The organism is Virgibacillus sp. NKC19-16 (assembly GCF_021560035.1).
Taxonomy (GTDB): domain Bacteria; phylum Bacillota; class Bacilli; order Bacillales; family Amphibacillaceae; genus Virgibacillus_L; species Virgibacillus_L salidurans.
This window is the reverse complement of sequence record NZ_CP074373.1, coordinates 2,998,174-3,055,844: the sequence shown is the minus strand read 5'-3', so window position 1 is coordinate 3,055,844 and position 57,671 is coordinate 2,998,174. Positions and strand designations below refer to the sequence as shown.

General features: G+C 40.6%; 48 protein-coding genes and 1 pseudogene (2 of these 49 only partly in view). 42 read left to right on the top strand and 7 right to left on the bottom strand.

The genetic code is table 11. From position 1 onward, the window contains the following. From KFZ58_RS15445 to mqo, 31 genes are all read left to right on the top strand, one after another. Positions 1-789 carry the end of a PQQ-dependent sugar dehydrogenase gene (locus KFZ58_RS15445; RefSeq protein ID WP_235792184.1) on the top strand. Its footprint begins 1,773 nt before the window's first position, so 789 of the gene's 2,562 nt are visible here — the last part of the coding sequence; the start codon falls outside the window, past its left edge; the stop codon is at positions 787-789. A gap of 63 nt (positions 790-852) precedes the next feature. Beyond that, positions 853-1,440 (top strand): CalY family protein, encoded by a 588-nt coding sequence (locus KFZ58_RS15440; protein ID WP_235792183.1) that lies wholly within the window; start codon positions 853-855, stop codon positions 1,438-1,440. A 238-nt stretch (positions 1,441-1,678) separates the two neighbouring features. Then, on the top strand, positions 1,679-2,542 hold the full coding sequence (locus tag KFZ58_RS15435) for a sugar phosphate isomerase/epimerase family protein (RefSeq protein WP_235792182.1): 864 nt from the start codon (positions 1,679-1,681) through the stop codon (positions 2,540-2,542). Next, entirely contained in the window at positions 2,539-3,354 is an 816-nt protein-coding gene (locus KFZ58_RS15430) for a TatD family hydrolase (RefSeq protein ID WP_235792181.1), read from the top strand. The genes KFZ58_RS15435 and KFZ58_RS15430 overlap by 4 nt, the downstream gene beginning before the upstream one ends. Further along, positions 3,351-4,190, top strand: a complete 840-nt coding sequence (locus KFZ58_RS15425; protein ID WP_235792180.1) for a sugar phosphate isomerase/epimerase family protein — start codon at positions 3,351-3,353, stop codon at positions 4,188-4,190. The genes KFZ58_RS15430 and KFZ58_RS15425 overlap by 4 nt, the downstream gene beginning before the upstream one ends. Next, positions 4,187-5,071 carry a UbiA-like protein EboC gene (gene eboC, locus KFZ58_RS15420; protein ID WP_235792179.1) on the top strand — a complete coding sequence of 295 codons (885 nt, stop codon included), beginning with the start codon at positions 4,187-4,189 and terminating at the stop codon, positions 5,069-5,071. Before KFZ58_RS15425 ends, eboC begins: the two co-directional genes overlap by 4 nt. 27 nt (positions 5,072-5,098) lie before the next feature. Further along, positions 5,099-6,451 carry an alkaline phosphatase family protein gene (locus KFZ58_RS15415; protein ID WP_235792178.1) on the top strand — a complete coding sequence of 451 codons (1,353 nt, stop codon included), beginning with the start codon at positions 5,099-5,101 and terminating at the stop codon, positions 6,449-6,451. A gap of 28 nt (positions 6,452-6,479) precedes the next feature. Then, entirely contained in the window at positions 6,480-7,646 is a 1,167-nt protein-coding gene (locus tag KFZ58_RS15410; RefSeq protein ID WP_235792177.1) for an inositol-3-phosphate synthase, read from the top strand. Between the two features lie 461 nt (positions 7,647-8,107). Beyond that, positions 8,108-8,578, top strand: coding sequence for a thioredoxin domain-containing protein (locus KFZ58_RS15405; RefSeq protein WP_235792176.1), 471 nt, complete (start codon positions 8,108-8,110; stop codon positions 8,576-8,578). A 160-nt stretch (positions 8,579-8,738) separates the two neighbouring features. After that, positions 8,739-9,722, top strand: a complete 984-nt coding sequence (locus KFZ58_RS15400) for a LacI family DNA-binding transcriptional regulator (RefSeq protein WP_235792175.1) — start codon at positions 8,739-8,741, stop codon at positions 9,720-9,722. Positions 9,723-9,832: 110 nt separating this feature from the next. Further along, entirely contained in the window at positions 9,833-10,801 is a 969-nt protein-coding gene (locus KFZ58_RS15395) for a substrate-binding domain-containing protein (RefSeq protein ID WP_235792174.1), read from the top strand. Between the two features lie 102 nt (positions 10,802-10,903). Continuing rightward, a complete protein-coding gene (locus tag KFZ58_RS15390; RefSeq protein WP_235792173.1) occupies positions 10,904-12,421 on the top strand; it encodes a sugar ABC transporter ATP-binding protein in 1,518 nt (505 codons plus the stop codon). A 209-nt stretch (positions 12,422-12,630) separates the two neighbouring features. Then, complete coding sequence (locus KFZ58_RS15385; protein WP_235792172.1) at positions 12,631-13,602, top strand: ABC transporter permease; 972 nt, start codon at positions 12,631-12,633, stop codon at positions 13,600-13,602. Positions 13,603-13,815: 213 nt separating this feature from the next. Beyond that, a complete protein-coding gene (locus KFZ58_RS19400) occupies positions 13,816-13,995 on the top strand; it encodes a S24/S26 family peptidase (RefSeq protein WP_370642311.1) in 180 nt (59 codons plus the stop codon). Between the two features lie 98 nt (positions 13,996-14,093). Next, entirely contained in the window at positions 14,094-15,260 is a 1,167-nt protein-coding gene (locus KFZ58_RS15380) for a Gfo/Idh/MocA family protein (RefSeq protein ID WP_235792171.1), read from the top strand. A gap of 28 nt (positions 15,261-15,288) precedes the next feature. Continuing rightward, a complete protein-coding gene (locus tag KFZ58_RS15375) occupies positions 15,289-16,257 on the top strand; it encodes a sugar phosphate isomerase/epimerase family protein (protein ID WP_235792170.1) in 969 nt (322 codons plus the stop codon). A 247-nt stretch (positions 16,258-16,504) separates the two neighbouring features. After that, complete coding sequence (locus tag KFZ58_RS15370) at positions 16,505-17,167, top strand: copper resistance CopC family protein (RefSeq protein WP_235792169.1); 663 nt, start codon at positions 16,505-16,507, stop codon at positions 17,165-17,167. A 12-nt stretch (positions 17,168-17,179) separates the two neighbouring features. Beyond that, complete coding sequence (locus KFZ58_RS15365) at positions 17,180-18,295, top strand: CopD family protein (protein WP_235792168.1); 1,116 nt, start codon at positions 17,180-17,182, stop codon at positions 18,293-18,295. Positions 18,296-19,590: 1,295 nt separating this feature from the next. Continuing rightward, positions 19,591-22,893 carry a 3-keto-alpha-glucoside-1,2-lyase-like domain-containing protein gene (locus tag KFZ58_RS15360; protein WP_235792167.1) on the top strand — a complete coding sequence of 1,101 codons (3,303 nt, stop codon included), beginning with the start codon at positions 19,591-19,593 and terminating at the stop codon, positions 22,891-22,893. A 781-nt stretch (positions 22,894-23,674) separates the two neighbouring features. Beyond that, entirely contained in the window at positions 23,675-24,397 is a 723-nt protein-coding gene (locus KFZ58_RS15355) for a GntR family transcriptional regulator (protein WP_235792166.1), read from the top strand. 79 nt (positions 24,398-24,476) lie between these two features. Then, positions 24,477-24,800, top strand: coding sequence for a (2Fe-2S)-binding protein (locus KFZ58_RS15350; RefSeq protein ID WP_235792165.1), 324 nt, complete (start codon positions 24,477-24,479; stop codon positions 24,798-24,800). Next, on the top strand, positions 24,790-25,905 hold the full coding sequence (locus tag KFZ58_RS15345) for an NAD(P)/FAD-dependent oxidoreductase (protein ID WP_235792164.1): 1,116 nt from the start codon (positions 24,790-24,792) through the stop codon (positions 25,903-25,905). The genes KFZ58_RS15350 and KFZ58_RS15345 overlap by 11 nt, the downstream gene beginning before the upstream one ends. Next, entirely contained in the window at positions 25,898-26,227 is a 330-nt protein-coding gene (locus KFZ58_RS15340) for a (2Fe-2S)-binding protein (protein ID WP_235792163.1), read from the top strand. Before KFZ58_RS15345 ends, KFZ58_RS15340 begins: the two co-directional genes overlap by 8 nt. Beyond that, positions 26,220-27,308: an NAD(P)/FAD-dependent oxidoreductase gene (locus KFZ58_RS15335; protein WP_235792162.1), complete on the top strand. Its 1,089-nt coding sequence runs from the start codon at positions 26,220-26,222 to the stop codon at positions 27,306-27,308. Before KFZ58_RS15340 ends, KFZ58_RS15335 begins: the two co-directional genes overlap by 8 nt. Positions 27,309-27,362: 54 nt before the next feature. Beyond that, entirely contained in the window at positions 27,363-28,781 is a 1,419-nt protein-coding gene (locus tag KFZ58_RS15330; RefSeq protein WP_235792161.1) for a sodium:solute symporter family protein, read from the top strand. A gap of 125 nt (positions 28,782-28,906) precedes the next feature. After that, on the top strand, positions 28,907-30,043 hold the full coding sequence (gene solA, locus KFZ58_RS15325) for an N-methyl-L-tryptophan oxidase (protein ID WP_235792160.1): 1,137 nt from the start codon (positions 28,907-28,909) through the stop codon (positions 30,041-30,043). A 9-nt stretch (positions 30,044-30,052) separates the two neighbouring features. Continuing rightward, entirely contained in the window at positions 30,053-30,334 is a 282-nt protein-coding gene (locus KFZ58_RS15320) for a hypothetical protein (RefSeq protein ID WP_235792159.1), read from the top strand. A gap of 619 nt (positions 30,335-30,953) precedes the next feature. Continuing rightward, positions 30,954-33,959 (top strand): M14 family metallopeptidase, encoded by a 3,006-nt coding sequence (locus tag KFZ58_RS15315; protein WP_235792158.1) that lies wholly within the window; start codon positions 30,954-30,956, stop codon positions 33,957-33,959. A gap of 357 nt (positions 33,960-34,316) precedes the next feature. Then, positions 34,317-35,903 carry an L-lactate permease gene (locus KFZ58_RS15310; RefSeq protein WP_235792157.1) on the top strand — a complete coding sequence of 529 codons (1,587 nt, stop codon included), beginning with the start codon at positions 34,317-34,319 and terminating at the stop codon, positions 35,901-35,903. An 84-nt stretch (positions 35,904-35,987) separates the two neighbouring features. Next, a complete protein-coding gene (locus KFZ58_RS15305; RefSeq protein ID WP_235792156.1) occupies positions 35,988-36,701 on the top strand; it encodes a FadR/GntR family transcriptional regulator in 714 nt (237 codons plus the stop codon). 97 nt (positions 36,702-36,798) lie between these two features. After that, positions 36,799-38,298 carry a malate dehydrogenase (quinone) gene (mqo, locus tag KFZ58_RS15300; protein ID WP_235792155.1) on the top strand — a complete coding sequence of 500 codons (1,500 nt, stop codon included), beginning with the start codon at positions 36,799-36,801 and terminating at the stop codon, positions 38,296-38,298. A gap of 252 nt (positions 38,299-38,550) precedes the next feature. On the opposite strand, the gene KFZ58_RS15295 is transcribed toward mqo, so the two are convergent. Next, positions 38,551-39,453: a glycine betaine ABC transporter substrate-binding protein gene (locus KFZ58_RS15295; protein ID WP_235792154.1), complete on the bottom strand. Its 903-nt coding sequence runs from the start codon at positions 39,451-39,453 to the stop codon at positions 38,551-38,553. A gap of 276 nt (positions 39,454-39,729) precedes the next feature. Continuing rightward, positions 39,730-40,302, bottom strand: coding sequence for a choline uptake/conversion transcriptional regulator CudC (cudC, locus tag KFZ58_RS15290; protein WP_235792153.1), 573 nt, complete (start codon positions 40,300-40,302; stop codon positions 39,730-39,732). Between the two features lie 215 nt (positions 40,303-40,517). Between cudC and betB the strand changes: the two genes are divergently transcribed. From betB to KFZ58_RS15275, 3 genes are all read left to right on the top strand, one after another. Continuing rightward, complete coding sequence (betB, locus tag KFZ58_RS15285) at positions 40,518-41,975, top strand: betaine-aldehyde dehydrogenase (RefSeq protein ID WP_370642507.1); 1,458 nt, start codon at positions 40,518-40,520, stop codon at positions 41,973-41,975. Between the two features lie 94 nt (positions 41,976-42,069). Beyond that, positions 42,070-43,752, top strand: a complete 1,683-nt coding sequence (betA, locus tag KFZ58_RS15280; protein WP_235792151.1) for a choline dehydrogenase — start codon at positions 42,070-42,072, stop codon at positions 43,750-43,752. Between the two features lie 225 nt (positions 43,753-43,977). After that, positions 43,978-45,171: a hypothetical protein gene (locus KFZ58_RS15275; RefSeq protein WP_235792150.1), complete on the top strand. Its 1,194-nt coding sequence runs from the start codon at positions 43,978-43,980 to the stop codon at positions 45,169-45,171. A gap of 346 nt (positions 45,172-45,517) precedes the next feature. On the opposite strand, the gene KFZ58_RS15270 is transcribed toward KFZ58_RS15275, so the two are convergent. Continuing rightward, on the bottom strand, positions 45,518-46,921 hold the full coding sequence (locus tag KFZ58_RS15270; RefSeq protein ID WP_235792149.1) for an alanine/glycine:cation symporter family protein: 1,404 nt from the start codon (positions 46,919-46,921) through the stop codon (positions 45,518-45,520). 1,270 nt (positions 46,922-48,191) lie between these two features. On the opposite strand from KFZ58_RS15270, the gene KFZ58_RS15265 reads away from it, so the two are divergent. From KFZ58_RS15265 to KFZ58_RS15250, 4 genes are all read left to right on the top strand, one after another. Continuing rightward, the gene (locus KFZ58_RS15265; protein WP_235792148.1) at positions 48,192-48,473 is read left to right on the top strand and encodes a hypothetical protein; all 282 of its coding nucleotides are present in this window, start codon (positions 48,192-48,194) and stop codon (positions 48,471-48,473) included. A 253-nt stretch (positions 48,474-48,726) separates the two neighbouring features. Continuing rightward, positions 48,727-49,482: an SDR family NAD(P)-dependent oxidoreductase gene (locus KFZ58_RS15260; RefSeq protein ID WP_235792147.1), complete on the top strand. Its 756-nt coding sequence runs from the start codon at positions 48,727-48,729 to the stop codon at positions 49,480-49,482. A 223-nt stretch (positions 49,483-49,705) separates the two neighbouring features. Next, positions 49,706-49,906 carry a hypothetical protein gene (locus KFZ58_RS15255; protein ID WP_235792146.1) on the top strand — a complete coding sequence of 67 codons (201 nt, stop codon included), beginning with the start codon at positions 49,706-49,708 and terminating at the stop codon, positions 49,904-49,906. 96 nt (positions 49,907-50,002) lie between these two features. Beyond that, on the top strand, positions 50,003-50,620 hold the full coding sequence (locus tag KFZ58_RS15250) for a hypothetical protein (RefSeq protein ID WP_235792145.1): 618 nt from the start codon (positions 50,003-50,005) through the stop codon (positions 50,618-50,620). A gap of 126 nt (positions 50,621-50,746) precedes the next feature. Here KFZ58_RS15250 and KFZ58_RS15245 read toward each other — a convergent pair whose 3' ends face one another. Further along, the gene (locus KFZ58_RS15245) at positions 50,747-50,893 is read right to left on the bottom strand and encodes a hypothetical protein (protein WP_235792144.1); all 147 of its coding nucleotides are present in this window, start codon (positions 50,891-50,893) and stop codon (positions 50,747-50,749) included. 143 nt (positions 50,894-51,036) lie between these two features. Between KFZ58_RS15245 and KFZ58_RS15240 the strand changes: the two genes are divergently transcribed. Next, positions 51,037-52,152 carry an RNA-guided endonuclease TnpB family protein gene (locus KFZ58_RS15240; protein ID WP_235792143.1) on the top strand — a complete coding sequence of 372 codons (1,116 nt, stop codon included), beginning with the start codon at positions 51,037-51,039 and terminating at the stop codon, positions 52,150-52,152. Between the two features lie 46 nt (positions 52,153-52,198). On the opposite strand, the gene KFZ58_RS15235 is transcribed toward KFZ58_RS15240, so the two are convergent. The 3 genes from KFZ58_RS15235 to KFZ58_RS15225 form a co-directional block, all read right to left on the bottom strand. Continuing rightward, positions 52,199-52,375 carry a hypothetical protein gene (locus KFZ58_RS15235; RefSeq protein ID WP_235792142.1) on the bottom strand — a complete coding sequence of 59 codons (177 nt, stop codon included), beginning with the start codon at positions 52,373-52,375 and terminating at the stop codon, positions 52,199-52,201. 229 nt (positions 52,376-52,604) lie between these two features. Next, positions 52,605-53,831, bottom strand: a complete 1,227-nt coding sequence (locus KFZ58_RS15230) for an amidohydrolase family protein (protein ID WP_235792141.1) — start codon at positions 53,829-53,831, stop codon at positions 52,605-52,607. A 5-nt stretch (positions 53,832-53,836) separates the two neighbouring features. Further along, on the bottom strand, positions 53,837-54,934 hold the full coding sequence (locus KFZ58_RS15225; RefSeq protein ID WP_235792140.1) for a hypothetical protein: 1,098 nt from the start codon (positions 54,932-54,934) through the stop codon (positions 53,837-53,839). Positions 54,935-55,332: 398 nt separating this feature from the next. Here KFZ58_RS15225 and KFZ58_RS15220 point away from each other — a divergent pair. The 3 genes and pseudogenes from KFZ58_RS15220 to kdgD all read left to right on the top strand — a co-directional run. After that, positions 55,333-56,300: pseudogene (locus KFZ58_RS15220) on the top strand (2-hydroxyacid dehydrogenase). 243 nt (positions 56,301-56,543) lie between these two features. Beyond that, entirely contained in the window at positions 56,544-57,278 is a 735-nt protein-coding gene (locus KFZ58_RS15215; RefSeq protein WP_235792139.1) for a FadR/GntR family transcriptional regulator, read from the top strand. Further along, positions 57,275-57,671: the start of a 5-dehydro-4-deoxyglucarate dehydratase gene (gene kdgD / locus KFZ58_RS15210; RefSeq protein ID WP_235792138.1), read on the top strand. It continues 530 nt past the right edge of the window; the window shows 397 of its 927 coding nt (coding positions 1-397); it begins with the start codon at positions 57,275-57,277; the stop codon falls past the right edge of the window. The genes KFZ58_RS15215 and kdgD overlap by 4 nt, the downstream gene beginning before the upstream one ends.

Genomic DNA, 57,671 nt, shown 5'->3' with positions numbered 1-57,671 from the left:
TTGACTGTAGAAGATAGTGGTGGGGAGGATGCCCCAGCTTTAACAGCTACGGATACTGTTGAACTTAAGAACAAACGTCAACAAGCTCTGGTATTCGATGAAACTGGAAATATTGATCCAGAAAATAATGATAGTGAAGGGGCCAGCCTTGAACCTACAAGTGATGTAAACGGTCAAAGCAATGTTACCGATGTTGACCTTGGAGATTGGATTGTGTATGAAACTATCCATATGGCTGATATTGAAGATATGTATTTCCGTGTAGCAAGTGAGGAAGGTATAGATATGGAAGTACGTCTGGGTAGCCCGGATGGAGAAACAGTAGCGTCTGTAACGCAACCATCCACAGGAGATGGGCAAAATTGGGTAACTCTAGAATCCGCGGTGAATATAGAGGAAACCGATGGCGAATTCCATGATGTATATATCTACTTCAATAGTGGAGACCAAAATTTAAATTGGATACAATTTGCTGAGGACGGGGATGAAGCACCAGAGGAAGAAAATGATGTTGAACCTATCGAAAACAGTGCGGAAGGCATAAAAAAACTTGTGGAACGTCTAGATGATAACGGTTCATTTGAATCAGATGAGGAAGTCCGCGCCCTAATGACACACTTGACTGCTATAAGTCATTACGAAAATCAAGAAGAAGCAGAAAAAGTTGTACAGCATATGGTAGGCTTTAAGGATTTGCTTGATCATCAGTTTGACAATGAGTTGATTAGTGAAGGCGCATTTGAATCTCTAACTACACAAGCTGATTTATTGGTAGAAAAATGGCAATAGAGATCTCACCAAAATCAATGCAAAGTGGGACCTTTAAAATTAACATATTAGGAGGCACATAAAATGGGAATTAAAAAACAATTAGGCATGGGTGTAACAACAGCGGTACTCGGTTTAACATTAATTGGTGGTGGAACATTTGCATATTTCAGTGATAGTGAGACGACGAACAACACGTTCGCGGCTGGAACGCTTGATTTATCAGCGGAACCGACACAAATCATTGATATAGATAATATGGCTCCGGGTGATTCGATGATACGAGACTTTGAACTACAAAATAATGGGTCGCTGGACATTGATACGGTAACGTTGGAAAGTGACTATACGGTTACTGATGCGGAAGGAAATAACACCGAAGATTTCGGCGAACATATCGAAGTAGAGTTTCTCTATAACGCTAATAATCTCGATGAAGTTATTTATCAAACAACGTTGGCTGAATTACAGGAGATGACTCCAGAAGCGATCAGTGAGCATATTTTTTATCCAGACATGGGTGATGATGGATTGCCAGTAGGAGAATCTCATGACTTTGTGGTTCAATTCAATTTTAATGACACAGACGAAGATCAAAACCAGTTCCAAGGGGATTCTCTAAACCTTGATTGGACGTTTGTAGCAACTCAGGGAGATGGTGAAGAAAGATAGTAATCTATTTTTCGTATAAATCTATCAATGTTTAGTCTATAAAAGTACTTCCTGGTTGATCAAACATATGATCTCGTTGTAAATTCAACTTCGTTAGGAAATTAGGAAGAACGTTTCAATTATGTAAAGTGGTGATGAAGAAGGATAATAAATACTAAAAAAAGAAAAAGAGGACGTATTATATATAAAAAAATATACATGATTAGTCCTCTTTTTCTTAAAAAAACGAGGGATGAAAATGCAATTGGCTTTTAGTACTAATGCATTTACAAATATGACATTGCCTCAGGCTGTGGAGGAAATTGGGAGATATGGATATGATGGCGTTGAGATTCTAGCTGATGCGCCTCATGCCTTTCCGCCAACCTCTAATGCCTTATGGGTAGATGAAGTCAAACGAAAACTCCATTATTATCAACTAGAAGTTTCTAATATTAATGGAAATACAGCTTGTGGATTTTTTAATGATCCAACTGGTGAACCTACCTTTGAACCATCGTTATGCAATGCCCAACCTCAAATTCGTCAAAAGCGTATTGATTATGCCAAGCAGTGTATTGATCTTGCAGTGGCTCTTGGTAGTTCAAATATAAGTATCACCAGCGGGATGTGTTTACCTGGAAATCCTCCATCTCAAGCTTTTAAATATTTCGCTGATTCATTGCTGTATATTACGGATTACGCTGAAAAGCACAATATCAATGTAGGGATAGAATATGAGCCTGGTTTATTGATCGAAAACGGGGAAGAACTTCTTCAAATCATTAAAGAAGTAGGTTCTAATAAATTAGGGGCTAACCTTGATTTAGGTCATGCTGTGGTAGGAGGAGAAAACGTTCAGAATTTAATTAAAAAAATGGAACCGTATATTTGGAACATCCATTTGGAAGATATCCATGGATACAAACATTATCATCTCATTCCTGGTGATGGTTCAATTAATTTCAGAGAGATATTACAAAACTTACAGTCTATTGATTATGATCGTTTTATTACAATCGAATTATACACTTATGTACATCAGCCAATCTATGCTACTCAAAGATCTATAGAGTTTTTAAAACCGATTATTGATAATATAAAAGGAGTGAATGTATCATGAAATATTTTGATCCTCATATTCATGTGTATTCTCGTACCGTAGATGATTACAAAAATATGGCAACAGCTGGAGTTCGAGCAATTGTAGAACCTTCATTCTGGCTGGGAAGCAAAAGACAGTATCCTGAGTCACACCTAGATTATTTTGAACATGTTCTTTCCTTTGAACCGAAGAGGGCTAGAGAACATGGGATAGAACATTATGCCTGTTTAGGAATGAATCCTAAAGAAGCGAATGACTTGGAGTTGGCCCATGCAGTTATTGATGCTCTACCAGAATTTTTAAAGAGGGATAATTGTGTGGCAATTGGTGAAACAGGATTTGATCTTATAAGTAAAGAAGAAGAAGAAATCATGAGGAGACAATTGCGGCTGGCCAAAGATCTAAACATGCCGGTCATGGTTCACACACCTCATCAAAACAAACGAGAAGGAACCATACGCACCGTTGAGATTTTAAAGGAAGAAGGCCTTGATCCTAATCAGGTGATCCTAGATCACAATACTCATGACACTATTGACGTATCCGTGGAATACGGTGGATGGAGCGGCATGACCATTTATCCTGGAAAAATTTCTATCGAAGGTGTCATTGAGATTTTGGATCGTTATGGGACAGAACGTATGATGATCAATACGGCAGCGGATTGGGGGCCTGCAGATCCCCTCAGTGTCCCTAAGGCAGCAAATGAGATGTTAAAACAAGGTTATGCTGAAGAGAATATTCAAAGATTGGTATGGGACAACCCGATTCAATACTACAAACAATCAGGCAAACTGAAGCTGAAGGAAGGAAAGGGAGTTACCTCATGAAATTAGCTTTTAGCAGCAATGGGTTTAAAAATTATGATATTTTGGATGCGATTACAATTTTATCTGACATCGGCTATGAGGGGATTGAGATTTTGCTAGATACACCGCATGCTTATCCTCCTGACTTAACTTCTAAAAAAATTGAAGCGATTAAAGAAACATTACAAAAAACAAATATGAAAATATCTAATTTAAACGCTTTTATGTTATATGCTATTCGGGATAACTGGCGCCCATCCTTTATTGAAGCTGAAAAAGAGGAGAGGAGAAAAAGGATCGATCATACTCATAATTGTATTGACTTGGCTTCCCAATTGGGATGTAAAACGATTTCCACAGAACCTGGTGGTCAACTCATCGGTGTTGAAAGAGATTGGGCGAATACAGTGTTTATTGAAGCTATGGAGGAACTGGCTGAACATGCGGAGCGTGCCGGTATAACCATTCTGGTGGAACCAGAACCAGATTTGCTAATTGAGACATCCGATCAATTTATTGCATTTAAAAAGGAAGTTCCTTCCGAGAGTATTGCGTTAAACTTTGATATCGGTCATTTCTATTGTGTTAATGAAGACCCTACGTACTTAGTAGATAAGCTCTTGCCCTATACAGGCCATTATCACTTGGAGGACATTTCCTCCGACCGTGCTCACCATCATTTAATACCGGGAGAAGGAGCCATTAATATTCCTGAAGTGTTGAACAGGATTCAAGACACAGGTTACGAGGGGTATGTAACCGTTGAATTGTATCCTTATCAGGAACAGGCAATTGAAGCTGCTACTCAAGCTTATCGTTACATCACTTCCATCATGGGGCAGTTACAAACGAAATGATGAGCAGTCTTCGTTCCTATTTTGAACTGGTTCGTCTTCCCAATCTGTTTACTGCCATGGCTGATATTACAGCTGGAGTTTGGATAGCCGTTGGAACAGTTTCTTATCTCTTTACATCGTTTGATTTTTTATTTCTGATTATAGCAAGCATATCGTTATATGCTATGGGTATGGTTTTGAACGATTATTTCGATTTAGAAACTGATAAGGCAGAGAGACCCGAACGTCCCATTCCATCCGGACGAATCTTGCCTTCGCGGGCACTTGTTTTGAGTCTAATCCTCGGGGTGTCAGGAATAGGATTCGCTGCATTAATTAGTTGGATGAGCCTAACGATCGCTTTAATTCTTGTATGTGCTGTGGTTTTATACGATTATTATGCGAAACATCATGTTGTATTCGGTCCAATTGTTATGGGCACTTGCCGGGCTTTAAATCTGCTGTTAGGTGTAAGTATAATATCTGATCAAGTTACTTCATATTGGTGGATTTCCTTGTTTGGTTTTATTTATATCATAGGAGTAACCTTTATGGCTCAAGGAGAAGTGGGGGATCAGGTTCATCCTGTTCGGGTGCGCATAATGGCAGTTGTTATATGTGTATGTGTACTTGGTATTACCATATTGGGGGCTGGGGAGCACTTGATGGCCACTATTATCGCGGTTATCCTCTTTGCCGGATGGACATTTAAAGGCGTTGGCCCGGCTTTGAGGAGGCCGATTTCACACCGTATTCGGAAAGCAGTCGGAACTAGTATCGTTGGTTATCCGCTTTTAAATGCAGCTATCGCCTCGATCTTTGGTGGATGGTTAGCTTTTGGCACTGTAGCCATTTTTTTAGGATTTAGTTATCTATTTTCCCGTATTTTTGCAGTTACGTAAATCTATTTTTTAGAAAGGATGAGTTTTTTGAATTCAAAACATGTTGTTGTATTGGATATTATTAGTTTAACCCCTGAGTTATTGGAAGATCCTGAATTAACTCCTAATATACAGAAATTGCTGAAAGAAGGACAGCATGCTAAAGTCAAGCCTGTGTTTCCAGCAGTAACAGGTACAATGCAAGCTACTTATATTACAGGGGGAAATCCTTCTGAACACGGGATTATTGCCAATGGTATCCCCGATCGCGATTATAAAGAAATAACGGTGTGGAACCAAACGATGATACCCATGCAAGGGAAAAAAATATGGGAAAAGCTGAAAGAACAAGATCCTGAAGCGACAACTTCTATTTTGTTTTGGCAATTTAGCAAGTTATCTACGGCTGATTATGTTGTGACTCCTGCACCAATTCATCTCGAGGATAATACGATTTTGTGGTGTGATTCAAAGCCACGAGATTTATACGGAAGATTAAGAGAGAAATTGGGAGAGTTTGAATTATCTTCTTTTTGGGGACCGCTTGCATCTATTAAATCCAGTGAATGGATTGCCAAAGCAGCTGTAGATGTGTTGGAAGAATATAAACCGAGGTTGTCCCTTGTTTATTTACCAAATATGGATTATCAGTCACAGCGACATGGGCCTGATAGTGAGCAAGCGCGACAATCTGTACGTGAATTGGATAGAGTAGTTGGAGAATTCGTGGAAGATCTTGAGGAACGAAATCTTAAAGAAGACACTCAACTTGTTATTTTATCAGAATATGCATTTAGACCTGTACACCGTCCAATTCATATTAACCAAATATTAAATGAAAATGGGTATGTGTCGGTTAAAGAGGTACAAGATATGGATTTCCTTGACCTGGAAATGTGCCGTGCTTTTGCTATGGCAGATCATCAATTAGCTCATGTCTATATCCCCCATGAAGAAGATATACATTCTGTTAAAAAGTTATTAGAGGACACTCCGGGTATCGCGGAAGTATGGGGGGAAGAGGAAAAAAGGGCTCATCATATTGACCATGAACGCTCCGGTGAATTAATCGCGATTGCAGAATCAGATAGTTGGTTTGTGTATTACTGGTGGTTAAACAATGAACGAGCTCCTGAATTTGCTCATACGGTAGATATTCACCGAAAGCCTGGTTATGACCCTGTAGAATTATTTGTTGACATGGACACAAAAAAAATTCCTCTAGATACGGAAAAGATCAGGGGATCACACGGTTTGCCGCCACGTAGTGAAGAAGATTTAGTTTCATTAATCGTTACTGGCGAAGATGTTAATTTACCATCCCAGTTAGAAGCTTCTGAAGTTCATGATCTTTTGCTGAGGCTATCCCTACAAAAGTCAGAAAAATCGATTCATTCATGAATTTAGCGAGGAAAGGGGAAGTAGCGTTATGGAAAAAACAGGAGTTCTTATTGTTGGTGTTTTGGGTACTGTTTCAATAAACGCAATAACAGGTGTAATTGCAATCAACCGGGGTTTACTCCCTGAAAGAGGAATGATATCAAATGACTCTGATTTTGATCCACTAAATATGGTTCCCATGGACAATTTAGTATTTGGAGGCTGGGATATTCGAAAAAAATCATTAGTAGAAATGGCTAGGAAGCAAGAGGTTGTCTCGCCTTCTATACTAGAAGAAATAAGGGAGGAGTTAGATAATGTTCCTGTTTGGGGTGGGGCTTCATCCAACGTAGATGACCACATTAAAAATGTATATTCGTTGCAGAGTGGTCCCTCTTCACTATTAGAAGAAATCCGAAATATTTCGGAAAAAATTGAACAATTTAAACAAGAACATGACGTTAATAGGGTGGTAGTCGTCAATGCAACCGCAACGGAAAAATATGTAGAAACCTTACCGTTATATGAAAACCTAAACAATTTTGAAGACGGATTGAAGTCCGATTCGAAGGATATTCGTTCTGGAATGTTATACGCTTACGCTGCATTGAAAACTGGATGTGCCTATGTGAATTTCACTCCTAGCATAACAGCTGAAATCCCTGCATTACAGGAGCTAGCCGAGAAGAAACATGTTCCCGTGGCTGGAAAAGATGGCCGGACGGGACAAACATTATACAAGCACGTACTAGGCAAAATGTTTAAAATGAGAGGTTTAAAAATAAAAGGCTGGTATAGTACAAACATCCTTGGTAATGAAGATGGAAAAGTATTAAATGACCCTCAACATTCTGTTACGAAAATTGATTCGAAAGAAAATGGTTTGGAACATATTCTTGGTTATAGTGATTTTGACCATCTAGTTCGCATTGATTACTTTCCCGTTCGCGGTGATCGCAAAGAGGCTTGGGATACGATTGATTTCGAAGGTTGGTTGGGAGAACAAATGAGTATGAAAGTAAATTGGCTAGGTTCAGATGCCACACTAGCTGCCCCACTCATTATTGATTTGGTACGATTTATGGATCATGCCTTACGATTGAAACTTATAGGAGTGCAGAAACACTTGTCTTTGTTTTTTAAATCACCGTATCAAGAAGATGAGTATGCCTTGGATGAACAATATCAACAGTTGTTGGATTTTACAAATACTTAATTTAGTACAAAAAAAGACTGCTGTAAAATGTCTTTCAATCTAATCAGTACTCCCATATATAGGAATCCCTGACCCTTAACCAGTTCAACCTTGCTGATACTATAACTCGAAGGGACAAGCTGGGCGTTAGTAAGTGTACCGGTTAAGGAAGGGGAGCAGTCTTAAAAAGAAGTCACGCGTAGATGCAAACAAGGAGGGATTGCGTTTTCCCTTTATATAAGGGATATTATCTAGTAATTCTACGGATCCTATCAAACAGTTGCAACGCCCATTTTGTCAGGGATTAGCACCCAATTGATGTCATTCCTGCTACGGCTGTGGGCTAGTTAAGGGATCAAAAGAGAAGGTTTGATCCGCATGGGTTAAACTTATTATCGATTCATTATTCAACTATTACTGATATGCAAGGATTTAACCCTTGTCATATATTTAAAGATATTTTAGTACGGGGGAGTGAATGGATGGATTGGAACGGGTATCGTAAACATTCATCAATGCTTTTATTTGGTTTAATTATTCTAGGTTTTGGGGTGATTCTTGCCGGATGGATTATAAATCAACAAGGAGAGTCCCTTCAATATCCAGACCATGAATTAACAGGATCTGAACAAGAAGTGGAAGAAGAATTTATTCAACTAACAGAAGATACTGATGGTTCTTTTATATATATGTTTGAATCCGGGTGTGAGCAGTGTCAGAAAATGAGCAAGGTTTTTCTTCCGTTAGCGGAACAAATGGATATATCTATTAAAGCCTTGAATGTTGATAAATATCCAATAGGTAGTGAAGTCGTTGACGTGAATGAATTTCCTTATATTACTTATTTCAATGACGGATGGGAAATTGCGTATATGGAAGGAGAGCATCCTGAAGAATACTATATGGATTTTTTTGATCACTTTCAATTCGGTGGAGGGCATGATCATAGTTAGGTAAGCCGATATCCGGAATAGTTAATTGAAAAATATAAAAATATTATTTATTATTAATACAGATAATTATTAATTTTTGTGTTGACAGACAATTGCTAATCATTTATTATGAATGTAATCGATTACAGATGAATCTGCCAATAGGGAGTAGAAGAATAAAATGGTAAACATTCAACAGGTTGCAAAAGAGGCAGGTGTATCTGTAGCAACAATCTCACGCGTGTTACATGAACCAAATTTGGTTACGGCGAAAACAAAATTAAAAGTAGAAGAAGCTATTCAAAAATTGGATTATAAGCCGAGTATGCTTGGCAGAAACCTAAGAAAATCTGAAAGTCGATTGCTTTTAGTCCTTATTCCTGATATTTCTAATCCGTTTTATTTCGATATCATTAAAGGGATTGAAAGCATTGCCATCAGTTCCAATTATAATATTCTGTTATGTGAAACAGATTCGAATCCAGAGAGGGAAAATATTTATTTTGATCTGATAAGGACAAAAATGGCTGATGGAATTATTTCGATGGATCCGGCTGTAAATATGGAAGCACTTATGGATCTGGCTGAAACCCATCCAATTATACAATGCAGTGAATACACAGATGAAGGTGAAATTCCTTATGTGACGATTGATAATGAAGCAGCATCTTATAGAGCCGTCAAGCATTTAATTAAGATCGGACATGAAAAAATAGCATTAATAAATTCAAATAAGAAATACCTTTATACTCGACAACGGAATAAAGGATATCAAAGAGCCTTAGAAGAGCAAGGGATTGCTGTCAGAAAGGAGTACATCTACCATACCGATAACTTAGGATTTGAGTATGGACAGCAAACGGTGAAAAGAATCTTAAAGTTAAACGATCCGCCAACGGCAATATTTGCTGTATCTGATTTATTGGCGATTGGTGCATTAAAAGAAATTCATGCACAAGGTTTACATGTGCCGGATGATATCGCAGTGGTCGGCTTTGATAAAATTAATTTTTCTAATATGACCAATCCTGCTCTTACAACCATTGCTCAACCAATGTATAAAATGGGCACACTTGCAGTAGATATGTTGATCAAAAAAATCAAAGGAGAAAATGTTGAAAGTATTATTTTGGATCATGAGTTAGTGATACGTGAATCAACATAAGGATAAAAATAACTAAGGTTAGCATTCAAATTTTAATAATAAATCGCTGCCCTTAGTTGTAAACTGTAAAAGAATAAAAATTAGTATATTCAAAAAAGGGGGAAATGTTAATGAAGAAAATATGGTTTGTAAGTATCGTTTTGAGCACATTCATAATTTTATCTGCATGTGGAGGTAGCGAGGAAAGCGGTGGAGGTGAAGGTGAAGACTCTAATCTAACTATTGGGATTTCTTTACCATCCGCCACACACGGTTGGATGGGTGCATTAATTGAACAAGCAGAGATGGAGGCAAATGAAATTTCAGAGAATGAAGGCATTGAATATGTGATGACCAATGCCGAGGATCCTAATGAGCAAGCGAACGATGTTGCTGACTTAATAGCTCAAGATGTGGATGCGATGGTGCTCCTTCCCATCGAGTCAGCGGCGTTAACACCACCGGGTCAAAATGTTGCAGATGCTGGGATACCCCTAGTTGTTGTTGACCGAGAATTAGAAAACGATGCAGCCGATGTTGTTGTGACAGGTGACAATGAAGGAATTGGTCGCAATGCTGGTCAATATCTAATTGAACAATTAGATGGTGAGGGAAATATTGTAGAAATCACGGGGCCACCTAATTCGGTAACTGAGCAACGTAGCGCTGGCTTTCAAGAAGCGATTGAAGGCGAGGATGGTATTGAAGTGGTCGCTTCCCAAGATGGAGATTTCTCAACGGAGACTTCATTAGATGTAATGCAAAACATTTTAACAGCGCAAGATGAAATTGATGCTGTCTATACCCAAGACGACGGTATGGCCTTAGGTGTATTGCAAGCCATAGAAGAGGCAGGGCGAGAAGATATTCAATTTATCACTGGAGCAGGTGGAGGAACAGAGGTTTATGAACATATTCAGGATGATAGCTTGATTACAGCTACCTTCTTGTATCCTCCTTCAATGAGTGTAGAAGGAATTCGGATTGCTGCAGATCTAGCCCAAGGGGAAGAACCGGAGGAGGAAGAAGTGCTTCTGGAAGCAACCGAAGTGACGAATGAAAATGTTGATGAATATTACGATCCAGATTCTTTATTCTAAAGAAGTTCAGTCTACGTTAAGGGAATACAATCGATTGAAGAAGGTGTTGTATTTCCTTTTTGACTGATCGAAAGGGTGAATGAAATGTCGTCTTTGTTGTCAATGGAGAATATCTATAAATCTTTCAATGATGTGCCAGTGCTGAAAAATGTCTCTGTCGACGTAGAACAGGGAGAAATTCATGCATTGCTAGGAGAGAACGGAGCAGGTAAATCCACCTTGATGAACATACTGGGTGGGGTTCATCAACCTGAGGAAGGGGACATCGTTTTAAATGGGAATACTGTTAAAATGGCAAATCCAAGAGTCTCCCAATCCCATGGGATCAGTTTTATCCACCAAGAACTCAATGTCGTTTCCGATCTGCGCGTATATGAAAATATGTATTTAGGTACTGAACTTAGAAATGCGTTTGGATTTTTAAAAGTAGAGGAAATGTGTGACGAAACACGAAAAATATTAGCTGAATTAGGTTTTGATGTTAACCCAAAGGCGTATGTACGTGATTTGGACGCTTCATATAAACAAATGATTGAAATTGCAAGGGCGCTCCTACATAAATCCAGGCTGATTATTATGGACGAGCCAACGACCTCCTTAACGGAGCACGAGATTGATCGGTTATTTGGAGTAATGAAAAACCTTAAACATGCAGGCGTGTCCTTCATTTATATCTCCCATAAATTAAAGGAGATCCAGGAAGTGTGTGACCGCTACACCGTGTTACGCGATGGAAAAGTAGTAGGAACCAACAGTTTGGAACATCAAAATCTGGATGACATCACGAAGCTGATGGTGGGTAAATCGATTTCTGAAGACCGCTTAACAGATTATTATACATTTGGAGACGTTGCATTAGAAGTTAAAAATCTAACGTCCCAAGGCCTTTTTAAGGATATAAATTTTACCGTACGGAAAGGAGAAATTGCTGGGTTTACAGGGTTAGCGGGTGATGGACGAACTGAGCTATTTGAAAGTTTGTTTGGTTATCGAAAAAAATACAAAGGGCAAATCAAAATTAATGAACGGGTTGTACACATTAAACATCCCAAACAAGCATTAGAAGCAGGAATCGGACTTGTTCCCAAAAATCGTAGGGAGAATGCGATCATTAAAGATCTTAACGTTATTCAAAATATGAGTCTTTCATCGATAAATCATTTTGAAAAGGCAGGATTTATTCAAAGTAGCATCGAAAGGAAGAGATTCGATTTTTACAAACAAAAACTTAATATAAAATTACACAATCCTAAAAATACCATTGATAAATTAAGCGGTGGAAACCAACAAAAAGTAGTTATTGCCAAATGGCTTGAAGTTAATACAGATATTATTATTTTTGATAATCCAACTCAGGGCATTGATGTTGGGGCTAAACGTGAAATCTTACAGCATATTGTTTCATTGGCTAGACAAGGGAAATCCGTGATTATTTTATCGTCGGAATCATCGGAAGTACGAAAAGTATGCCATAGCATTTATGTCATGTACAAAGGAGAAATAACCGCCCAATTTCAAGGTGAAGAAGCTACGGATGATGAGATCATGAGTTATGCAACAGGATCAAAAAGAGCAGATGTATTATTTCAAGATGAATTATCAAAAATTCCAATCCCTTGAAGGTAGCGTTACTAAAAAAGCAATAGGCAACTAAGCCTACCCTAATTTTTTCTCGCCTCTCTGGTGATGAATTTGGTTTTTTTTAGCAAATAAAAAATCAACTGCAAAGTTTTAAATGAAGGGTGAGCAAATATCTTATTTTCAAGGTACAAATCTAGCGTTTAAAGACCTAAAAAATAGGTCTAAACATAATATAAAGGAGGGATAACATGGCAAACCCAGAATTAGAACCCGCTAAAAAGTCTTCAAGATCGAATAGTTACATTTCATGGATTTGGACGGAATACAGCGTTATTATTGCATTCTTGATTCTATTTATTGTTTCATCTATTTTAAGTCCAAGATTTTTAGAACTTAGTAATTTGATGAATATCTTAATGCAAGTCTCAATTATTGGCGTCGTAGCTTTAGGGATGACGATAGTAATGCTATCAGGAGGCATTGATTTGTCCGTAGGATCTGTGCTGGCTTTGGTGGGTGTTTTTACGGTAATCGTTTTAAATGCTTCAGGGAGCATTTTTATTGCGATTATAGCGGCTTTAGCTGTTGGAGCATTTGTAGGTTTTCTTAATGGATTTATGGTCGCAAAATTAAAGATTGCTGCATTTATTGCCACGTTGGGGATGATGTCTGCTGCGCGTTCGATTGCATTATATGCAACAGATGGTGGCAGTATCTCTGGTGAAGTAGATGGATTTAGTTCCATTTCAAACAGCAGTATAGGGGCAATTAACTCTCCAATTATTATTTTTGCGATAATGGCGGTAATTGTTTTTGTATTATTGCATCAAACGCGTTTTGGGCGTTATGTGTATGCGATTGGCAGCAATGAAAAAGGTGCGCTTTTATCAGGAATTCGTGTGGATCGAATAAAGATTGCCGTGTATACCCTCGCGGGAATACTTGTAAGTGTTGCAGCGATTATTGAGACATCCCGTCTAAATTCGATTTCTTCTTCAAGCTCCGGGCAACTTTATGAATTGGATGCCATTGCTGCCGTAATCATTGGTGGTACGCGTATGACCGGAGGCCGTGGGAAAGTGGTCGGTACGATTTTTGGTGTACTGATACTAGGTATTTTAAATAACATGATGAATTTAGTAAATGTATCTCCATACCTTCAAGGATTTGTAACAGGTTTAGTTATTATTATTGCTGTTGTATTTCAAAAGCGAAAATAAGAAGTAGCCGGAGATTCAAACTGGGTCGATCATATCCATCCAGCCGGTCGAGGAACAGACGCAATTTGAAAAGGGGGTGTTATTACTTTTGTCAATTCCGATGAAAATACCATCACCCACAGAGTTCATGAAGTTGAAAACGATGGTCAGTAATACATCACCAAAGGGGATAACAATAACTCTACGGATTCCGACCCGGTTCTTGCTGAGAATGTGGTTGGAGAATATATAGGTTTGACCATTCCATGCGTCGGTTACGCGATTGTATTTGCTACTTCTAAGCAAGGGGCCCTTCTAGTTCTTATCTTACCTGGTGTCTTGTTGGTAGCTTATTCCGTTTTTATATTTGGAGATCCTTGTGGAAAATCGACAAGCCAAAGGATAATAAATTAACTGTTAATGATAAATCGGTGTAATTGAAATAAATAACAAAAATTAAATACTATTTATTGATATCTGTTGATGAATAGTAAAAATAATGAGGTGGTTTTTTGGGTGATATAAGAGTAGGGATGATCGGATACAAATTCATGGGAAAAGCACATACGCAAGCGTATAAAAACACAAATTTTTATTTCAATCCGAAGACTCCTTTTCAATTAAAAGCGATCTGTGGTAGAAATGAAAAAAACGTAAAGTCTGCTGCTCATACATACGGTTGGGAGTCGTATGAAACTGATTGGCAATCGGTGATCGACCGTGATGATATTGATCTTATTGATATCGGTACGCCCAGTAATACCCATAAGGATATTGCTATTAAAGCAGCTAATGCTGGAAAGCATGTTTTAACTGAAAAACCTATGGCACTAAATGTACGCGATGCAAAAGAAATGTTGAAAGCAGTTACAGACTCTGGTGTTCAACATATGGTTAGCTTCACATATCGTCGTGTACCTGCTATTAGTTTAGCTAAACGTATTATTTCTGAAGGACGAATAGGCAAAGTTTACCATATACGTGCTAACTATTTACAAGATTGGCTTGCTGATCCCCAATCCCCTTTTGCCTGGAGATTAGATAAAAATGTAGCAGGTTCTGGGGCGCACGGAGATTTAAATGCCCATATTATCGATCTAACCCGCTATCTTGTTGGTGAATTTGATGAAGTAGTTGGGATGTCTGAAACGTTTGTAAAAGAACGTCCTGTTGAAGAGGATAGCACTAACGGAAAAAACACGAATAATAACGTATCACTTAGAGATGTGACTGTAGATGATGCTACTCTTTTCCTTGCCCGGCTAGACAATGGTGCATTAGGTAGTTTCGAGGCAACCCGTTATGCTACTGGTCGTAAGAATAATGAATATATAGAAATTAATGGTTCGATGGGATCTATTGTCTTCAATTTTGAGAGAATGAATGAATTGCAGTTTTTCTCAAAAGAGGATGAACATCATTTGCAAGGATACAGAAACATTCTTGTGACAGAACCAGAATCTCATGAATATATGAATGCTTGGTGGCCTCCTGGTCATTTAATTGGATATGAGCATGCCTTTACACACCAAGCCAGTGATCTTGCACGGGCCATTACACAACAACAACCTGTTTATCCAAATTTTGAAGATGGTTTGCGTTGCCAGCAAGTTTTAGAAGCTGTAGATAATTCTATTAAATCACGGACATGGGAAAAGGTAGAGAAAACCAACTTCTAAATTAGTAATTGAAATGGAGGAATAAAATATGAACTTAGGTGTGTTTACTGTTTTATTTGCTGATCGTCCCCTTGACCAAGCACTTGACCATATCTTAGGGCATGGTATTTATCATGTAGAAATAGGTTGCGGGGGTTACCCTGGTAATGACCACTGTTACCCTAAAAGTTTATTGGAAAACCCTGATCAAACAAAAAAAATTAAAAACATGATACAAGAACGATCTATACAGATTGACGCGTTAAGTGCTCACGGAAACCCTTTGCATCCTAATAAAGACATTAGTCAATCTCATCACAATGACCTAATCAACACTATCAAATTAGCAAATGAGTTGGAAGTGGATACAGTTGTGACGTTCTCAGGTTGTCCCGGTGATTCAGATCATGCTAATTATCCAAACTGGGTGACATCTACGTGGCCATCTGATTATCGCGACCTTTTAGATTGGCAATGGTCAAAAAAAGTCATACCTTATTGGCAACAGATTGCTGAACAAGCCCAAAAATATGGAGTAAAAATTGCTATTGAGCCTCATCCAGGATTTGTGGTGTATAACACTGAAACTATGTCACGTCTGAGAGAAGCCGTTGGTAAAACCATCGGAGTAAATTTTGACCCAAGTCACCTTTTTTGGCAACAATCAGATCCTATTGATATGATTAAAAAGTTTGGAAAAGAGCAAGCAATTTATCATGTACATGCTAAGGATACCTATTTAGATTATCAGAACATCGGTGTAAATGGTGTTCTAGATACAAAACCCTATAGTGAAATCCTTGATCGTTCATGGTATTTTCGAACGATAGGCTACGGACATGGAGAAGAGGAATGGAAAAAGATCATAAGTGCACTGCAAGCTGTGGATTATGACGGAGTTATTAGCATTGAACATGAGGACGCACTTATGTCACCTGATGAAGGCTTTCAAAAAGCAGTAGATTTCCTACAAAATATCTTGATCCGTGAACAAAACACAGCCATTTGGTGGGACTAACCCCGTTGATGAGTAATTGGTGGCTTTGAAACAAGGTGATTCGGTAGAACGAAGGCTGGATCCACTCTTTCAGAGAAGGGTATGATAACGGATATGCTGCAAGGCTGACTTTAGGAAAAAGACGGCTTCCACTGGTGGCAGATTACAGATGTGATAAATTAGTCCGCCTTTATTGAGAAGCAGAGGTAAATCCTTGAATATTGATATAGCTTGAACTAAATGAAAAATAGATAAGGAGTAAAAGAAAATGAAATATATACCGATGACCGCGATAAGTGCATTCGTATTTTTGTTTATCTTTTCGAGTGCCACTGTCCACGCTCATTCAGTAGTAGTTTCATCGGATCCGGAAGAGGGCTCAACAGCCACCGGAGAAATCTCTTCTATATCAATGACATTTAATACGGACATCCAGGAGGAACAGGATCTCTACCTGGAAGGTGAAAATGGGGAAAGAATTGGTGCTCAGGAAATAAGCATTGAAGGAGACACAGTTTCTGCAACGTTTGCAGACCCCCTCAAATCAGGGGATTATACTGTGTTTTGGGAAGTCTACGGCGCAGATGGGCATTTGGTAAATGGACAATTAGGATTTTCTGTAGGTGCTGGAAGTAGTGAAGGTCAAGAACAAGCGTCTGAGGGTTCAGATGCTGTTAACAAAAGTGGGAGCTCAGATGAATCTGCCACCGGTAATGAGGAGGATGCGGATTCAAATGATTCGTCTCAAGAAGGTGCGCTTTCAGATTCAGGCGAATCCTCTCAAAAAGAAGCAGATGCTGAGACAGCGAGTGCCGAAACTGCAGGAGATGACGGTTCAAGCGGCATCTCCGGCGGCTTCATTGCTATGATCATTGTCCTTGCCTTGATTGCTATAGCCATGGTGATTTTCCTTGCCCGAAAACGAGCTTAGGGGAGACATCATATGGTTATTGTAACACAGGGTCTCCTGTACTTATGCTTTTCTTTACTAATGGGTACGATGCTTGGATATGCTGTGTTGGTCACACGTATGCCCAAATTTCATGTGCCAAAATGGCTACTTCTAGTCGCAACAGCTGGTGTCGGGCTGCTTGCTTTTGTTCCTGTGCTTACAATCATTATCAATTTCACAGCAAATATGGATCTCTGGACTGCGGTTCAGTTAGTTTTATTCGAATTTGGTACCGGCAGAACCTGGTTGTTTATCTTTTTAATATCTGTACTGCTGTTTTGCCTGATTGCCTTTGGAAATATAGCAAATGACCGGATGCTTTCAGGTGTCGGTTTGCTGTTTGTTGTACTGCTGGCGATTGGCCAGGGTGCTTCCAGTCACGCTTCCGAACTTCAAGTGATTTGGGGTACTGCCGTACACACGATTCATTTGCTTGCAGTCAGCGTGTGGGCCGGTCTGCTGTTTATCTTTGGATGGTTTACCCGGACCCTTGTAGATTGGCAACGGGTTCTGAAATGGTTTACGCCACTCGCTATAACATGTGTCCTTGTTCTGGTTATATCCGGTTATTTTACAATGGATGTGGTTACAAGCGATTTTAGCGGAGAATCTGCGAGTGTTTTTAATCGTTTTGGAAACAGCTGGCTGATCGACTATGGTCAAGCATTGCTGTTCAAACATTTGCTGCTTATTCCGCTATTGGGCTACGGCATCATCAATGGCTTCCTGTTCCGTCAAAGGCTGGAGAAGGACCCAGGACATCAACTGCAGCCATGGATGAAGACGGAATCCATTCTTATTCTTATCGTATTTTCAATTACCGCATTCATCGGAGAACAAGCATTGCCTAACCAGATTCCGGCCATTATCGAACAGGAAGGGGCATCTTCCCTGTTTCATGCCATCTACGGTCAGACGGTTCATCCTGAAATGATGGTCATCCTTGATGTTGGATTTATGAGTGTAGCATTGTTTTTACTGGCAGCTGTGTTTTTTATATGTATGATTTATATTGCCAAAATGAAAATGCATCCCGCTCTGTCGTTTTTGATGGCTATGTTCCTTGTGCTCACTGGCTATCTTGGTCTAATGCTTGCTGTTGTCTGACTGAAGGGCAAGAGAAGGACAGTATAAAAAAGGAATTACAATGGATTATAAACAATTTCCTTAACGTTGTAAATCCGCATTTTTCTAACTCTACTCTTTATATAGATTACAGTGTTAAATAAGTAGAAGATGGTTCATTCGCGAAGAAACTCTTTGTTATTGTTTAGTGTGTGCCGGGCATGCATCTTAACTATAGGGTTCAAGTCCCGGAACTGAGGAGGCAGTAGTACCAGTTAGAAAAGGACAAGGGTGCCAAGGGTAACCTGAAATCTGAAGGGAGTCGGAGGCAAATTCCTGCCTTGAGGAACACGAACTTAATAGAAGGCTATTTATATCTGGATGAGGTTGCATTACAAATCAAAGTCCATACTTACGAAGGTATAAGTAGTAAATGAAGCAAGGACACGGGAAGGAAGTGTCGGTGTCTAACCCGGGGGATCTGAAAGAAAGGTGTTACGCTTGCAAAAATGTGCGAACATTCGCTGAACGAGGTCAGCAGAAGTAATAGTACTTGTTTCTTCTATAGGAACAGGGAAGGTCGGAATCAAACAAGGAACAGGATCACATGACATACATATGGTTTGATGAAGAAGAAACTCAAGTTCCTTCCTCATGGAAGAAAAGGTTAATCACGTGGGGGACATGAACGGGTGGAGAATGCATACCACATAAAGAGAATGATCATGTACCTCATGTCTGGTGAGAGTGTCGAAGGTGAGTCACCTACCCTATCTCGATTGAAGGAGGTGATTTATGGAGTCGAGTAGAAGAGGGTGTTTTTATCATTAGTTAACAAGCATCATGTCTATACATCGAAGGATTAAATCAAACCGGAGGTGTGAAACGAAATAGTAAATTAGAGGTGTCTAATATTAATGACAATACGATTGTGGGCTTATTTTTCAACCCACCCAGTTGAGCCAACATTTAAATCATCTATTTGTAATGCTGATAAACAATAAAAATCGAAATGAATTGCATATACAAAGAGTTGCATAGATATGGAGGTTAGGTTAGTGGTTACGTTATCGACTAGAACTAATGGCCGATCTAGCAAGGAAGTTAAAAAGGTATTATGAGAGTATTCTGGAAGGAGTTAACAGCTTATTCCAAAGGCTACTTCTTTTTTGTTTTTAATTATCTAAAAGTTTGCATTATTATGGGTCCAGGTATTGCTCACAACCGAACCCGTTCCCTTGTTTGTTATAGATTTTATGGAAACTATTATACTTGAATTTGTGTGATTTCATTGTTTTTAGCTAAGAGCCATAATTTTTAATAAAGGATGAGATAGTATGAATAATGTTCTAAAGAAAATGAGTTCCATTTTTGTTGCTGTTCTGATTACAATGTCGCTGAGCCAATTTGCGGCATCAGCAGACACATCTGATGACGACCTCCCGCCCCAAGAGCCCGGCGTCACCCTCCAGGTGTACGACATGGCGCGGGACCTGTCCCAGCTGTGCACGCTGCGATCGGGCCAGACGCCGAACGTTGACCGCTTGGCCCCCACCATTGATTTCTCGACTGAAGATGACTTTGGTCTGAGCGATCAGTTCATCGCACATGCCCTGGCCAACCTGACCGTCCCAGAAGACGGCAACTACGAGTTTAGGCTCACGAGTGATGACGGGTCTCGCCTGGTGATCGACGGTTCAACGGTGATCGACCACGACGGCCTGCATGAAGCCACCTCTATGACGGAGACAGTTGATCTGACGGAAGGTGTGCATGACCTGAAGGTCGAGTACTTCGACAACACCAACGACAACATCCTGCTCCTCGAGTGGCGCCCACCGGGTGCCGATAACTTCACCGTTGTCCCCACCGAGGTCCTGAGTACCGAGGCCGATGTGGTTCGTGTGACCGCACCGGGAACGAAGTACTGTGAGGACCAAGACGACGAAGCTGGTGACGGGATGCGACTAGACTCGGTTTATCCGGGGTACACGCTCACCGACCTGCGGCCCGATGGGTTTGAGCCGGCGGTGTCGGCAATGGACTGGATGGATGACGGGGATTTAGTCGTGGTAACGTCTGGCTCAGTTAGCCCAGGTGGCTGGGTGGACGATTTCGAGTACGGCGAGGTGTTCGTCCTGGAGGGGGCCACCAAGGCGACAGGTCCCGATGATGTCACGGTCACCCGCGTGGCTACAGACCTATTCAACCCAATGGGTGTCGCGGTGATTGACGACTCGATCTTCGTCTCGGAGCGTGATGGGCTCACTGAGCTCACTGACCCGGACGAAGACGGGTTCTTCGACACTCACGAGCAGGTCGCCACATGGCCGTTCGGCGAGAACTTCCACGAGTTCGCGTTTGGGTTGGAGTACAATGATGACTACTTTTATGTGAATCTGTCGGTAGCAATCAACAACGGTGGCGCTACCACCGACCCGCAGCCTGCGGAGAACCGGGGAACCACGATCAAGGTCGACCGGAACACAGGTGAGGTGTCGTATGTGGCCGGCGGTCTGCGTACGCCGAATGGGATAACGCAGTTACCAGGCGGAGAAATGTTCGCCATGGATAATCAAGGTGACTGGCTGCCTGCCTCGAAGCTGGTGCACGTGAAGCAAGATCGGTTCTTCAACCACTTCACCAACCCTGCGGGACCATTTGACGACCAGCCGGTCACTGACCCGGCCCTATGGATACCGCAGAACGAGATAGGCAACTCCCCCTCAACCCCAGTGCTGCTGGAGGAGGGCCCCTACGCTGGGCAGCTGGTGTTCGGAGATGTGACGTATGGCGGCCTGCAACGCGGATTCCTTGAGGAAGTGGACGAAGAGTTCCAGGGCGCAGTTTTCCGGCACTCAGCAGGACTAGAGGCGGGTGTAAACCATACAACAGTGGGACCAGACGGGGCGCTATACGTTGGCGGGATCGGCGAGGCTGGCAACTGGTCGGAACCAGGCAAGCTACGGTACGGCCTGCAGAAGCTGACCCCGAACGGCACGGACGTGTTCGACATGGTTGAGATGCGGGCTACAGAGGACGGGTTCGAGATCACCTACACCAAGCCTCTCTCGGAAGAGACAGTCAATAAGATCACCGAGGACCCGAATGAGGCGTTTGTCATGGACCACTGGAAGTACGTGCCACGTCCAACGTATGGGGGGCCGAAGGTGGATGAACGCACCCTGTTTGTCTCAGGCGCCGAGGTTTCCGATGATGCCACCCGGGTCACCCTGACCGTTGACGGTCTGGAGGAAGGTCGCGTGGTACATTTGCGCAGCCCACGATCCTTCACCGACACCGAGGGGCAGGAGTTATGGAACACCGAAGCCTGGTACACGCTTAATGCAATCCCGGGGTACGAGTCTCTGGCCGACCAAGGATTCTACGAGGCTGAGGAAGCAACACTGCGCGGCAGCGCAAACGTCGACTGGGAACATAACGGTTACTCGGGCTGGGGCTTCGTGGACAGCCTCGGGTCGGTAGGGGCCTCGGTGAGGTTCGAGGTGCATGCGGACCAGGCCGGGACACACCCGGTACATCTGCGATACGCGAACGGCCCCGACCCCTTCGATGGAACCAAGACGGTGTCGGTGTTGGTCAACGGTACCGAGCTAGAGCCATGGGCCCTAGAGTCGACGGGTGACTGGCAGACCTGGGCGACCGTGATGCGAGAAATGCAACTGGAGGAAGGGACGAACACGATCACCCTGCGTTACGATGAGGAAGACGACGGGAACATCAACCTGGACGCGCTGCAGGTTGGCGACAAGCCGGACGCGTGTGACCACCAGGAATATGAAGAGGGCTACACCGCTCTGTTTGACGGCTCCCTTGAATCGCTGTCGGAGTGGAGGATGGCAGGGGACGGGTCGTTCGGCCGCCAGTCCGACTGCACCCTGCGTACCACTGGCGGCATGGGGCTTCTGTGGCACTCAGGGCACGAGCTGGATAACTACAGCCTCAAGCTCGACTGGAAGCTCATCAAGGACGACAACGGCGGCGTGTTCGTCGGTTTCCCAGACCCAGGTGATGATCCGTGGGTCGCAGTGGACCAGGGGTATGAGATCCAGATAGACGAATCCGACCTTCCCGACCGTACTACCGGATCGATCTACACCTTCCAAGGTGCTGACGCGGAGGCTATGGAGCGAGCATTGGAACCCCTCGGGTCCTGGAACTCCTACGAGATTCGAGTGCAGGGGCAAAACATCCAGGTTTACCTTAATGACGTGCTGGTTAACGACTTCACTAGCACTGAACCCGATCGCGATCTCACCCAAGGTTTCATCGGACTTCAGAACCATGGGGACGGGGAGTCAGTCTTCTACCGTGACGTGAGGGTCAAGGAGCTACCTGATTCAGGACAAGAATATGAAGATGCGAATGCATTAAATGACATCGTTAACCAATACAAAGAATCTGGTGACATTACGAATGACGAAGTGGCTCGTTTATTAAATACGCATTTGACATCTGTAAGTCAATATGAAGAAACTGATCAAGCTGATAAAGTGGTTAAACACTTAAATGGCTTCCTTGACTTGATAGAATACCAAAACCAAGAAGGAACCCTAACTGATCAGGCTTATCAAGAATTAGTAGCAGGAACTGAATATTTAATAGCAAAATGGCAGTAATAAGTTAGGTATTTACCATTCTGTGGCAGGTAAAAATCTGTCGCAGGAGGGGAATATATCGTGTTCCTTTATGAACAAAAATATAACCTAAAACAGACAGGTACATTTATCCTGTCTGTTTTTTTCTCTTAAATAATAACGGAGAACCATATCATAGGTAAATGAGATATTTAGTTTTTTGTCGAAAGGTGAGCCACTCTGATGGATAATACTCCCCTAATGAAATATTAGGGGGAAATCTGGAGTGATCATATTGAGAGATAAACAAAACATTAAACATTATCAAATTATTTTAGAGGGGATTAGCCAAAGGGGCGAACAAATAAGTCGTCTTCCAAAGCCTTCCATCACACCTCTCCTCTACTCGAAAATTTAACACAAACTGTGATTTTTATTGTTTAAACACACAAGTAGTTTTTACTGTTTTATTGATTCCTGGACAAAAGAACAAATAATTTGATAAAGATTTCGATTTGGATCAGCTAAGTAATGATTTTTTCAATAGTTAGTTACATAGCATTCATGTACACCGTTCTTATTAAATCTTTTCTTAATTCATCTCGTAAATAGAGCAACTAACCTTCATAAATCACAGGAATTTTCTTATATGCAGTAATATTTTTGGGTGTTTTCTGCAGGTTTTAGCAATGAAATGTTTAAATGGTTTTCAGTAAATATTTAAAATTTTATTGACTCTTAATGATTTCACAGCTATAATATATGTTAATTTACTTATCATTTAGAAAATTAATAATATAGACATCAAAGTGAGGTCTAAGATATGTTATTGGAAAAAAACGACTCTGTACCGTTATATAAACAGGCGAAAGAATATCTTGAACAGAAGATAGCTTCCGGTGAGTGGGAACATGGATATAAAATTCCTACTGAAAAAGAGCTGTCAGAACTTTTTAAAGTAAGTAAAATCACCGTAAAACGAGCAGTTCTTGATTTGGTTAACAGTGGTCATTTATATCGTAAAAGCGGAAAAGGCACGTTTGTTAATTATCAGGAGAAAACAGATTTATCCGGGCTTGTATCCATACATAATAAATTTGGAGACGAAAAAGAGTATCCGCATAAAACGATAAATTTTAGAAAAATAAAACCAGATGATGAGGTAAGGGAAAATTTAAAGCTGAGAGCGGGTGATAAGGTATATCATATTTCCAGGATTAAACTGGAAGATGGGAAAGCTTCTGTTATTGAAAATTCGTTCATACCCGCAAATATGGTACCAGACTTAACACAAGATGATATAGAAAATGAGCTGCTCTATAATATATTTTCAAAAAAATATGCTCTTCCGTTAGATAAAGCCAAGGTGTTTATCTCAACCAAAGCAGCTGGACAGCAGGAAGCTTCTCTCTTAAATATCTCTATAGGAGCTCAGATGCTCGTATTAGACAGGTTTACAACAGTGAATGAAGAACATGTGATTGAATATTCACAGTTTATGACTGTATTTAAAAATGCAAAATACTTTCTAGAACTCAACCTTTAAAGGTTTTAAACGGAATATAATATTATAACATTATAATATTATATTCCGGTCCAAATTAATCATCATTAGGAGGCTGCATATGCAAATAAGCGAACATCCGGCACTGGATAAAAAGTTTAATAAAGAAGTTACTTTTTATTTTAATAGCCAACAATTGAAAGCGAAAAAAGGGCAAACTGTCGCAGCTGCTCTGATGGCAAACAGCATCCGCAAACTGGGAGTAAGCAGAAAATTGTTTAAAGCAAGAGGACTGTATTGTGCCAATGGGAGATGTACCAGTTGCTTCATGACGATAAACGGGCTCGATCATGTACTTAGCTGCAATACCCTGGTAGAAGAAGGGATGGAAGTGTATTCCAATGATAGCGATCCGGATGTGAGAGGTGAAAGCAATGGAAACTGATTTATTAATTGTAGGCGCCGGTCCTGCAGGGATGAATGCGGCAATAACTGCTGACAAGGCAGGAGCCAGGGTGATATTGGTTGATGAGTCTTTTTCATTGGGTGGTCAGTTAAGGCAACAGTCACAGCGTTTTACCCGACTGCCGAGAAACGTTGAAAAAGATCGCGGTACTGCTTTAGGTGATGATCTAATTAAACAATTGGAAGCATCAAAGGTAAAGGTCCTGAAAAAACATACGATGATTGGCTCTTACTTGAATGAGAATATTGGTGTCACCGATGGAGAAAAGACGTTTGAAATCCAATCACACAAAAATATTATTGCTCCCGGAGCTGCAGAGGAAGCAAAAGTATTTCCAGGCTGGACAATGCCTGGGGTGATGACAGCAGGGGCGGCTCAAATACTAATTAATAGAGAAAGAGTACTTCCTGGTAAACATGCAATTATGATTGGCTCGGATGATTTTTCTCTCGAAGTGACAAGACAGCTTCAAGCATGTGGGGTAACAATAAAGGCTATTGTGGAAGAAAAAGAGCATATCCTCAGTTCAAATAGTGAACGGAGGAGGGATGTGAAAGATGTACCTGTTTATTTGAATAGCCTGATTGAATCAGTAACCGGTAAGGGAGAAGTGGAACAGGTTGTAATTAGGACTCCGGACTGGTTACAGGAAGTTGATGCTGATCTCATTTGTGTTTCAAATGGATTCACGCCAATCATTGAACCTTTTGAAATTCTGAATTGTAATCTTGTTTATCATAAAGAGCTTGGCGGGTGGTTGCCGGAATATAATGCAAATTTCCAAACAAGTAACCCTTCCTGTTATATTGCGGGAAATGCTGCAGGAATTACTTCCATCGGACCAATTCTTTTAACTGGGGAAATTGCTGCAGTTGGCGCTTTGGAAGAACTCGGATTCATTGAACAAAAGGAAGCTGAGGTCCAGAAGAAAAAGTTATGGAAACAATTCTCTGAGCTGGAGAGGGAAGCAAATGAAAAGACGTTCCAGGCACGGTCCGAATTAATGGAACGTTTTTATGGAAAGGTCGAAATGGGTTTACCTGAGGATTTCAGCATGGTTAAAGGAGGGCTGCATAATGGATAAATCGACGATCGTCTGTCGTTGTGAAGAAATCAATATCGATGAAATAGAGACGGCTATTAAAAGCGGAGCGGAATCATTTGACGATATCAAACGTCTCACCAGATGCGGGATGGGACCTTGCCAATCAAAAATATGCCTCCATCCTGTGAGAGAAATTATCTCCAAGTATACTGAAAAGCCCTTGGAGAAAATACGACCATCTAGGATGCGAATGCCTTTAAAACTGACGAGAATGAATGCGCTTGCGGATGATAGTGGAGGCGGCAGTGTCGCATCGGTATTTGGTGAGTCAGTAGAAGATGGTGATTCACATAATGGATAACGTATTTGATGTCATTGTAGTTGGTAGCGGAGTAGTTGGAAGCAGTATTGCCTACCATCTTTCAGAGAGTAAAAAACATGAAATTCTTCTTATAGATAAAGGCTTTCCTTTATCCGGAACATCAGGTTCCACACAGGCTTGGGTTTGGGTCCATAGTAAGGTTCCTTCCTGGTATGGAGAATTGAGCATGTACAGTGCAGAGCTATATCCCTTTCTTGAGAAGAAAATCGGGGATGTGGAATATAAGAGAACAGGTGGGATCGCTCCTTTTTTCAACGAAGCAGAAAGAGAATCTGCATTGAGACTAGCCGAGCAACAGGCGGAAGTCGGGATTGAAATTGATGTATTAAGTCGGGACGATGTGCTGGAGAAAGAGCCAAACCTCTCACCGAATGTAGCTGGAGCAACTTTCAGCAAAATAGATGGGAATGTAAATCCATTCAGACTTGTTGAATTGTATGTGAAAGCTGCTAGGAAAAATGGCGTGCAGTGTTCTTTCTACAATCAGGTTAATGATATTGAAAAATATGGTGATATTTTCCACTTGAAAACATCGAAAGGAAGCTTTCGAGCTAAAAAAGTAGTTCTCGCAGGAGGAGCATGGTCAAAGGAACTGGGAAAAATGTTCGGTGTAGATATCCCGGTTAGGCAGGTTCGAGGACAAATTCTCGTAACAGAACCTCTCCAACCGTTTCTTCAATATACCATTGGCGGAGTTCGCCAGGCAGATAATGGGGAAGTCTTAATCGGCTATTCCAAAGAGGAGGTGGGCTATGACAGAAGATCCACTTTGGATGTGATTCAGCAAACGGCGAGAATGGCAATTGATTTTGTTCCAGCGCTTTCCAAGGCAAATGTTGTCCGTTGTTTTTCAGGTATTCGGGTGATGCCTGAGGATGGACTCCCAATTATTGGCGAAATCCCCAAGATGGAAGGTGCCTATGTAACAGCAATGCATAGTGGTATTACGTTATCACCGCTAGTCGGAACGTTGATGACGGAATTATTGACAGAAGGGGAAACTTCCATTGATCTTTCACGTTACAGTTTGGAAAGATTTGAAGAAGTGCAGCGTAGATAAACGGCTCATATTTATTTAATAATAGAATATCAGAAAAAATGAAGGAGGAAAATAATGGACCCCACAATGGCGATAGTGTTAAGCTCAATCGGTGTTTTAGGTATTGGAGTAGCAATTTCTTTTTTTGTTGGAAGAAGGCAGAAAGGCATTGAAAACTGGAATGTGGGTGGCAGGTCTCTGCCGATGTATGTTGTTGCAGGGAGCCAATTTGCTACCGGTATGGGAGGAGGGGTGCTTGTTGCCCACATCGGTATAGGGTATGACGGAGGTTTATCAGCCATTACGTATAACCTGCTTTACTCTTTTGGTATTATTCTACTCGTAATGCTTGCCGGCTGGCTAAAGAAGCAAAATTTTTCCACGTTACCTGATATTTTTAGGAAGTTATATGGGGAACACAAAATAATGATGAGCGCCGTTACTGTATTGGCTATCGTGGTTCCTTTTGGGTGGCTGTGTACTCAGTTGGTGGCGTTTGGAAATCTATTTACAGAAATAACCGGTCTTTCTTTCACCCTTCTTGTTATTATTTTTGCTGCAATAAGTTTATTGTTTGTTTTACCAGGAGGGTTATCTTCCGTAGCATGGACCGATTTTGTTTTCGGCTGTTTTATGTTGATTCTTGCGGTTGCAAGCGGATTTTACATGTTAAATATGGCAGGTGGCTGGTCGAACATTGTGTCAAATGTTCCTGAAAATTTCGTAGCTTTTCCTGAAGGCATGGGTGCTATAGGTACGACAACTGTGGTACTTTGGATATTTGCCATTTTTCCGGGGGCGCTTACCAATCAAATGTCCTACCAGCGAATTTATGCCGCAAAGGATGCAAAAACTGCAAAACAGGGGTTCATCATTGCAGCAATTGCCGGGGTATTCTCTGGCGTATGGGCGTCCTTCATGGGGATATCCATATTGTCACAAAACGCGGGACTTGAAAATTCTGAGCTTGCTGCAGGCTGGTTTCTAACTCAGATTCCAACATGGTTTCTGGCAATCTACTCAGCATTTATTATTGCTACTATCATGTCTACGGTAAGTAGTGCTGTACAATCTGTAGTAGTAAATATTACAAATGATATTTATAAATCGTATATTAATCCGGAAGTAAAGGATCGGGATCTTGTTAAAGCTTCAAGAGGCCTTTCCGTTTTAATCGTTATTCTGGCAATTGTTTTATCATTGTATTATCCCCAGGCATTGGGATGGTTGCAAGCAACCTACGCTTATTCTGCAGCAGGATTGCTTGTGCCGATATTTTTGGGTATTGCGCTTCGCCGTACGAACTTCCTTTCAAAAAAAGGAGCAATGGGAGGTATCTTTTTAGGGGTGATTGGCGCAGCAGTTGCTCAAATCATAGATACAGCCATACCATATGCTGTTTACGGTGTCGTTGCTTCTTTGGTCGGTTTTATTCTAGTCAGCTTCATATTTAAAAATAAAAGTAATATGGAAAAAAAGGTTGCAGGTCTGTAACTGTAAGATCAAATTTCTGAACATATAATTTTATAAGAATAATCTATAATAATTTATATGTTCCGTATCACATAATAAAAGTAATTTCTGAAAATGAAATTTAACTTTACTAGGGAGGATTCAAAATGGACGCGGAGGTTGGAATCATTGGAGTCGGTACCATGGGTAGCATGGCGGCATGGCAACTTGCTAAAAAAGGCGTGTCAGTGTTAGGATTTGAACAATTTGGGATCGGTAATGATCGTACGGCAGCAGGGGGAGAATCCCGTCTTTTCCGAACTGCTTACATGGAAGGTCCAGAGTATGTGCCTCTCCTCCAGGATGCAAAAGAATTATGGAGACAATTGGAGAAAGAAAGCGGAAATTCACTCTTAACTTTAAATGGCGGCCTAATGATCGGAGAAGCAGAATCTCCTGCAATAAAAACAATTTTAAAAAGTATTTCCGACTTTGACCTAGATCACGAGATCCTGGAAGGAGATCAGGCCAGAAATCGATATCCACAGTTTAAATTGTATGATGACGATCTGGCAGTCCTTGATAAAGACGCGGGATTTATCCGTCCGGAGCTGGCGGTAGTATCCGCATCCCTTTTGGCAATGAAACAAGGTGCTGAAATTAAAAGGTATACGAAGGTAGAGAGTATTACTCCTGAAAGTGATGGGGTGAGTATTACTGCCGATGGGAAAAACTATAAAGTCGGAAAAGTGCTGATTTCTACTGGTGCATGGACATCGAAGCTGATGCCGGAATTAAAAGAACAATTAATTCCAAGAAGGTTGTTATTAACCTGGTTTGCACCAAAGGATCTTACCAATACAGGAGTAGATAAGCTGCCTATCTTTGCCAGAATGCGTGGAAATTTTAGGCTTACAGGAGCTCCTACGCTGGATGGGTCAATGGTGAAGGCTTCTTATACAAAGGATCCGTTGGCTATAGAAGACCCTGCAGAATTGTATAGGGATGTTTACCCGGAAGAGCTGGAAAGAATAAGTGAATCCGTGGATGCTTTGTTGCCCGCTCTATTACCTGATCCTGTAAGGGCAAATGCTTATATGGATGCGTATACTCCCGATGGTCATGCATTACTGGGTGAATTGCCAGGCTGGAAAAATGTAATTGTAGGGAGTGGTTTCTCCGGGCATGGATTTAAGCTCTCACCTGTAATAGGAAAAATTATTTCCGAATTATTGATTGATGGGAAAACTGGAAGTAATATCAGTCATCTGGATCCAGGCAGGATATTGCGGGAAGTGGAGTAATTTGAAAGAATGATTTTACTTCTTAGAAGAAGCGTTCAACTATTTTCTGTACGCAATTTTCAGCACAATGTTGTAATGATGGAGATAGTAGATAAACTATTACCACCATGTATATACACCGAGAAAGAGGATTTAGACTTTGATGAACTCGTCCGTTGGGTTCTTGAAATTATAAAAAAGCGAGCCATTGGAATGCGCTATTCCAATGGCTCGTTATTATTTCGCCTTTTAAAAACCAAGTGGTTCTCTCTCCGCATTCACTGGCTCCATTCTCCGCAAACGGTGGCTTAAAACTCCGTACAGCTGACTCAATCTGTCCACAACACTCATTATTTACTTCTTTCTTTAGCCCTATGAATCACCCGCTCAAAATGGTTTATGAGGTAACTTTATTAAAACTTATTGTGTTAGCAGCTATTTTATTTAGCTTATCATATATACAAAAATACCTAATGAAGAAAGTTGATAGTTTAATATTGATAAATAAAAGAAAAGACGCAAAATTAATTTGCATAATATTACATTAACTGCTAAAATTTTCGTCATATGTAATTACTTTAAATTAATAAATCCAGAACTACCAAGAAATGTGTAATTAGCATAAAAATTATAGATAGCTTGATAGATTATATAGTGCCTGAAAAATAATTTTTACAAATTTAGTAAAATATCAAACTTTGGATGTTAGCAGCTATTTTATTTAGCTCATCACAAATATAGAATTACTTAATAAAAGGAGGTGTTAAAATCGTGAAAATAATAAACTTATCAAGATATATTGCAACAAAGTTAAGATTGTAAAAATGTCAACTTCTTGTGTTAGGAACTCTTTTAATTCAACTTACAAATGTGAAATAGGTAGTAAAGGAATATGCAAAACAAACTAAATACATGGAGGTAGGATGAATCTATGAAAAAACTATTTAGAGTATGGTTAATGATATTATTTGTACTAACGTTGGTATTCCCTGCTTCACTAAGTGTGATTGAAAATGACAAAGTAGAAGCTAGTGAAGTAGAAGCTGATGAAGCAACGGAACTGGAAGTAAGTAGATCAACTTTTTCCCTAACTGAAACACGAACAGTGGAAGTTCAGGCTGATTTAGGTGGAGAGGTGGACCTGGATGAGCTGGAATTTGAGTTTGGCGGAAAAAGTCTTTCTGAATGGAGGAAATGGAGCGGTGGCAGCAACTACGATGGAGAGCAATTTATTAACGTCATAGACGGGCCTGCCTTTGTCAATGATACCACCGAGGTAGAAGCTACGATAGAGTTTGGTCTTCCCTATGATAGAACAAATTTGTCAAATCGTACCATTCGAACGCAGTACCAACAGTTTATAGGTGATTATGAATTAGCGGTCGTCAACCCGGATAATGGGGAAAAGGCTGCGGCTGATGTCGAGCTTAATGTATATGACGAATTTTTATTTTATGATCAAATAAAGCCAGCAATTGATCAAGTATTTGAAGAAGCAGATGCAGCGAATGATCGTTACCTTGAGTACCAAAGCCTGGGTGAGACAGTAGAAGGACGTGACCTTCATTTTGTGATCATGGCGGAAGATGAGAATGCAGTAGATCAGTATTTAAACGAAACGCTGCCTCAAGCGTTGGAAGATCCGAAGAGTTTAATAGAGGAAATTGAAAATGAAACAATCGGTGATTATCAAGTTCCGATTTGGTTTAACAATATTCATCCTGATGAAGTGGAAGGTGTCGATGCTCAGGTTGAATTATTAGAGAAGTTTGCACTTGAGGATGAGATAACATTCAATGTGGATAAAGAAGGTGAAGAAAGAACTGAAACGTTGGATATGGATGAGGTTCTGGATGATGTGATTTTCTTATACATGTTTACCAGCAATCCTGATGGTAGAGTCGCAAATACCAGAGCGAATGCAAATGGTTTTGATTTAAATCGTGACAACCATTATCAAACACAGGTTGAAACACAGCAAGTGAATCAGGCGATTGCAGAATGGACACCACTATCGTTTGTTGATATGCATGGTTATGTTGACGGATTTTTGATAGAGCCAACGACACCTCCGCATAATCCGAACTATGAGTATGATTTGCTTTACGACAATATGATTGAACAGGCTCATAGCATGGGACAATCTGGTGTTGGAAACTCGGATTTTGATTCTTATTTTATTCCGGCACTTGATTGGGAAGATGGCTGGGACGATATGACTCCAGCCTATACGGCCACGTTTGCCATGCTGCATGGATCGTTGGGTCACACCGTTGAAGTTCCATCTTTAGGCCAGGATGGTTACGATGCAATGGTTGGGGCAGGCTTGGGGTCAACCCTTTACGTAACAGAAAACAAGGATGAATTATATAAGGATCAGCTCGAAACCTTTAAACGAGGTGTGAATGGAGAAGATAACCGGGCAGTGGATGAGTATTTTGTGAATGCAGAAGGTGAATCGATTGGGCGGCAAAGGGGAGACTATGATAATTTCTTCCCGGACTACTATGTGATTCCGACAGATGATAAGAATCAAAAAAATAACCTTGAAGCATACAAAATGGTAGATTATCTGCTTCGTAATGGTGTGAAGGTTGAAGAATTAATAAGCAATACGAATGTAAATGGGACAATGTATCCAGAAGGAACATTTGTCGTACCGATGAATCAGGCAAAACGCGGGCTGGCAAATGCCATGCTTTATGAAGGCGAAAATGTATCCGACTGGAATTCCATGTATGATCCGGTGGTCGTAAACTTCCCGGCACTGCGTGGATTTGACATACATGAAATTCGTGAGCCAGGAGTATTTGCAAATACTGCTGAAATCGAAAGTGTGGCAATGCCTACAGGTGAAGTGATTGGAAATTCGCCAAAACAGGTGTTGAAAAACTCCAACAATGACACGATCAAACTAGTAAATGAGCTTCTGCAAAATGGAATAGCAGTAGAAAAAGCGATCGAAACAAAAGCTGGCATAAATAAGGGAGATTTTATTGTCAGTACAGAAGATCTGCAGCAATATAAAGATAACTACTATTTTGAATCCAAACCTGCAGGTACTACACAGCATTTGGAAACAGAAACATTGGAACAGCCGAAAGTTGCGGTAGACGGATCATCTCAATTGGCGTTTTCCTTAAGGGATCTTGGGTTTGAACTTGTCGAGCAAGCTGATGCAGACGTCATTATAAGTGACGGAGAAAACTTTGATCCAGATAGCCTGTCCGGAAAGTCATTTGTCGGTATTGGAGTGAACGCACTTAGTGCCGTAGAGGACAGCGGGGAGCTTCCAGGATTTAACTTTGATAACACAAGAAATGGTCATGAAGGACTGTTTAAAGCAAAAGTCAATGATCACTTGCTGACTTCCGGTTATGAGGAGGATGAGCTTCTTTACTCAACCTCAGGGGCATGGATTACTTCTGTTCCTGAAGATGCAGAAGTATTAGCAACCTTCCATGATAGTGATGATTTCTATGTTGCCGGCTGGTGGCCTGGTCATGAGGCTGCGCAAGGTCAAACACTTGCTTTTACGCAAAAACTTGAAGACACGACCATTACGCTTTTTGCCAATGACCTTGCCTTTAGAGCCCATACTGAACACAGTTATCGTTTCTTAGCAAATAGCATCTTTTCTTCGGAGTCAGAGGAGGACCCAGAGGAAGAGATTGAAAGTGTAGCAGATATGATGAACCTTGTTGAGAGCTATAAAGAAACAGGGGAATTTGCAGACGGTCAGACTGCTCGTTCCTTAAGTGTCCATTTGGTTGCCGTGAACACATACGAAGAAAAAGAATTATACGAAAAAGTTATTAAGCACTTAGAGGGCTTTAAACTATTACTTAACCATCAGAAAAAAGAAAATCTGATTTCAGACAAGGCCTACAATGCTCTAAAAGCTGGTGCTAATTATCTGATTGAACAACGGCAATAAAATTTTAGTAATTAATAAAACACCCCCGTGGCAGATTGTCACGGGGGATTAACAACTAGTTGCTTCAAAGATAGATTATCACATTTCATACCTACCATTTTGATCGTCTTTGGTCCCTAAACCATATAAGATTAAAATGAATTCAATGACTAAGATATTGGAAATTGGTTAGCTTACATTGATGTTGTGAACTCTAATCCCTAATTTATTTAATAGAATTATAAGAAAGGGGTTGCAATTGAAAATGGAAGCGGTTAATATATGTAATAAGGTCATCTGATGACCTTATTACTAAGTGGTTGGATTGTTTGAAGGGATGAGAGAAAATGATCGCAAAAGACGAAAAGGGGCGATTCGATGTTGATGTTGGTTGCACTTAGTGCTGTTATTGTTCCCTTTATCTTACTTGTATTATTACGGATGCCAGCGATTAAGGGGATGTCCATAAGTTCTATTGTTGTTATTTTACTGGCGATTACAGTATGGGGGATGGAAGGTCAAGTAGTGGTCTCCTCGATATTTCAGGGCGTACATAAGACGTTAACGATTCTATTAATCTTGTTTGGGGCACTGGTGTTATTGAATACACTTAGAAACACAGGGGCAGTGGATCGTATTAATCAAGGATTTCAAAGTATATCACAGGACATGAGGGTACAGGTGATTATTGTAGCCTTCTTGTTCGGTTCATTGATCGAGGGGGCTGCAGGATTTGGAACTCCAGCGATGGTTACGGCACCACTCATGCTGGCCCTTGGCTTCAAGCCACTAGCTGCTGTCGCTACGGCGTTGATTGCCGACAGTGCTGCCGTTGCCTTTGGGGCGGTAGGAACGCCGGTGCTGGTAGGTTTGAGTACCTTGCCGGGGGCGGATACGGCTTTGTTCCATGAAGTCGGCGTTACCGTAACATTAATTGATTTGTTTGGCGGGACGTTCATTCCCTTTATCCTGATGCTGGTTCTGACGTTATTTTTTGGCAAGGGAAATGGAATCAAAAATGCATTTGCTATGCTGCCCTGGACCTTATTGATCGGGATCACCTACACGGGTTCCGCCTTACTCTATGCGTATCTGTTCGGACCGGAATTCGTAGCTATTCTTGGTTCACTTACTGGTCTGGCTGTAGCGACATGGACGGCGAAGAACGGATGGCTCATGCCAAAAGCGATTTGGACGGATGCGATGCAGGAAGGCTTTGAGGTGAATAAGGATAAATCGGAAATGAGTTTGCTTAACGCATGGTCCCCGTATCTGATCGTTGTGGCCTTGCTGCTTCTAACAAGAATTGTACCATGGTTGCAGGAATTCACGCAGACGGCGATTGATTTAACATGGTCGGATATTCTGGGAGTGGAAGGGATTACTTCAGACTGGGAGCTATTATATTCGCCCGGGACGATTCTTGTGGTTACTGCCATACTAGCTGTACTGATCCAGCGTAAGTCTTTTGCAAACTTTGGAAATGCGGCGAAGCAATCCCTGTCCACCATAAAAATAACTGGTATCACATTGTCGGTAACACTTGCCATGGTACATGTGTTCAGTAATTCCGGGCTGAATATGAATGACCTGATGAGTATGCCGGAGTATATTGCGCAAGGGATGGCAAGCGCGTTTGGTCCGATGTGGATTTTCGTTGCACCGTTTCTAGGTGAATTGGGATCGTTCATCACCGGCAGTGCCACAGTTTCCACGCTTACCTTCTCTCCGGTACAGTATAATATTGCAGAGGCGACGGGGATGAATGTGAACATCGTACTGGCTGCCCAGCTTGTCGGAGCCGGAGCGGGAAACATGATTTGTATCCATAACGTCGTGGCAGCAAGTGCTGTTGTTGGGATTGAGGGTGAAGAAGGAAATGTGATCCGGAAAACACTCGGGCCTGCTTTGCTTTATGGAGTACTTGCCGGGATAGGCGGCTTCATTCTGATGAATCTTCTTTAAGAATAAGCTAATGCTTGGTGGTTCATCTTTTCAACCCTTACTATTTCCAGTAAAATGGGTTCTAATGACGAGGAGATGAAAAGCATGGACTATAAACATATCCGAACGAAAAAAATTTATGAAGAAGTTGCCGATTCTTTGATTGATATGATTAAGGCCGGAAACTTAGGTCCAGGGGACAAGCTGGAGTCCGTGGAACAGCTGGCGAAGAACTTCGATGTCGGCCGTTCGGCAATTAGGGAGGCGCTCAGTGGACTTCGGACCATGGGACTTGTGGAAATGCGGCAGGGAGAGGGCACATATGTGAAAGAATTTGATCCCTCAAAATTCACGTTGCCGGTAACCTCCGCCTTTCTAATGAAGCTGGAAGATGTGAAGGAACTTTACCAGGTTCGTAAAATACTTGAAGTGGGAACAGCTGGCCTTGCTGCTTGGAATCACCAGGAGGAAGATTTGCTCGAGATTGAAAAGTCGCTGATAGAGATGAAAGATACGAAAGGAAATGAAGAATTAGCAGAAAAGGCTGATCTTGATTTCCACCTGGCGATTGCCAAGTCCACCCATAATCAGATGTTGATTTATCTGATGGGAAGTGTATCGGAAATCATGGCAGAGACAATTCGGGAAACACGTCGTTTATTACTGTATTCCGAGGGAAGATCGGATAAACTCTTTACGGAACATCAATTAATCTATGAAGCTATTAAGGCTGGCCAGTCTGACCAGGCGGAGAAGTATATGTATGATCATCTGGCTGTTGTGGAGAGCCGACTGTTTAAACATCTAGAACAACAATAGAAGTGAGGATGGGACAGTATGACACCGGGGCAATACGTTGGCATTCAAAGGGGCCAAATAGTTAAGAGATGATGAAAACACAGAAAGGAGCAAGACAATGAATGAGAAGAAAAAAAAGGATGTTATTCTCATAGGTGCTGGTATTATGAGTACTACCTTAGGAACATTTTTACAAAAATTAGAACCAAATTGGAATATTAAACTGTTTGAAAAGCTGGACGGTGCAGGCAAGGAAAGCACAAATGAATGGAATAATGCTGGAACTGGACATGCAGCGTTATGTGAGTTAAATTATACAGTTGAAAAAGAAGACGGCTCGATTGATACTAGTAAAGCAGTAGAGATAAATGAGCAATTCGAAGTTTCTAAGCAATTTTGGTCTTATTTAGTAAAGAGTGAGGGAATTCAAAACCCTCAAGAATTCATCCGTCCATTACCTCATATAAGTTTTGTCCAGGGGGAAGAGAACGTCGATTTTTTACGCAGGCGATTTGAAGCTTTATCCCATCTTCCAATGTTTAAGGAAATGGAATTTTCGGATTCCCCCGGGGAATTAGAAAAGTGGATTCCCTTAGTGACGGAGGGACGCACGTCAGAAGCTCCTATTGCAGGAACAAAAGTGGATTCGGGAACCGATGTCAATTTTGGTGAGCTTACTCGGAAACTAGCGAATAATTTAGAAAAGTGCGATAATATAGAAATCCATTACAATTCAACTGTTACTGAATTTCATCGTCTACATGACGGTAAATGGGAAGTAAGCGTTCGTAATTTTAAAGACAATACGCTTGAATCTCATATAGCAGATTTTGTCTTTATTGGAGCTGGTGGAAACGCAATTCCACTATTACAAAAAACAAAGATTCCTGAAAGCAAACAGATTGGTGGCTTTCCAATCAGTGGTGCATTTTTGGTTTGTAGCAATCCAGAAGTAGTCAAACAACATGAAGCGAAAGTGTATGGAAAAGAGCCGCCTGGCACGCCACCGATGACAGTGCCACACCTTGATAGACGATATCATGGGGGTAAGGACAGCCTATTATTTGGACCGTTTGCTGCGATAGGACCTAAGTTTTTGAAGAATGGTTCTAATTTAGACTTTTTAAATTCCATTAATCCAAATAACGTGTTAACGATGATGGCTGCGGGTATGAAGAATATCCCTTTGGTCAAATATTCCATTCAACAGATGCTAATGCAAAAAAAGGATCGGATGCAAGAGTTACGAGAATTTATCCCCGAAGCTAGTGACAAAGATTGGGATCTTGTAGTTGCTGGAAAGCGTGTCCAGATAATTAAAGACACGGATCATTCAGGCCGAGGATATATCCAATTTGGCACTGAAATTATTCAATCTGGGGATAATTCTATCGTGGCATTATTAGGTGAATCGCCGGGTGCTTCTACTTCTGTGTCTATTATGTTAGACGTCTTACGTGGGAATTTCCCAGAATATATGGAAACATGGAAGCCGAAAATAAAAGAAATGATACCTTCTTTTGATGAGTCCTTGGCAGAAAATACCCAGCTACTGGAAGAGGTACAGAAATCTAGTTCACATTACCTTGCTCTGGAAGATAACAATGTTAAATCTTGATTTATCAAATTAAGGCGTCTATGCTTTGCTAGAAGTAGTAGCGCTGATAGAGTTTTCCTTTCATCAAAAGTGTTTTGTCCCGGCCTCGTGTATTCATATAAAAGCCCCCTCTATCGTGAATAGAAGGGGCTAATTTTTTCCCATTTTGCTGCAATTATTTAGCAAACAGATTCCCAAAAAAGGTTATCTGTCTGCTTCATCATGAAAGAGAGGAGAAAGGGCAGACGATCACTGTCTCCTGACAGGTGCTCGTTATTCCTTCCACTCGTTAATGACGTCCTGATTCTCTTCCACCCATTTTTTTGCACCTTCAATGGGGTTTTCTGTGTCTTCCTGTACGTAAACCATTAAGTCTCCTAGTTCTTCATCCGTTAATTCCCAGTTGGTCATCCATTTATAGACATCTTCATAGTCGGATTCAAATCCTTCACGGGTGGCCATAAATATTTCTTCCGTTTCTCCATATGTTTTTTGTGGATCTTCTAGAAACTTCATATCGACTTCGGCAAATATAAAGTGCGGTTGCCATAATGGGGCCACAATTGGTTCTTCGTTGTCCACTGCATGGCGGATGGATTGAATCATGGCTGCTTCACTACTCTCGACTAGTTCTAAATCAAGATCATAGTCATCGATCACATCATGTGTGACTTCCATTGTTCCTGCTCCGGGTTCAAACCCTATAATCTCGCCGTTAAATTTATCTTTGTTCTCATTCAAATCTTCAATGCTATTGATGTCATCCATATACTCCGGAACTGCTAATCCAACAACACCGTTATCGTACCAAGGTTCCTCTGCAAAGTTAGCTTGGTCTTTATATTCTTCATAATACGATTTGTCTTGTACGGGTAACCAAACTTCTGGCGAAACATCCAGGCTGCCATCAGCAATAGAAGCCATCTGCACTCCCATATCAGCAAGGGTTAATTCGACATCATAACCCTCATCTTCCAGGATAACTTTCCACATGTTCGTCACTGCAATATTTTCCGGCCAATTAATCTGTCCAATGGTGATGGGATCGTCATTGTCCGTATCTGCATTATTTCCGTCTGCGTTAGCATCGCTTGATTCACCAGAATTACTGCATGCTGCCAGTAACATGATCAAACTTAGTAATAGAATAAAAGTACCTTTTTTATAAAAGTTCATCGTATGTATTCACCCTTCTAAATGTAATAGAATTATCCATCTGCGGTAACATCATGCTGCCGATAACCCTGTTTGTGTCATCCGTACGTCATAAATCTCACCTCCTATGTTAACTTTGTTTAGAATATATTTAACAAAATTAACATAGTTGTATCCTAACAAAAGCAAATTATATGTCAAGCCCCTCGAAATCATTTTATGGACAGATAGAAATGCGATCCAAGCATGATTTGTACCGGGGCTTGACCATGATAAAAAGTTAGGATGAGGGAGCTTTTATATGTCTTCTGGTTTTTCTTTGGGAAGGTAGTCATAGATTTCATTTGACTCAATGGATCGGATTAGTCGCTGCAGCCAATGATAATATTTTCTGGCTTCTTCCAATTGATCGTAATCTAATTGTGCTTTTTGTTGCAGATGCTCCTCAATCTCAGGTTGGTCCAAAACTTCAGCCAACTGTTTTTGTGCGTAATCAATGCTGCCGAGAAACATGTTGGTTTCACGTTCCCATTTTTTGCAGAAAAATTTCTTAAAGTATTGAAAATAATCCTTCTCGGCAACAAAAAAATCCTTCCTTGTGCCTTTTTGCCATACTTTCTGAACAATGTCGATGTCTTGGAGTTTCCGTACGGAGGTACTCATACTTGGTTTGCTCATCCCGAGTTTATCTTTCATTCCATCCAGGGTCATCGGTTCATGCTGGAAATATAATGTAGCATATAAACGCCCGACTGAGGGTGTCACCCCATAAAGATCCATGGTTTCGGCAATGGTATTGATCATCTTGTCTTCGGCCTGGTTAATTTTTTCCGCGGCAGACGCCTGATTCGATTCAGGATTGTGTTCCATATGGATAACCTACTTTCTTCAATAATTATTTTATTTTAAAAAATTAAATACGTTTCATATAAACTTAATATATAGTTGTACTATAACGTATAAGGCGATAATGTCAATGGGTTTACAAATTTTAAAAAGCATGCTAAATTAATTTTGTTAAGTTTATTTAAAACGTATTTAACATAATAAACATAAAGGAGAAATGACCATTGCATAGAAGTAAAATGTTTATCAATGGAGAATGGGTTGAGGCCCGGAGCGGACAGACCCGAGACATCATCAATCCCTATAATCAAGCTGTCATTGCCAAAGCAGCCGAAGGACAGGTAGAAGATATGCAAGAAGCTATAGATGCAGCACGTCATGCATTTGACCATGGACCATGGCCGCTGACACCTGCAGCCGATCGGGGCAAAATCGTTCATGCAATCGCTGATTTAATCCAGCGGGACAAAGCGGAATTAGCGGAGCTCGAATCGCTTGACACGGGGAAAACGCTGGAAGAAAGCCGTGGCGATATGGATGATATTACAGCTGTTTTCCGTTATTACGCGGAATTAGCGGATAAAGATGGTGGTGAGACGCTGGATCCGCCGATTGCCAATGCCACAAGCAGGGTTGTTCGTGAGCCTGTTGGTGTCTGCGGTCAAATTACACCATGGAACTATCCGCTCCTGCAGGCGTCATGGAAATTAGCTCCAGCGCTTGTTGCCGGGAATACGCTCATCATGAAACCGAGTGAAATTACGCCGCTTTCAACGGTTAAAGTATTCGAATTAATGGAAGAGGCAGGTGTTCCCCGCGGTGTTGTCAATTTAGTGCTCGGTCCGGGAAATACGGTAGGTGCTGAACTTTCTGCTAATCAGGATGTTGATCTGATTTCGTTTACAGGCGGTATTGAAACAGGCAAACGTATTATGCAGGCTGCCAGTTCTAATATGAAAAACATCGCCCTCGAACTCGGTGGCAAAAATCCCAATATTGTATTCACGGACGCCGATTTCGAGACCGCTGTCGATCAGGCAATGAATGCCGTTTTCTTTCATGCTGGCCAAGTCTGTTCAGCAGGTACACGGCTGATTGTGGAAGAAAGCATTCATGATGCGTTCGTAACAGAACTGGTGGAGCGCGTCCGCAAGATTAAGCTTGGAAGCGGATTTGATGCAACAACCCAAATGGGACCTTTAATCTCAGCGGAACATTTAAACAAAGTGACCCGTTACGTGGAAACAGGCCGAAAAGAAGGGGCAACCGTCGCTGTAGGCGGTGAGCGCCCTGATGATCCAGAATTGAAAGACGGATTTTTCTATCTGCCGACTGTATTGACCAACTGCACTACCGATATGGATGTGGTGCAAGCAGAAGGATTTGGCCCGGTCATCACCGTCGAAACGTTTTCCAGTGAAGATGAAGCGGTAAAACTGGCGAATGACTCCATTTACGGCCTCTCTGGTGGTGTTTTCACCAATGACATTGCCAAAGCTGAACGCTGCGTGAGGAAAATGCGAATGGGTACGGTTTGGATTAATGAGGTGAATTTTTATTTCCCACAGGCACCGTGGGGCGGTTATAAACAGTCTGGTATCGGCCGCGAACTCGGTAAAGCGGGTTTGGAGGAATACACCGAAACGAAACATATTTATCAAAATCTCAAGCCGGAACCAATGAATTGGTTTGGCTAAATAAGGTATAGCACGTACATCCAATAATAACGGATGATTATTCAGCAGTTTTTTACTTAATGCTGATAAGTAATGTTGAAGGAGGCAAATAAAAATGAATCAATCTTACGACTATATCATTGTGGGAAGTGGCAGTGCGGGATCTATTCTGGGAAACCGATTGAGTGCGGATGGTTCAAAAAGTGTTCTTGTTTTAGAAGCCGGACGAAGTGATTATCCATGGGATCTGTTTATCCAGATGCCAGCCGCCTTGATGTTTCCATCAGGGAACCCCTTGTATGACTGGATTTATAAAACAGACCCTGAACCGTATATGGATGGGCGCCGTGTCGCTCACGCCAGAGGGAAGGTGCTGGGCGGTTCGAGCTCGATTAATGGTATGATCTATCAACGTGGCAACCCAATGGATTATGAACGTTGGGGGGCGGATCCAGGGATGGAAAATTGGGACTTTGCGCATTGTCTGCCGTACTTCAAACGCCTGGAAAATGCGGTGGACTCTCCAAATGATGATCTTCGTGGTCATGACGGACCGATTACATTAACCCGCGGACCAGCTGTGAATCCATTATTCGGTGCTTTTTTTGAAGCTGCGGAACAAGCTGGCTATCCAAGAACGTCGGATGTCAACAGTTATCAGCAAGAAGGGTTCGGACCTTTCGACAGGCATATCTATAATGGGAGGCGCGTATCCGCTTCCCGTGCCTATTTGCGTCCGGCCATGAAACGGGAAAACCTGACTGTTCTGACGCAGGCGTTTGTCACCGGCGTAAACATGTCTGGCAAAAAGGCGACTGGTATCACCTTCAGACGGCATAAGAAAGAACATGTTGTATCTGCAGGGGAAGTCATTCTTGCAGGAGGGGCGATTAATACCCCGCAATTGCTTCAGCTTTCCGGTATTGGTGACGCAGAACACCTCCGTTCAGTAGGAATCGACCCTGTAGTGGATCTTCCGGGAGTCGGAGAAAATTTGCAAGACCATCTCGAGGCCTATATTCAACATTCCTGTCCACTTCCTATTTCTGAGCAGCCTAGCTTAAACAAGCTAAAAATGCCTTGGATTGGCTTACAGTGGATACTTGGACGGAAAGGCCCTGCTGCCAGCAGCCATTTTGAAGGTGGCGGATTTATTCGGTCGAATGATGATGTGGATTACCCGAACATAATGTATCACTTCCTGCCGTTAGCCGTACGGTATGATGGGAAAAGGGCTAAAACAGCGCACGGATTCCAAGTGCATGTAGGTCCTATGTATTCCGACGCTCGCGGCTCGCTTAAAATACGCTCTAAAAATCCAGCGGAACATCCAAGCATGGTATTTAACTATCTATCAACCGAGCAAGACCGCCGGGAATGGGTAGAGGCTGTACGTCGAACAAGAGAGATCATTTCGAAACCATCGCTGTCGGCTTATAACGCCGGAGAAATCTCCCCAGGTCCTTCTGTGGAAACGGATGAAGAGATACTGGATTGGGTAAAACGCGATGCGGAAACAGCGCTTCATCCATGCTGTACAGCAAAAATGGGACCAGATTCGGATCCCATGTCCGTTGTTGATCCAGACACCATGAAGGTTCATGGCGTTGATAATCTACGCGTAGTCGATGCGTCTGCGATGCCGTACATTACGAACGGCAATATCCACGCACCGGTGCTGATGTTAGCGGAAAAAGCCGCCGATTTAATACTTGGACGTGAAGCCCTTGCACCTGAAAAAGTGGACTTTTACCGTCATGAAAAAGACAAGTCTAAGGAAGAAACCGTACATGCCTGAATTCATACCACAGAGAAGAGTAGGGGAATATGCAATGGATGGTGTGAGTAAGGCCCCACTATGAGGAGAGGGCGATCTTGTAGATCGTCCTCTCTTTTCAAATTGAAAGAATACCCCAACAAATAACGTCACATTTAATTTCAATATAACGAAAATGTTCTTTCAATTAAAAAGCGTAGTTGGTATAATAGATTCTATTAATTTAGAGAAATGGTGGGGGATCATATGTCACAAATGCTAGCATTAGTTATTATTGTTTTTATTCTATTTGTAGGAGATTTTATTGCTGTTAGGACGAAAGCTTGGGTACCATCCATTTTTATTGCGGCGATTCTATTTTTATTGGGTTATTGGACTTTCTTCCCCACAGAGATCGTTTCCATTGCAGGCATACCACCCGTTGTAGCGACAATGTTGATGTATTTATTAATAACGAATATGGGAACATTGCTGTCTTTAGATGAATTGAAACAGCAATGGAAAACGGTCCTTATTGCACTTTCTGGAATATTAGGTGCTATTGTAATTCTATTAAGTATTGGAACACTACTGTTTGGAATTGAAACGGTCATTGTAGCAATTCCGCCATTGGTTGGCGGGTTGGTCTCCGCACTAATTATGTCAGAAGGTGCAGCGGATGCAGGGCTTGTGAGCTTGTCCGTATTTGCTATTGTTGTATACGTAATGCAAGGTTTTGCAGGCTATCCGTTAACATCGTTTATGTTAAAGAAAGAAGGGAAGCGACTTCTTGGGCTATATCGCAAGGGGAATTTAGCTAGGAAGGAAATGGCAGCAACTACAGAAACAATAGATCCGGAAGAAACAGAGTTAAAGCTTTTTAAAAATTTACCGAAAAAATATAATACTAGTTACTTTAAATTCTTCCGGTTGGCAGTTGTTAGTTATTTAGCTTACCTTGTATCAACGCTCTTGGAACCTGTTGTGTCCATCAGTCCACTTGTACTCTGTTTGGTATTTGGGGTTGTTGCAACAAATGTTGGTTTTTTAGAAAAACAAGTATTACAAAAGGCGAATGGTTTCGGTCTAGCTATGCTTGGGCTGATGTTGTATATTCTTGATGGACTAAAAAATGCAACACCAAGCATGATGATGGATATCACTTTTATTCTCATCGGAAGTATTGTACTTGGTGTAGCTGGTATGTATATTTTTTCCTTTATTATCGGAAAAATATTAAAAGTTAGTAAGGAACTGGCATTTGCCGTATCGTTAACAGCCTTGTACGGATTCCCGGCTGACTATATTATTACCAATGAAGTAATCAATTCTTTATCTGATAATGAGGAAGAAAAGGACGTCCTGACCAGCCATATGTTGCCACCAATGTTAGTCGGTGGATTCGTCACCGTAACCATTGTTTCGGTTGTCTTAGCAGGCGTGCTTGTTGAGTTCTTGTAAAGGGTAGATCCCTCTTATATACGATTAGTCAGTTTACTACGAGGCCAACTGTAGATGCTGATTATCTATTAAAAAGTCATTCAAACGACAAGCCCCATCTGAAAACGGATCAGATGGGGTTTAGCTTATTCGAATATGGAAGATTTTTGCCCGAGTTCGACAGTTAATAGGCAAATTTCTAAAATCGTCGAACTCCATGGATCATAATCCTACAAAGTGCAATGGCTCTGGACTAACTACATCAATATGTCCTTGTAAAATTAAGCTTTCACCAGTTTTCGACCATTCTGTTGCCCATTTACCAACAATAATAGGATGGCGATCGTAAGGCCATTTGATTTCTATTTTACGACGTTTTTTTAGCAGAATTTGTTGCTCTACCAATATCTTTTAAATAAAATTCTGGTGATGTAAAGAATTCATTCTTCAATCTGACAACTTCTTTACTTAGTAATAACAAAGCAATAATATTAGGAATGGCCATGGCCGCCAAACTAATGTCGAGCAAACTCCATACTGTTTGCGCACCGCCTAAAGCTCCAACGAGAACAGCTAAAACATATACCACTTTAACTACCCTGGCACCATTTAAACCAAACAGGAATTCTGCTTGTTTTTCACCATAGTAAGATAGAACGATAACCGTAGATATTACAAAAAAGGCTAGTGCTATTGTAACGATGTATCCACCTGCATCACCTAAACCATAAGCAAAAGCTACCGTAGTGAGTGCTTCTGGATCACTACTAGCTCCACTGTTTTGCCATACGCCGGTTGATAGTATAACAAATGCTGTTGCACTACATACAACTACCGTATCGATAACAACTTCCGTAACTGCCCATATACCTTGTCTAACTGGATGATCAGTTGTTGCAGCCGCATGAGCTATTGGAGCGGTTCCAACCCCGGCTTCGTTAGAGTATACGCCACGTGCAAACCCATGTCTAATTGCTTGTGCAATAGCTGCCCCACCAAATCCACCTACAGCGGCCATTGGTTGAAAAGCATAACCAAAGATCAGTCCAAGAACTTCTCCAATCATATTAAAATTCATAATAACAATTAAAAAAGCCGCACCTAAATATAAAAAGATCATGAACGGAACAAATTTTTCAGTAAAGTTTGCGATTCGCTTTATTCCCCCGATTATAACAATACCAACAAGTGCCATTGCTATAATACCTGTGACTACTGGATTGACATTAAAGGTTTCTTGCATAGATGACGCTAATGAATTACCTTGCACCATAATACTGATAGCAACTTCAACCATGAGAGCAATAGCAAACCACATGCCAAGCCACTTCATGTTAAGTCCCTTTGTCATGTAATAAACTGGTCCCCCAACAAATTCTCCTGCTTCGTTTTTTTCCCTGTACTGTACGGCTAAAACGACTTCAGAGAATTTAATTGCACCAGCCAATAAACTTATGACCCACATCCAAAAGATAGCGCCTGGGCCACCAAACATGATAGCTACAGGTACACCGACAATATTTCCAGCTCCGATGGTGCAAGCTAAAGCTGTTGTAAGTGCCTGGAAAGGTGATATAGTTCCTTTACTTTTATTATCTGTCTTCTTAAACAAGCGCCCAATTGTTTGAGTGAAAATATAATATGCGTATCTAAACTGGAAAAAACCAAGTCGAATGGTCAAGAATATGCCGCTTATCAATAAAAAAATAATCATCGGTGTACCCCAGATCCAATCCGACAGATCTACAACAAGATCTAATAAACTACTCATTTCGTTCCCCCTAAAATAATTGTTGATATACGAATACTAGGCTAATAGCTTTCAAAGATTCTAACTTTTTCGCAATTAATAGTTCAGTGGCTTTTGCCAAATGGTTAAAGTTCCTTTTATAACTGAGGCATCTTTTTTATAATACTGTCAGAATATTTAGGTTATGTGTCTTTTTCACTTTATATTATCCATAATAGTTTGTCAAAAATGATTATGAAATGCCTAATATTAGCATTTTTAATCTAATTTTGAATGAAGTACGCAAATCCCGGAACTAATCGAACAATAGGTTTTAATTTATCTTTCACTATTTTTATAGTCCTATAGTTTTATATGATTAATAAACGCCCAATATCAGCCCCCAAAATACAATTAATACCGACCGTCGCAGCACCAATTTAGTTTGAAGATTTTAAAGCAGACCATGATCATAAGATGGACTTTCCATGATACCGATGCGATTGATCACTTCTTCATCCATTTTTTCTTTGAATCTGCATTGTTTATATCTATAAAACTCTCCTTCTATAAAAATAGTTGTGATACGCAGTAATGGGATTACTAAATGGCAATTGATACTTTTTATGCGGTAGCACGGGGAGAGGAGACGACAGTTCAGTTATGAAAAGAAGAACTATGTAAAGATTATAGAAAAGGCCAACCAAAATATCAAATGCACAACTGGTCAGTTTTGAAGAGATAATGGAATAAATAGCGAGTATTGTTTGCTTTGCAACAGAATAAACCTTTAATTAGCGAAAATAATCGGCAAATTAAGCTTATTTGCGTTATAGTAAAAAGGTTTGCCAGTAAATGCCAAGTGTATTGGTTACGTATAGACAATTGGAAAGGAGATGACTTTCCTGCCTGCAATGCTTGAGCTATAATGCGATTGTGTTTAAACAGTCTTCCTTACCCCTATAATCGCAAAAAGATAAGAAAAAGGGGGCAATCTCTCCAAATATTTAAGGAAAAAACAAACATTTGGCTCTAATATATAACCATATTTTTAATGTTAATAAACTCTCAGAAGGCAGCATGAAATTTATTTCACTTTGCATGCCACCAAATCAACTTTCGATACGATAGTAATTAAAAGAGATATTCTATTAAACGCTGCTTTTTAGACGAGGGAGATTTTATAAATGGAAAAAGACAACGCAATATTCGAGGAAATTTTCATGCAGAATGAAAGAAGGTTTCACTACCATATCTACAAATTGAACATTAGAGATCCGCATCAGGAGTTATACACAGAGGGTTAGTCAGAATGTCTATAAGAAATATCAGCTGGATAAAGGGCCAATGCGCATACTTTAAATATACGATTCGTAATTGCAGGATCGATCTGATGCGTAAGCAGAATAAACAGCAGGAAAATGCAGTGGGTTATATGCAGGAACAGAAAACGCAGATTGATGATGGCAATTATTATCGGAATGGAGCTTTTTTCTATTCGGGGATGAAAGTGGCTGAGTCAGAAGTTACGCTGTATGATGCGGGAGGCAGGAAGTGCGGTCAGCTATATAATTTTTGTTTTATTCTGCTATAATCGATTATAACATGATACAATAAACTTATGATTTACTTGTTAAAAGATAGGGAATCATGCATGGTTATGAGGGAAAGGGTCATGTAATTTTTGAACCTTTTTAGTAAAAGTATTTCGACATATAATCTTTCAATTCGGCATGATTAAATATCTATAATGTTGGATAGAAAGAATATAGATAGGTCAAGAAATCCCCTTTCTCATCTAACTCGGCGAACTCCGAGAGACTATATAGAAATCAGGAGGAAACACAATGCTATTAAAAGACCGAATAGCCTTAGTTACGGGCGGTGCTTCAGGATTAGGAAGAGAGTTCTGTATACAACTCGCTAATGAGGGAGCAACAACCGCAATTCTTGATGTAAATAAAGAAGGAATTGAGGAAACCAGGAAGTTGATCGCCGAAAATGGCGGTGAAGCCATTTCCTTTGAATTGGATATTACAAATAGTGAACAGATTGACGACGTGTACCAGCAAATTATCGAGCGTTATGGCAAGATTGATATTTTATGCAATAATGCCGGGGTTACCGGTGAAGGATTAACGCCTGTAGCTGAATTGACAGAAGAAGGGTGGGATCAGGTACTGAATGTAAATCTAAAAGGTGCATTCCTGATGACCAAAAAGGCAATCCCGCATATGCTGGAAAAAGGTAAAGGTGTTATCATTAATACAGCTTCTGATTCTGCTATAATAGCTGGCCCACCCGGAGCAGCATATGTCGCATCGAAGCATGGCATTGCTGGTTTGACTAAGCAGATTGCATATGATTATGGGCAAAAAGGCATTCGAGCTGTAGCAATTGCACCAGGAGTAACAAAAACTTCATTAGCTGATAATTTAGAGGAGACCATTAAGCCGCTGCATGATTATATTATGAATTCACCTGCTGGCAGATATGCTTCCCCATATGAGATTGCACGACTAGTAGTATTTCTGGCTAGCGATCAGGCTGATTTTATTCATGGACATACTATTCCGATTGATGGCGGTGCAAGTATTCAATAGCTTAAAAGGGGCTAGGCTATCTCATTAATAGCAGATAGCCTGTATCCCTTCCGCTAGAAATTTATTTTTTCTTAATTTGTTGAAAAATATACTAGAAGTAAAAATTACTTTTAGGAGGTTTTTCTGCTCTTATAATTGTACTAAATTACCTGCTTCTAAAAATAAAAGCGGGTATTTAGGCGCGAAACGCCCTAGGGTTTTCAGATATACAACAAGCCTATGGATGGTTAAAGGGGTTTTTAACAAATCTACATATATTGGTGAAATTATTTATAATTTTTATAACATGTTCAGCTTTAACCCTGAAGGTGTTGCTTTATTGAGCGCAGATGCGATATCAGATGATGAGGCGTACCTCATGTCAACAATATTGGATAGTGATGAATCAGAGAAAATTGTTGCGTTCCAAAATAAAAATGTATGAACGCCTTGGTTTCATTTCACTTGGTGGGAGTGATAAAATAACCCGATAATGATTAAGAATTTAATCTTACTTCAGGGTAGGAGGGCTCAGGTTAACATGGATGTATGGTATGTAAGTTATGGTTCAAATATTTGTGAAGATCGTTTTTTGTGCTACATTTACGGTTTGACGCCGGAAGGTTCGGATAAAAAGGAACGGGGCTGTCGGGATAAAACTCCTCCCAGAGCAAGCAGGAAAGCAGAAATTCCATATCCTCTTTATTTTGCCAAAGAAGAAAGCAAATGGGGAAAGGGCGGTGTCGCTTTTATCGGACATCAACAGAATAACAAGAAACGAACCATTGCTCGAAAATATTTAATAACGGCTGAGCAGTTTTCAGAAGTGGTGGAACAAGAGAACAATAATCAACAGTTATCGATTGATATTAATCAGATTATCAGGGAAGGGCATCTAAACATCAATGCAGGCTGGTATAATAGATTAATATATTTAGGGCAAGAAGCTGGCTATCCGATGGTTACATTCACTACTGCAGAAGCAATGGAAAATCAAACATTTACGATCCCGCCGTCTTCCTATTTATCCATGATCTCCCGGGGGTTAATGGAGCTTAATCTAATGAAAGAAGAAGTTGTTCAATACTTTTACACGAAAGATGGGATTAGGCAGAAATTTACAGAATCAGAGTTATGTGAATATATATTCAGCATGTGAAAATAACCGTCCCTATGCTTCCTAAAATTCATCTGAAATGGTATGGTTTCTTCTGGCTCCATACCGAAAAGATAATCACTGCACGCAAGCTGATAATAACTTGTATACTTCAGGCTGTTTTGTTTACTAATTCAAATCATTCAACTTCTCCGCATACCTTTTTTCATCAAAGGGAACCTTATTTTTCGCAATGTAAGCCATCTCTTCAAGCAATACTGACGCAATCATTTCTTTGGCTGTGGTTTCTGCATAACCTGCTTTCTTTAACAGCACTCCGAAAGAAGTCTCCCTCTTCAAGCGCGTGAAGGGAGAAGCCCAGCGGTAAGGGGGAGATGAATTTCGGTTGGTGATAGCCAAACCTGTTTCTTGGTGTTATAATGAAACATACATTCCCATCTTGAAAGAAGTGATTTGACATGGCTAAACAACATAAGGCATACAAGTTTCGAGTCTACCCAACAGATGAACAGGCTTTATTCATGCAGAAGACATTCGGCTGCGTGCGTTTTGTTTATAATAAAATGTTGGCTGAGCGAAAGGACAATTATGAATCTCTCAAAGCCGACAAGGAATTACTAAAACAAGTCAAAAATCCAACTCCTGCAAAATATAAAAAGGAATATACATGGTTGAATGATGTAGACGCTTTAGCTTTGGCAAATGCACAGTTGAATTTAGATAAGGCATATAAAGCCTTTTTCAAGGGCAACGCCAAGTTTCCCAAATTCAAAAGCAAAAGACACAAACAAAGCTACACAACAAATTTTGTGAACGGTAACATTAAAATCGCAGAAGGTTACATCAAATTACCCAAACTGAAATTCGTGAAAATCAAGCAGCATCGAGAAATTCCTGCTGATCATAAAATAAAATCTTGCACGATTACCAAAACAAAAACAGGAAAGTACGATGTGTCAGTCCTAACAGAATACGAAAAAGAAATAAAACCCAAAACAATAGAACGTGTTGTTGGTTTAGATTTTGCCATGGATGGTCTATATGTCGAAAGCGAACTGGGTGAGAAAGCCAATTACCCAAAATTCTATCGGCAGTCATTGGTCAAATTGGCAAAAGAACAGCGTATTTTATCCCATAGAAAGAAAGGTTCAGCACGCTATGAAAAGCAACGTTTGAAAGTAGCCAAACTCCAAGAGAAAACGGCCAATCAGCGTAAAAATTTTCTTCATCATCACTCAAAGGCATTATCATCGAATTATGATGCGGTTATCATGGAAGATTTGGATATGAGAAGCATGTCCAAATCGCTTCATTTTGGAAAAAGTGTACATGATAATGGCTGGGGTATGTTCACTGCTTTTTTGAGCTATAAACTAAAAGAACAGGGAAAGCAACTCAAAAAAGTCGATAAATGGTTTCCCTCCACCAAAAAATGCTCTTGCTGTGGTGCAGAAAAGCCAATGCCATTGTCTGAACGTATCTATCAATGCGGTTGTGGTTATGTGGGAGACCGCGATCTTAATGCAGCCATCAATATTAAGAACGAAGGATTGCGCTTATTAGCCTTGACATAAAAAGTAAAAACTCTTGGAACAAGAGGGTTAGCTCGGTCTGTTTTCGTTAGCTAGTAAAAGTAACGATAAGTCGAGAAGCCCCCACTTCAAGTTGAGCGTAAGGCCAAATAAGTGGTGGGTAGTTCACCCTGTTGAATGTGTCTTTTGTAGACTTAGGATCATTCATTTCAATTTGGTTCTCCACCGTTTCGATCATTTGCGCTTTTAATTTGTTCTTTTCCATTACTCATCTGCTCCTATTTCCATGATTTTTTAATTCCAGTATAACCATAAATTACTCGACCCAAGCTTCTTCATGCATGTAATTTTATCATTTTTATTTGTGTAGGGTAAACGTATGGATTACCAATTTATGGCATGAAAACATGCGCTATTGGGTCAGTCTCCGCCATGAAAGTCCCCCTATCGTTCAAAATGATTCCTTTTGTGAACGATAGGGGTTCTTCGTACTTTTATCCCTTCAATCTATCAACAACCCTATCCCCCCGAAAATACACTACTTTAAGATTCTCCACATCTGTAATCTCCAACCCCGGAATCCCAGACGTTACTACAAAATTTGCATCCATACCTTGTTGCAATTTACCAAATTGATCTCCCTTTCTTAGAATAGAGGCAGGATTTGCGGTCAGCAAAGCAAGTATCTCGTTTTCATCAAACCCATTCTCTTGTAAAAGCTTCATCCCAGGATGAGCGATTTCCATGTATACATCCGGCCCCTGTAAGGATTGACCTTTAAACGACAACCAATCAGTGTTCGAATACGGTGGTAAATAGGCATCGGTTGCTATGGAGACATCAATTTTATTTTCAACCAACTTCAATATGTTTTCCGGAGAATTTGGCTCCAAATGGGTCCCGCCCATCGGTGTTGCAACTATCTTCGTCCCTTTCAGGTTTGCCTTTTTAATCTGTTCATTCGTGATTCCGTGTGCATGATGCAGAACATCAACTCCTGCCTCCAATGTCATTTCAATCGCTTCCTCACCGGCAACATGTACGCCAATTTGTTTCCCGTATTGATGATAGATTTTTACAATACTTTCTAATTCCTCAAGTGTATAGATGATTTCCCCAGCACGCGGGACGTCATCAGTTGTAAAGTTAGCTGGTGTCGCATTAATAAATAAGTTTTCACCTGGGTAATCATTTTGTCTGGCAATCTCTTTTACTAGTCTTGGGTCAGACAGGTCTGCTTGACGAACTTCTCTTGATTTCGTTACCGCTGTAAAATGTACCAATTCACTAAATCCGATCGATATACTTGTGGTAGCAAATGAAATATCAAGCGGAAGATCTTTTACAGCATGACGATAATCAGTAATAGAAAAGTCACTATTCGGGTGTCCGCATATCTGTTCACCAAGTGCTGTGATACCCGATCTTAATGCATGTAGTAAGATTGACTTCCCTGTCAGTAGGTGAGTTGCCAGTGCAGTTGGGTATAAGGATGATGGAGCAAATTCCAACAGGTGAGTATGGCAGTCTACCAAAGAAGGTGTAATAACATAATGGGAATAGTCGGTAACAGTTAGATATGGAAACTTTTTTCGTAATGTATTCCAATTCCCTACCTCAGCTATTTTTCCATCCTTAACAATCATTGCTCCATCGTAAATGGTACCTAAACTACTAACAGTTACAATTTTTCCTGCGCGAATTATATAATTGTTGCCCATTTATATCACCTCACCAAAAAAGGAGTTAAGAAATATGCAAGCAGGCATGCTGTTGCAATTCGGATAACCATACCAATTAGAGCTGCGGTAATGACTTCTTTTTCACGTAAGTCAGTTGATTCAGCCCAGATAGCGGGGACCTGACCGACGATAACATATATAGGAAGTCCTGAATTTGCCAGTACAAAAGATCCAACAATTAAACGTGGATCAACGGTCACGGCTAAATCAGCAAGTTGAGCTACAGCAAGGGTAGGCGCAACTAAAAAAGAAACAATTCCGGTATTGGGTTCAATGCTGAGTAGGGTAAGCATTGATGCCATACTTGATTCAATGGGATCCCATATGCCAGCAAATTTTAATATTCCTATTAAAATAAATACGACTGTTACAGCTGGAATAATGATTAGCAGGAGTAATCCCGTTCCTTCTTTAGCAGAAGAAAAAATCGTATTAAAAAATGTTGTTTTAGGTGTGAATCGTGGTAATTCACCAAGGGTCACTTTTTTGGTATCACGATAAATGGTCTTAGATAAGATGAAGGGAACGATAATTAATGGTGCTAATATCGATAAAAGAATGAGTGGAAATGCGTTTATACCAAAAATTGATAAGGCGATTAGACCAAGTACAAATGTGGCAAAAGACTGTGGGGATTGAATCATGGTAGCCACTGCTATCTTTTGTTCCGCCTTTGTTGCTTTTGCTTTTACAAGGATGGGACCTGCAATTTTTCCAGCAGCATTAACATCCCCCAATATGTTATATGCACTAGGAATGATGACAGATGGGTTGATTTTAAACCAACGCATAATAGGTACGAAGAGTCGGATTAAGCCATCTGTAAATCCAAAGCGCTCCAGAATCCGACCAATGATTACACTTACGATAACAGCAATACCAACTTCACTTGTTAAAAAGGTGTCTACAACTACAGGTTTTACCTCTTTGATTATAGTATCGAATAGTTGTGATAGAGAGTCAGGGGCAAGAAAAAGTACGGTGAGTGAAATAATAACAATCAAGACACCAATGACTTCAAACAAGCTCCATTTTGTGCGGTTGTGTGGAACCTGTGAATCTGTGTTTTGTTCTTTATCCATAAGCTCTCCTCCAGGCATTTTATATAGAATATGATGGGGATTGAAATTGTGTGTATGCCTAGTTGTTGATTGAGTATGAAACCCTTAGTATCACGCTGCTTCACCGTATTATGCAATTTAAATACCATCATCTGACTGATAATGTTTATTGGCGTTATTAGAAAAATTTGTTGGGGTTAAATATGCCATTAATGATCTACCGAGATTTAAAAGACTTGTTCTTGAACTTCCGAAAGAATATAATATAGCAAACTATCAATAGGGAGTCGGTTAGATTTGATATGAAATGAAAGTCGACCATGTTCTTGCAGCAGATAGCGATACAGCCAATCACTTTTTGTAAATGCTTTATAATAACAAATATCTAAATCTACCATAGGAAAGAGGTTTACCAAATCATGAAACCAAAAGTTATTGTTTACAACAAATTATCGGAGGATTTATTGCAGAAGATAAAAGATTTCGCAGAGGTTCAAGTCCATGATGTAAGTGAAGGGATGACAGAGGAATTCCTGGAAGATTTGAGTGAGGCAAAAGGGATTATCGGCTCGGGTTTGAAAGTTGACTTTAATTTATTGGAAAAGGCTCCCGAATTAAAGATTGTTTCCAATGTTTCTGTTGGTTATAACAACTTGGATGTTGATGAATTAACTAGAAGAGGAATCATGGCTACCAATACACCAGATGTTCTGACAGAGACTACAGCCGATACAGTATTTGGTTTATTACTAGCAACAGCAAGAAGAATGCCAGAGCTTGACCACTATGTAAAATCAGGCAAATGGAATGAGAAAATCAAAGAGGAGCTATTTGGTGTCGATGTCCATCATAAAACACTTGGAGTCATCGGTATGGGGAGGATAGGAAAGGCAATTGCTGAAAGGGCGTACCATGGTTTTAAAATGGACATTTTATATCATAATCGTTCTAGGAACACTAATGCTGAAAAAGATCTGAAAGCAACCTATTCCAGTCTTGATCATCTATTAGCAAAGTCAGATTTTATTTGTCTGATGGCACCTTTGATTCCGGAGACAGTGAATATGCTTGGGAAAAAGGAATTTCAACGAATGAAGCGCTCGGCAATTTTTATAAACGGATCAAGGGGGAACTTGTAAATGAACAAGATTTAATTGAAGCATTAGAACAAAAATATATATTGGCTGCAGGTTTGGATGTTTATCACAATGAGCCCATAAAAGAGGATAATCCCTTTCTTCTCATGAAGAATGTCGTTACTCTCCCGCATATTGGTTCTGCCACCAGTGAAACGAGATATAAAATGGCACATCTTGCAACAGAGAACCTAATTGAAGGATTAAACGGAGAAACCCCTCGTTGTTTGATAAATGGCGATGTTATATAAATAATAGATCGATAGGAAACTAAATAAGAACCATGCCCATCATTCAATTAAGAGAAGAAAAGCCTATGGATAAAAATATTAGAAACCAGCAGAACCGTTCCTACGGTTTTGTCTGCTTATTTATTTGTCTGACAAAAAAATAATTTATCAAAAAGCATTGACTTATATGCAATGTTATCTTATAATTCAAATTGTCAGACAAACAAATTATTCATTATTGGTCGGAAAGGAGGGCGGACGCGTATGAGCAGAAATATGGAGCCTATCAAAATGAAATCTGTAAAACGCAAAACACTGGCAAATCAGGTGATCGAACAAATCATTGATTTGCTGATGAGTGGACAGCTGAAAGCCGGTGATAAACTCCCGTCGGAAATGGAACTTATGGATATGTTATATGTGAGCAGGCCGATATTAAGAGAGGCTTTAAGTTCGTTGGAAACATTAGGGGTTATTCACCGAAAAACGAGAGAAGGAACCTTTTTTTCTACAAAAGTCGGCAGTGAACCGCATCGGCTTATGTTGGCATTGTCAGTCGGCGATATTGATACGATTATGGAAACACGACTTGCCGAGGAGTTGGGACTTGTCGGGCTTGCTGCAGAGAAAATCTCTGAATTGGAATTGAAAAGGTTAAAAGAGAACATTGAACTCATGGAAGAAACAGAAGAAGATTATTTGCATGTAGACCGGGAGTTCCATCGGATCATTGCATTTAGTGCAAGCAATTCTGTTACTGAGGGGATGATCGATGCCATTTTGAATATGTATGACAAGACAATGGAAAATATTGCTTTGAAGGATCGGAACAAGGCTAAAACAGTGCAGCAGCATAAAGATATTTATCATGCGCTGAAGAAAAGGGATCCGATTGAAGCATATGCAAGTATGTATCGGCATCTGGATCATGCGAGAAACAGATTGATCCGTCCTCTGAGACAGAAAGAAATAAAATATGGAAAGGACTTGATGGAATGACAAACAGACAACCCCCTACAGGGATTTCGGGTTTCCCTGTTACTCCCTTAAATGAAAACGGTAACATTGATGAAGAGGCGCTGGTAACCAATATTGAGTTTTTGCTTGAAGAGGGACTCGAATCTATTTTTATCGCTTGCGGTGCCGGGGAATTTCACAATCTTAGCAGAAAAGAATACGAGTCTATGGTTAAGTTAGTTGCATCCACAGTTGATGGAAGGGTTCCGCTTTACACCGGTGTTGGTGGGAACTTAACAGAGGCAATTGAAAAAGCAGAGGTCTCAGAAAGACTTGGTGTCGATGGCTACTTGATTTTCCCTCCGTACTTAATTGACGGGGAGCAGGAAGGAATTTATGAATATTACAAAGCCATCGTAACAAGCACAGATTTAA

Excerpts from the sequence above, each read along its gene's own strand:
- KFZ58_RS15400 (WP_235792175.1), top strand. The coding sequence starts at position 8,739 with ATGGTAAACATTCAACAGGTTGCAAAAGAGGCAGGTGTATCTGTAGCA.
- KFZ58_RS15430 (WP_235792181.1), top strand. The coding sequence starts at position 2,539 with ATGAAATATTTTGATCCTCATATTCATGTGTATTCTCGTACCGTAGAT.
- KFZ58_RS15390 (WP_235792173.1), top strand. The coding sequence starts at position 10,904 with ATGGAGAATATCTATAAATCTTTCAATGATGTGCCAGTGCTGAAAAAT.
- KFZ58_RS15330 (WP_235792161.1), top strand. The coding sequence starts at position 27,363 with ATGGACCCCACAATGGCGATAGTGTTAAGCTCAATCGGTGTTTTAGGT.
- KFZ58_RS15405 (WP_235792176.1), top strand. The coding sequence starts at position 8,108 with ATGGATTGGAACGGGTATCGTAAACATTCATCAATGCTTTTATTTGGT.
- KFZ58_RS15320 (WP_235792159.1), top strand. The coding sequence starts at position 30,053 with ATGATTTTACTTCTTAGAAGAAGCGTTCAACTATTTTCTGTACGCAAT.
- mqo (WP_235792155.1), top strand. The coding sequence starts at position 36,799 with ATGAATGAGAAGAAAAAAAAGGATGTTATTCTCATAGGTGCTGGTATT.
- betA (WP_235792151.1), top strand. The coding sequence starts at position 42,070 with ATGAATCAATCTTACGACTATATCATTGTGGGAAGTGGCAGTGCGGGA.
- KFZ58_RS15360 (WP_235792167.1), top strand. The coding sequence starts at position 19,591 with ATGAATAATGTTCTAAAGAAAATGAGTTCCATTTTTGTTGCTGTTCTG.
- KFZ58_RS15310 (WP_235792157.1), top strand. The coding sequence starts at position 34,317 with ATGTTGATGTTGGTTGCACTTAGTGCTGTTATTGTTCCCTTTATCTTA.
- KFZ58_RS15235 (WP_235792142.1), bottom strand. The coding sequence starts at position 52,375 with ATGGAAAAGAACAAATTAAAAGCGCAAATGATCGAAACGGTGGAGAAC.
- KFZ58_RS15440 (WP_235792183.1), top strand. The coding sequence starts at position 853 with ATGGGAATTAAAAAACAATTAGGCATGGGTGTAACAACAGCGGTACTC.
- KFZ58_RS15365 (WP_235792168.1), top strand. The coding sequence starts at position 17,180 with ATGGTTATTGTAACACAGGGTCTCCTGTACTTATGCTTTTCTTTACTA.
- KFZ58_RS15350 (WP_235792165.1), top strand. The coding sequence starts at position 24,477 with ATGCAAATAAGCGAACATCCGGCACTGGATAAAAAGTTTAATAAAGAA.
- cudC (WP_235792153.1), bottom strand. The coding sequence starts at position 40,302 with ATGGAACACAATCCTGAATCGAATCAGGCGTCTGCCGCGGAAAAAATT.
- KFZ58_RS15395 (WP_235792174.1), top strand. The coding sequence starts at position 9,833 with ATGAAGAAAATATGGTTTGTAAGTATCGTTTTGAGCACATTCATAATT.
- KFZ58_RS15385 (WP_235792172.1), top strand. The coding sequence starts at position 12,631 with ATGGCAAACCCAGAATTAGAACCCGCTAAAAAGTCTTCAAGATCGAAT.
- KFZ58_RS15435 (WP_235792182.1), top strand. The coding sequence starts at position 1,679 with ATGCAATTGGCTTTTAGTACTAATGCATTTACAAATATGACATTGCCT.
- KFZ58_RS15345 (WP_235792164.1), top strand. The coding sequence starts at position 24,790 with ATGGAAACTGATTTATTAATTGTAGGCGCCGGTCCTGCAGGGATGAAT.
- KFZ58_RS15215 (WP_235792139.1), top strand. The coding sequence starts at position 56,544 with ATGAGCAGAAATATGGAGCCTATCAAAATGAAATCTGTAAAACGCAAA.
- KFZ58_RS15340 (WP_235792163.1), top strand. The coding sequence starts at position 25,898 with ATGGATAAATCGACGATCGTCTGTCGTTGTGAAGAAATCAATATCGAT.
- KFZ58_RS15335 (WP_235792162.1), top strand. The coding sequence starts at position 26,220 with ATGGATAACGTATTTGATGTCATTGTAGTTGGTAGCGGAGTAGTTGGA.
- solA (WP_235792160.1), top strand. The coding sequence starts at position 28,907 with ATGGACGCGGAGGTTGGAATCATTGGAGTCGGTACCATGGGTAGCATG.
- KFZ58_RS15265 (WP_235792148.1), top strand. The coding sequence starts at position 48,192 with ATGTCTATAAGAAATATCAGCTGGATAAAGGGCCAATGCGCATACTTT.
- KFZ58_RS15375 (WP_235792170.1), top strand. The coding sequence starts at position 15,289 with ATGAACTTAGGTGTGTTTACTGTTTTATTTGCTGATCGTCCCCTTGAC.
- KFZ58_RS15370 (WP_235792169.1), top strand. The coding sequence starts at position 16,505 with ATGAAATATATACCGATGACCGCGATAAGTGCATTCGTATTTTTGTTT.
- KFZ58_RS15315 (WP_235792158.1), top strand. The coding sequence starts at position 30,954 with ATGAAAAAACTATTTAGAGTATGGTTAATGATATTATTTGTACTAACG.
- KFZ58_RS15275 (WP_235792150.1), top strand. The coding sequence starts at position 43,978 with ATGTCACAAATGCTAGCATTAGTTATTATTGTTTTTATTCTATTTGTA.
- KFZ58_RS15225 (WP_235792140.1), bottom strand. The coding sequence starts at position 54,934 with ATGGATAAAGAACAAAACACAGATTCACAGGTTCCACACAACCGCACA.
- KFZ58_RS15270 (WP_235792149.1), bottom strand. The coding sequence starts at position 46,921 with ATGAGTAGTTTATTAGATCTTGTTGTAGATCTGTCGGATTGGATCTGG.
- KFZ58_RS15355 (WP_235792166.1), top strand. The coding sequence starts at position 23,675 with ATGTTATTGGAAAAAAACGACTCTGTACCGTTATATAAACAGGCGAAA.
- KFZ58_RS15295 (WP_235792154.1), bottom strand. The coding sequence starts at position 39,453 with ATGAACTTTTATAAAAAAGGTACTTTTATTCTATTACTAAGTTTGATC.
- KFZ58_RS15305 (WP_235792156.1), top strand. The coding sequence starts at position 35,988 with ATGGACTATAAACATATCCGAACGAAAAAAATTTATGAAGAAGTTGCC.
- KFZ58_RS15425 (WP_235792180.1), top strand. The coding sequence starts at position 3,351 with ATGAAATTAGCTTTTAGCAGCAATGGGTTTAAAAATTATGATATTTTG.
- KFZ58_RS15410 (WP_235792177.1), top strand. The coding sequence starts at position 6,480 with ATGGAAAAAACAGGAGTTCTTATTGTTGGTGTTTTGGGTACTGTTTCA.
- KFZ58_RS15230 (WP_235792141.1), bottom strand. The coding sequence starts at position 53,831 with ATGGGCAACAATTATATAATTCGCGCAGGAAAAATTGTAACTGTTAGT.
- eboC (WP_235792179.1), top strand. The coding sequence starts at position 4,187 with ATGATGAGCAGTCTTCGTTCCTATTTTGAACTGGTTCGTCTTCCCAAT.
- KFZ58_RS15255 (WP_235792146.1), top strand. The coding sequence starts at position 49,706 with ATGGTTAAAGGGGTTTTTAACAAATCTACATATATTGGTGAAATTATT.
- KFZ58_RS15260 (WP_235792147.1), top strand. The coding sequence starts at position 48,727 with ATGCTATTAAAAGACCGAATAGCCTTAGTTACGGGCGGTGCTTCAGGA.
- betB (WP_370642507.1), top strand. The coding sequence starts at position 40,518 with ATGTTTATCAATGGAGAATGGGTTGAGGCCCGGAGCGGACAGACCCGA.
- KFZ58_RS15240 (WP_235792143.1), top strand. The coding sequence starts at position 51,037 with ATGGCTAAACAACATAAGGCATACAAGTTTCGAGTCTACCCAACAGAT.
- KFZ58_RS15250 (WP_235792145.1), top strand. The coding sequence starts at position 50,003 with ATGGATGTATGGTATGTAAGTTATGGTTCAAATATTTGTGAAGATCGT.